Origin of the sequence: Streptomyces sp. NPDC101234, from assembly GCF_044767525.1 — a bacterium.
Lineage (GTDB): Bacteria > Actinomycetota > Actinomycetes > Streptomycetales > Streptomycetaceae > Streptomyces > Streptomyces sasae.
In genome coordinates this window covers 283814-332816 of the sequence record NZ_JBIWOA010000010.1, presented here as the reverse complement: position 1 = coordinate 332816, position 49003 = coordinate 283814, and the positions used below count along the sequence as shown (strand labels likewise).

The 49003-nt window shown below is 71.9% G+C and carries 42 protein-coding genes; 28 read left to right on the top strand and 14 right to left on the bottom strand.

The genetic code is table 11. From position 1 onward, the window contains the following. Positions 1 to 150 precede the first annotated feature (150 nt). Positions 151 to 3003 (top strand): DEAD/DEAH box helicase, encoded by a 2853-nt coding sequence (locus tag ACIRR9_RS20810; protein ID WP_403259613.1) that lies wholly within the window; start codon positions 151 to 153, stop codon positions 3001 to 3003. A 106-nt stretch (positions 3004 to 3109) separates the two neighbouring features. On the opposite strand, the gene atzF is transcribed toward ACIRR9_RS20810, so the two are convergent. Genes atzF through ACIRR9_RS20790 form a run of 4 tightly spaced genes read right to left on the bottom strand, consistent with a single transcriptional unit; the run spans position 3110 to position 9724 of the window. After that, on the bottom strand, positions 3110 to 4765 hold the full coding sequence (gene atzF, locus ACIRR9_RS20805; protein ID WP_403753704.1) for an allophanate hydrolase: 1656 nt from the start codon (positions 4763 to 4765) through the stop codon (positions 3110 to 3112). A gap of 17 nt (positions 4766 to 4782) precedes the next feature. Next, positions 4783 to 8292 carry a 5-oxoprolinase/urea amidolyase family protein gene (locus tag ACIRR9_RS20800; RefSeq protein WP_403753701.1) on the bottom strand — a complete coding sequence of 1170 codons (3510 nt, stop codon included), beginning with the start codon at positions 8290 to 8292 and terminating at the stop codon, positions 4783 to 4785. Further along, positions 8289 to 8903 carry an urea amidolyase associated protein UAAP2 gene (locus ACIRR9_RS20795; RefSeq protein ID WP_365344019.1) on the bottom strand — a complete coding sequence of 205 codons (615 nt, stop codon included), beginning with the start codon at positions 8901 to 8903 and terminating at the stop codon, positions 8289 to 8291. The genes ACIRR9_RS20800 and ACIRR9_RS20795 overlap by 4 nt, the downstream gene beginning before the upstream one ends. Then, positions 8900 to 9724, bottom strand: coding sequence for an urea amidolyase associated protein UAAP1 (locus ACIRR9_RS20790; RefSeq protein WP_403753698.1), 825 nt, complete (start codon positions 9722 to 9724; stop codon positions 8900 to 8902). Before ACIRR9_RS20790 ends, ACIRR9_RS20795 begins: the two co-directional genes overlap by 4 nt. A 176-nt stretch (positions 9725 to 9900) precedes the next feature. On the opposite strand from ACIRR9_RS20790, the gene ACIRR9_RS20785 reads away from it, so the two are divergent. The 6 genes from ACIRR9_RS20785 (at position 9901) to ACIRR9_RS20760 (ending at position 15422) form a co-directional block, all read left to right on the top strand. Further along, a complete protein-coding gene (locus ACIRR9_RS20785) occupies positions 9901 to 10527 on the top strand; it encodes a TetR/AcrR family transcriptional regulator (protein WP_403753695.1) in 627 nt (208 codons plus the stop codon). Between the two features lie 322 nt (positions 10528 to 10849). Continuing rightward, positions 10850 to 12472: a sensor histidine kinase gene (locus ACIRR9_RS20780; protein ID WP_403753692.1), complete on the top strand. Its 1623-nt coding sequence runs from the start codon at positions 10850 to 10852 to the stop codon at positions 12470 to 12472. After that, complete coding sequence (locus tag ACIRR9_RS20775) at positions 12469 to 12876, top strand: roadblock/LC7 domain-containing protein (RefSeq protein WP_123978380.1); 408 nt, start codon at positions 12469 to 12471, stop codon at positions 12874 to 12876. Before ACIRR9_RS20780 ends, ACIRR9_RS20775 begins: the two co-directional genes overlap by 4 nt. Beyond that, complete coding sequence (locus tag ACIRR9_RS20770) at positions 12873 to 13298, top strand: DUF742 domain-containing protein (RefSeq protein ID WP_384564311.1); 426 nt, start codon at positions 12873 to 12875, stop codon at positions 13296 to 13298. Before ACIRR9_RS20775 ends, ACIRR9_RS20770 begins: the two co-directional genes overlap by 4 nt. Continuing rightward, a complete protein-coding gene (locus ACIRR9_RS20765; protein WP_403753689.1) occupies positions 13279 to 13899 on the top strand; it encodes a GTP-binding protein in 621 nt (206 codons plus the stop codon). The genes ACIRR9_RS20770 and ACIRR9_RS20765 overlap by 20 nt, the downstream gene beginning before the upstream one ends. Positions 13900 to 13922: 23 nt before the next feature. After that, positions 13923 to 15422, top strand: coding sequence for a cytochrome P450 (locus ACIRR9_RS20760; RefSeq protein WP_365344007.1), 1500 nt, complete (start codon positions 13923 to 13925; stop codon positions 15420 to 15422). On the opposite strand, the gene ACIRR9_RS20755 is transcribed toward ACIRR9_RS20760, so the two are convergent. Together ACIRR9_RS20755 and ACIRR9_RS20750 are read right to left on the bottom strand one after the other, a co-directional pair. Beyond that, positions 15419 to 16375: an RluA family pseudouridine synthase gene (locus ACIRR9_RS20755; RefSeq protein WP_403753686.1), complete on the bottom strand. Its 957-nt coding sequence runs from the start codon at positions 16373 to 16375 to the stop codon at positions 15419 to 15421. The genes ACIRR9_RS20760 and ACIRR9_RS20755 overlap by 4 nt on opposite strands. 106 nt (positions 16376 to 16481) lie before the next feature. After that, the gene (locus tag ACIRR9_RS20750) at positions 16482 to 18008 is read right to left on the bottom strand and encodes an amino acid permease (RefSeq protein WP_403753683.1); all 1527 of its coding nucleotides are present in this window, start codon (positions 18006 to 18008) and stop codon (positions 16482 to 16484) included. A gap of 265 nt (positions 18009 to 18273) precedes the next feature. Between ACIRR9_RS20750 and ACIRR9_RS20745 the strand changes: the two genes are divergently transcribed. The 3 genes from ACIRR9_RS20745 to ACIRR9_RS20735 all read left to right on the top strand — a co-directional run bounded on the left by ACIRR9_RS20745 (position 18274) and on the right by ACIRR9_RS20735 (position 20902). Next, complete coding sequence (locus tag ACIRR9_RS20745; RefSeq protein ID WP_403753679.1) at positions 18274 to 18927, top strand: PadR family transcriptional regulator; 654 nt, start codon at positions 18274 to 18276, stop codon at positions 18925 to 18927. Positions 18928 to 19121: 194 nt separating this feature from the next. After that, positions 19122 to 20129: an ATP-binding cassette domain-containing protein gene (locus tag ACIRR9_RS20740; RefSeq protein ID WP_365343998.1), complete on the top strand. Its 1008-nt coding sequence runs from the start codon at positions 19122 to 19124 to the stop codon at positions 20127 to 20129. Continuing rightward, positions 20126 to 20902 (top strand): ABC transporter permease, encoded by a 777-nt coding sequence (locus ACIRR9_RS20735; RefSeq protein WP_403753675.1) that lies wholly within the window; start codon positions 20126 to 20128, stop codon positions 20900 to 20902. The genes ACIRR9_RS20740 and ACIRR9_RS20735 overlap by 4 nt, the downstream gene beginning before the upstream one ends. A gap of 59 nt (positions 20903 to 20961) precedes the next feature. Here the strand turns inward: ACIRR9_RS20735 and ACIRR9_RS20730 are convergent, their stop codons facing one another. Both ACIRR9_RS20730 and ACIRR9_RS20725 read right to left on the bottom strand, forming a co-directional pair. Further along, entirely contained in the window at positions 20962 to 21810 is an 849-nt protein-coding gene (locus ACIRR9_RS20730) for a siderophore-interacting protein (protein WP_384564292.1), read from the bottom strand. 136 nt (positions 21811 to 21946) lie between these two features. Then, the gene (locus ACIRR9_RS20725; protein ID WP_365344032.1) at positions 21947 to 22876 is read right to left on the bottom strand and encodes a 5'-3' exonuclease; all 930 of its coding nucleotides are present in this window, start codon (positions 22874 to 22876) and stop codon (positions 21947 to 21949) included. Positions 22877 to 23555: 679 nt separating this feature from the next. Between ACIRR9_RS20725 and ACIRR9_RS20720 the strand changes: the two genes are divergently transcribed. Next, a complete protein-coding gene (locus ACIRR9_RS20720) occupies positions 23556 to 23711 on the top strand; it encodes a hypothetical protein (protein ID WP_403753672.1) in 156 nt (51 codons plus the stop codon). 151 nt (positions 23712 to 23862) lie between these two features. Continuing rightward, on the top strand, positions 23863 to 24435 hold the full coding sequence (locus ACIRR9_RS20715; RefSeq protein ID WP_123978391.1) for a helix-turn-helix domain-containing protein: 573 nt from the start codon (positions 23863 to 23865) through the stop codon (positions 24433 to 24435). A gap of 23 nt (positions 24436 to 24458) precedes the next feature. Here ACIRR9_RS20715 and ACIRR9_RS20710 read toward each other — a convergent pair whose 3' ends face one another. Further along, a complete protein-coding gene (locus tag ACIRR9_RS20710) occupies positions 24459 to 25580 on the bottom strand; it encodes a TDT family transporter (protein ID WP_403753669.1) in 1122 nt (373 codons plus the stop codon). Positions 25581 to 25651: 71 nt separating this feature from the next. Between ACIRR9_RS20710 and ACIRR9_RS20705 the strand changes: the two genes are divergently transcribed. Beyond that, positions 25652 to 26572 (top strand): LysR family transcriptional regulator, encoded by a 921-nt coding sequence (locus tag ACIRR9_RS20705; protein WP_365343985.1) that lies wholly within the window; start codon positions 25652 to 25654, stop codon positions 26570 to 26572. A gap of 151 nt (positions 26573 to 26723) precedes the next feature. Beyond that, positions 26724 to 27680 carry an aminoglycoside phosphotransferase family protein gene (locus ACIRR9_RS20700; protein WP_403753666.1) on the top strand — a complete coding sequence of 319 codons (957 nt, stop codon included), beginning with the start codon at positions 26724 to 26726 and terminating at the stop codon, positions 27678 to 27680. Here ACIRR9_RS20700 and ACIRR9_RS20695 read toward each other — a convergent pair. Continuing rightward, positions 27664 to 28350 (bottom strand): gamma-glutamyl-gamma-aminobutyrate hydrolase family protein, encoded by a 687-nt coding sequence (locus ACIRR9_RS20695; protein ID WP_403753664.1) that lies wholly within the window; start codon positions 28348 to 28350, stop codon positions 27664 to 27666. The genes ACIRR9_RS20700 and ACIRR9_RS20695 overlap by 17 nt on opposite strands. A gap of 70 nt (positions 28351 to 28420) precedes the next feature. Further along, positions 28421 to 29155: a FadR/GntR family transcriptional regulator gene (locus ACIRR9_RS20690; RefSeq protein ID WP_403753661.1), complete on the bottom strand. Its 735-nt coding sequence runs from the start codon at positions 29153 to 29155 to the stop codon at positions 28421 to 28423. A gap of 134 nt (positions 29156 to 29289) precedes the next feature. On the opposite strand from ACIRR9_RS20690, the gene ACIRR9_RS20685 reads away from it, so the two are divergent. Genes ACIRR9_RS20685 through ACIRR9_RS20670 form a run of 4 tightly spaced genes read left to right on the top strand, consistent with a single transcriptional unit; the run spans position 29290 to position 33691 of the window. Beyond that, positions 29290 to 30648: a glutamine synthetase family protein gene (locus tag ACIRR9_RS20685; protein WP_403753658.1), complete on the top strand. Its 1359-nt coding sequence runs from the start codon at positions 29290 to 29292 to the stop codon at positions 30646 to 30648. An 8-nt stretch (positions 30649 to 30656) separates the two neighbouring features. Further along, positions 30657 to 32036, top strand: coding sequence for an aldehyde dehydrogenase family protein (locus ACIRR9_RS20680; RefSeq protein ID WP_403753656.1), 1380 nt, complete (start codon positions 30657 to 30659; stop codon positions 32034 to 32036). Then, on the top strand, positions 32033 to 32842 hold the full coding sequence (locus tag ACIRR9_RS20675; protein WP_403753653.1) for a 3-oxoacyl-ACP reductase: 810 nt from the start codon (positions 32033 to 32035) through the stop codon (positions 32840 to 32842). The genes ACIRR9_RS20680 and ACIRR9_RS20675 overlap by 4 nt, the downstream gene beginning before the upstream one ends. Before the next feature lie 39 nt (positions 32843 to 32881). Next, the gene (locus tag ACIRR9_RS20670; protein ID WP_403753729.1) at positions 32882 to 33691 is read left to right on the top strand and encodes a DUF2510 domain-containing protein; all 810 of its coding nucleotides are present in this window, start codon (positions 32882 to 32884) and stop codon (positions 33689 to 33691) included. A gap of 25 nt (positions 33692 to 33716) precedes the next feature. On the opposite strand, the gene ACIRR9_RS20665 is transcribed toward ACIRR9_RS20670, so the two are convergent. Further along, positions 33717 to 34919: an amino acid deaminase/aldolase gene (locus ACIRR9_RS20665; protein WP_403753650.1), complete on the bottom strand. Its 1203-nt coding sequence runs from the start codon at positions 34917 to 34919 to the stop codon at positions 33717 to 33719. 1856 nt (positions 34920 to 36775) lie between these two features. Here ACIRR9_RS20665 and ACIRR9_RS20660 point away from each other — a divergent pair. Together ACIRR9_RS20660 and mycP are read left to right on the top strand one after the other, a co-directional pair. Next, entirely contained in the window at positions 36776 to 37528 is a 753-nt protein-coding gene (locus ACIRR9_RS20660; protein WP_403753647.1) for a hypothetical protein, read from the top strand. Then, on the top strand, positions 37525 to 38697 hold the full coding sequence (gene mycP, locus ACIRR9_RS20655; RefSeq protein WP_403753644.1) for a type VII secretion-associated serine protease mycosin: 1173 nt from the start codon (positions 37525 to 37527) through the stop codon (positions 38695 to 38697). The genes ACIRR9_RS20660 and mycP overlap by 4 nt, the downstream gene beginning before the upstream one ends. Positions 38698 to 38783: 86 nt before the next feature. Here the strand turns inward: mycP and ACIRR9_RS20650 are convergent, their stop codons facing one another. After that, entirely contained in the window at positions 38784 to 39785 is a 1002-nt protein-coding gene (locus tag ACIRR9_RS20650; protein ID WP_403753641.1) for a serine hydrolase, read from the bottom strand. A 150-nt stretch (positions 39786 to 39935) separates the two neighbouring features. Here ACIRR9_RS20650 and ACIRR9_RS20645 point away from each other — a divergent pair, with 150 nt between their 5' ends. Beyond that, positions 39936 to 40670: an SseB family protein gene (locus tag ACIRR9_RS20645; protein ID WP_384564251.1), complete on the top strand. Its 735-nt coding sequence runs from the start codon at positions 39936 to 39938 to the stop codon at positions 40668 to 40670. A gap of 1 nt (position 40671) precedes the next feature. On the opposite strand, the gene ACIRR9_RS20640 is transcribed toward ACIRR9_RS20645, so the two are convergent. Then, a complete protein-coding gene (locus ACIRR9_RS20640) occupies positions 40672 to 41046 on the bottom strand; it encodes a DUF1844 domain-containing protein (RefSeq protein WP_123978403.1) in 375 nt (124 codons plus the stop codon). Positions 41047 to 41423: 377 nt separating this feature from the next. Between ACIRR9_RS20640 and infC the strand changes: the two genes are divergently transcribed. The 7 genes from infC (at position 41424) to pheT (ending at position 48972) form a co-directional block, all read left to right on the top strand. Beyond that, positions 41424 to 42116, top strand: a complete 693-nt coding sequence (gene infC / locus ACIRR9_RS20635; protein ID WP_365343960.1) for a translation initiation factor IF-3 — start codon at positions 41424 to 41426, stop codon at positions 42114 to 42116. 135 nt (positions 42117 to 42251) lie between these two features. Continuing rightward, a complete protein-coding gene (gene rpmI, locus ACIRR9_RS20630) occupies positions 42252 to 42446 on the top strand; it encodes a 50S ribosomal protein L35 (protein WP_016576627.1) in 195 nt (64 codons plus the stop codon). Between the two features lie 101 nt (positions 42447 to 42547). After that, complete coding sequence (gene rplT, locus ACIRR9_RS20625) at positions 42548 to 42931, top strand: 50S ribosomal protein L20 (RefSeq protein ID WP_053658616.1); 384 nt, start codon at positions 42548 to 42550, stop codon at positions 42929 to 42931. A 224-nt stretch (positions 42932 to 43155) separates the two neighbouring features. After that, entirely contained in the window at positions 43156 to 44010 is an 855-nt protein-coding gene (locus tag ACIRR9_RS20620) for a TrmH family RNA methyltransferase (protein ID WP_403753726.1), read from the top strand. Between the two features lie 54 nt (positions 44011 to 44064). After that, positions 44065 to 45210, top strand: a complete 1146-nt coding sequence (locus tag ACIRR9_RS20615; protein WP_403753635.1) for a sensor histidine kinase — start codon at positions 44065 to 44067, stop codon at positions 45208 to 45210. A 127-nt stretch (positions 45211 to 45337) separates the two neighbouring features. Then, entirely contained in the window at positions 45338 to 46459 is a 1122-nt protein-coding gene (gene pheS / locus ACIRR9_RS20610) for a phenylalanine--tRNA ligase subunit alpha (RefSeq protein WP_403753632.1), read from the top strand. Further along, positions 46459 to 48972 (top strand): phenylalanine--tRNA ligase subunit beta, encoded by a 2514-nt coding sequence (gene pheT / locus ACIRR9_RS20605; RefSeq protein ID WP_403753629.1) that lies wholly within the window; start codon positions 46459 to 46461, stop codon positions 48970 to 48972. The genes pheS and pheT overlap by 1 nt, the downstream gene beginning before the upstream one ends. Positions 48973 to 49003 lie beyond the last annotated feature (31 nt).

The following is a 49003-nucleotide window of genomic DNA, read 5'->3' as shown; positions in this document are numbered from 1 at the left end:
GCCCCCGCCCCCCGCGCGCGGCCCGCGGCCGGCCCGGCCCGGCTCCCCCGCTCGCCCCACGCGCCCTCCCCGGACACCCCGCCACCCCGCGGCGCCCGCCCCCCCCCCCGCGCCCACCTCTTTGTCGTCCGTCGTCCCATCTTCCGGATAATGATCGTCCTGTTGTCAGTGGGGACCGGTACGCTCGAAAGCACGATGACAGAGGACCTCTCACCGGCCGAGCGGTATGCGGCGGCCCGCAGGCGGGCCGCCGAGCAGGCCACCGCGCTCGCGTCTTTCCGCGAGATGTACGACTTCGGCCTCGACCCCTTCCAGATCGAGGCCTGCCAGGCGCTCGAAGCCGGAAAGGGCGTTCTGGTGGCCGCCCCCACCGGCTCCGGCAAGACGATCGTGGGCGAGTTCGCCGTCCACCTCGCCCTCATGCAGGGCAAGAAGTGCTTCTACACGACACCCATCAAGGCGCTGTCGAACCAGAAGTACGCCGACCTCTGCCGCCGCTACGGCGACGGCATGGTCGGCCTCCTCACCGGCGACAACAGCATCAACCCGGACGCCGCCGTGGTCGTCATGACCACCGAGGTCCTGCGGAACATGCTGTACGCGGGCTCCCAGACCCTCATCGGCCTCGGCTATGTGGTCATGGACGAGGTCCACTACCTCTCCGACCGCTTCCGCGGCGCCGTCTGGGAAGAGGTGATCATCCACCTCCCGGAGTCCGTGACCCTGGTGTCCCTGTCCGCCACCGTCTCCAACGCCGAGGAGTTCGGCGACTGGCTCGACACCGTCCGCGGCGACACCGAGGTCATCGTCTCCGAACACCGGCCCGTCCCGCTGTTCCAGCACGTACTCGCCGGACGCCGGATGTACGACCTCTTCGAGGAGGGCGAGGGCCACAAGAAGGCCGTCAACCCCGACCTCGCCCGGCTGGCCCGGATGGAGGCACAGCGTCCGTCGTACCAGGACCGCAGACGCGGCCGCGCCATGCGCGAGGCCGACCGGGAGCGTGAGCGCAGGCAGCGGTCCCGGGTGTGGACACCGGGCCGCCCCGAAGTCATCGAACGGCTCGACAACGAGGGCCTGCTGCCCGCCATCACCTTCATCTTCAGCCGCGCCGCCTGCGAGGCCGCCGTACAGCAGTGCCTGTACGCGGGACTCCGGCTCAACGACGACGAGGCCCGGGAAAAGGTGCGCGCGATCGTCGAGGAACGCACCTCGTCGATCCCGCCCGAGGACCTGCACGTCCTCGGCTACTACGAGTGGCTCGAAGGCCTGGAGCGCGGCATCGCCGCCCACCACGCGGGCATGCTGCCGACGTTCAAGGAAGTCGTCGAGGAACTCTTCGTACGCGGCCTGGTCAAGGCCGTGTTCGCCACCGAGACCCTCGCCCTCGGCATCAACATGCCCGCACGCTCCGTGGTGCTGGAGAAGCTCGTCAAGTGGAACGGCGAGCAGCACGCCGACATCACCCCGGGCGAGTACACCCAGCTGACCGGCCGGGCCGGCCGGCGGGGCATCGACGTCGAGGGCCACGCCGTGGTGCTGTGGCAGCGCGGGATGAGCCCCGAGCACCTCGCCGGCCTCGCAGGCACCCGCACCTATCCGCTGCGGTCCAGCTTCAAGCCGTCGTACAACATGGCGGTCAACCTCGTCGACCAGTTCGGGCGGCACCGCTCCCGCGAACTGCTGGAGACGTCGTTCGCGCAGTTCCAGGCCGACAAGTCGGTCGTCGGGATCTCCCGCCAGGTCCAGCGCAACGAGGAAGGACTCGCCGGCTACAAGGAGTCCATGACCTGCCACCTCGGCGACTTCGACGAGTACGCGCGGCTGCGGCGGGATTTGAAGGACCGGGAGACCGAACTGGCGAGGCAGGGCGCATCCGAGCGGCGCGCCGAGGCGGCCGTGGCACTGGAGAAGCTCAAGCCGGGCGATGTCATCCACGTCCCGACCGGCAAGTACGCTGGTCTGGCGCTCGTGCTGGACCCCGGGCTGCCCGCCGGGCGGTCCAACGGCCACCGCGGCTTCGAGCAGCACGACGGGCCGCGGCCGCTGGTGCTGACCGCCGAACGGCAGGTCAAGCGGCTCGCCTCCATAGACTTCCCGGTACCCGTGGAGGCGTTGGAGCGGATGCGGATCCCCAAGTCCTTCAACCCCCGCTCCCCGCAGTCCCGTCGGGACCTCGCCTCCGCGCTGCGCACCAAGGCCGGACACATCCCGCCGGAGCGGGCCCGCAAGAAGCGGTCCCAGGCGGCCGACGACCGCGAGATCGCACGGCTGCGCACCGCGATCCGGGCACATCCCTGTCACGGGTGCAACGACCGTGAGGACCACGCCCGTTGGGCCGAGCGCTACCACCGGCTGATGCGGGACACCTCGCAGCTGGAGCGGCGCATCGAGGGGCGGACCAACACCATCGCCCGCACCTTCGACCGGATCGTGGCCCTGTTGACCGAACTGGACTACCTGCGCGGCGACGAGGTCACCGAGCACGGCAAGCGGCTGGCCCGGCTGTACGGCGAACTCGACCTGCTCGCCAGCGAATGCCTGCGCGCCGGAGTCTGGGAAGGGCTGGGACCCGCCGAACTCGCCGCCTGCGTCTCGGCGCTGGTGTACGAGGCCCGGGTCGGGGACGACGCGATGGCCCCGAAGCTGCCGTCCGGGAACGCCAAGGCCGCGCTCGGTGAGATGGTCCGGATCTGGGGGCGGCTGGACGCCCTCGAGGAGGAGTTCCGGATCACGCAGACCGAGGGGGTCGGGCAGCGCGAACCGGACCTCGGCTTCGCCTGGGCCGCGTACATGTGGGCCTCCGGCATGGGGCTGGACGAGGTGCTGCGCGAGGCGGAGATGCCGGCCGGGGACTTCGTGCGGTGGTGCAAGCAGGTGATCGACGTACTTGGTCAGATCTCGGCGGCTTCTCCTGTGGACGGCTCGACCGTGGGGAAGACCGCGCGCAAGGCCGTTGATCTGGTGCTGCGGGGGGTTGTGGCCTACTCGTCGGTGGGGTGACGGGTGCGGCGGCGGGTGCGGGTGGGTTGTGGCTGGTCGCGCCCGCGCGGCGGTAGCCGCAGATCGACCCGGCCCCGCGCCCCCAAAAAAGGAAGGGGCGCCGGTCTCAGGCCTCCTTCAAGTAGTCGCGCCAGCCTCCGTACCGTGTGATGTCCTCGGCGCCCTTCAAAGCACTCGGTTCGCACAGGAAGCCGGGGACGCTCGTGCCGTCCGCCAGGTCCACGCTGCCCAGTGTCATCGGGTGGGGGAGCGTGGCGAGCAGGCGGCCCAGGCCCTCGGGCGGGAGGCTCCACACCTCCGCCTCGATCGCCGCCCCGCCCTCGCCCACGTGGACCAGACCCGGCTTCGGCGGGGTCGTCCGCAGCGCGTGGAAGCGGTACGTCGGTGCCGTCGTCGTGGTCCGTTCCAGTACCGCCCCCAGCGCCAGGAGCTGCGGGTTCAGGGGCTGGCCCGTCAGGTGGGCGCCCAGTACCGCCAGGCTCACCCTCGGTTCCAGTGAGCGGGCGATCGTCGCCAGGCGTTCGTCCGTGAAGGCGGGGCCGACCAGCATCACGCCGAACGGGAGGCCGTTCACCTCGCCCGCCGGGACCGCCACCGCGGCCAGGTCGAAGAGGTTCGTGGAGTTGGTGAAGCGGCCCAGGCGGGCGTTGGCGCCCAGGGGGTCGGCCGCCACCTCGGCGAGAGTGGGGTGGCCCGGGGCGGTGGGGAGCAGGACGGCGTCCGCGTCTCCCAGTGCGGCCAGGGCACGGGTGCGCAGGTCCGTCAGGCGGTCCTGGTCCGAGAAGAGCCGGTGCGCCGGGATGTCGCGGGCCCGGGTGATGATGCCGGCGACCGTGGGGTCCAGGCCCTCGCCGCCGGATGAGATCAACTTGTCGATGAAGGGGCCCACCGCCGTGTAGCGCTCGGCCACGAACGCCCCCTCGTAGAGCATGGCCGCCGCCTCGGTGAAGGGGGTGAGGTCGAGAGGGCGGATCGAGGCGCCCGCGGCGATCAGGCGGGCCACCGCCGCCTCGTAGGCCTCCGCCCAGCCCTCGTCCAGTTCGCCGAGCTGGGACAGGGGCGGGACGGCGATGCGCCAGGGGCCCGGGGGACGCTGGGGGAGGGGCGGGAGGGGACGGGCCGGGGGGTATGCGACACGGCACAGTGCCTGCTCCGCCTCCGCGAGCGTGCGGGCGAACACCGTCACGCAGTCGATCGACGCGGACGCCGGGACGACACCGTCCGTCGGCACCAGGCCCCGGGTCGGCTTCAGGCCGACGATGCCGTTGAAGGCCGCCGGGATCCGGCCCGAGCCCGCGGTGTCCGTGCCGAGGGCGAGGTCGACGATCCCCAGGGCCACGGCGACGGCCGAACCGGAACTGGAACCGCCGCTGATCCTGGCCGGGTCGATCGCGCCGCGTACCGCGCCGTACGGGGAGCGGGTGCCCACCAGGCCCGTCGCGAACTGGTCGAGGTTGGTCGTGCCGAGGGCGATGGCGCCGGCCGCGCGCAGCCGGGCCACCACCGGGGCGTCGGCCTCCGGTTCGTAGGCGTACGCCGGGCAGCCCGCCGTCGTCGGCAGCCCCCGTACGTCGATGTTGCCCTTGGCGGCGAACAGGCGCCCGGCCAGCGGGAGCCGCTCGCCCGACGCCACGCGCTCGTCGACCGCACGGGCCTCCGTCTCGACCTCCTCCCGCGGGCGCAGGTCGATCCAGATCTCGGGCCGGTCGACCGCTTCGATGCGTGCGTAGGCGGCACGGACACGGGAGAGGGTGCTGGACATGGTCTTGCTCCTGTCGGTCAGTTCGCGGTCGGCGCCAGGACGAGCAGTGCCGTCCCCGCCTCCACCTGGTCGCCGGGCCTTGCCAGGATCTCCGTCACCACGCCGGTCATCGGCGCGTGCACCCTGGACTCCATCTTCATCGCCTCCAGGGCGATCAGGGGCTGGCCGGTGGTCACCTCGTCGCCGGGCCGTACGTTCAACTGCCACACGGATGCGGCGAACTCGGCCTCTATCAGGCGGCCGCCCGGCGGGACCGCCACCTCGGCCGGCGGCGCGGCCGGGGCCGTGGCCGCGTCCGCCCTCGCGAACTCGCCCGCCGCCTCCCACGCGTCGCGCTCCGCCGCGAAGGCCGCCTGCTGCCGGGTCCTGAACGAGGCGATCGGCTCGGCGTGTTCGGCGAGGAAGGACTCGTACCCGGCCAGTGAGAAGGTCCCTTCCTCGATCCGCGGCACGAACCGGCCGGAGGTGATGTCGGCGCGCAGGTCCAGGAGTTCGTCCGCCGTCACCGGGTACCACCTGATCCGGTCGAAGAAGCGCAGCAGCCACGGCGAGCCCGGCTCGAACGCCCCGCGCTGCTGCCATCCCGACCACACCTGGGTCGTACGGCCCACGAACTGGTAGCCGCCCGGCCCCTCCATGCCGTAGATGCACAGGTAGGCGCCGCCGATGCCGACGGAGTTCTCGGCGGTCCAGGTACGGGCCGGGTTGTACTTCGTCGTGACCAGGCGGTGGCGCGGGTCGAGCGGGGTGGCGACCGGGGCGCCCAGGTACACGTCGCCCAGGCCGAGGACCAGGTACTCCGCGTCGAAGACCGTGCGGTAGACGTCCTCGACCGAGGCGAGGCCGTTGATCCGGCGGATGAACTCGATGTTCCACGGACACCAGGGGGCGTCGTCGCGGACGCCCGCCATATAGCGGGCGATCGCCTCACGGGTCGCCGGGTCGTCCCAGGAGAGGGGGAGGTGGACCGTGCGGGAGGGGACGACGAGTTCGTCGGTGGGCGGGAGAGCGGTGACGATCTCCCTTACGGCGGCCAGGAGTCCGGACTGGGGGAGGGCGGCCGGGTCCGTCCGGATCTGCAGGGAGCGGATGCCGGGGGTGAGGTCCGTGACCCCGGGCAGGTCCGCCGCCGTCACCGCCTCCATCAGTGCGTGGACGCGCATCCGGAGGGCCAGGTCGAGCTGCATCGGGCCGAACTCGACCAGCAGGTTGTCGTCTCCGCTGCGGCGGTAGGTCACGTCCCCGTCGCGGGCCAGGACGCCGCCGTCGAGGATCTCGGGGCGGGGCGCGCCCGTCACGTCGACCGGGGTGAAGCGGACCGTGTCGCCGGGGCGGAGCTGGCCCAGCTTCCAGCGCTCGCCGCTCAGGACGGTCGCCGGGCATACGAAGCCGCCGAGGGAGGGGCCGTCGGGGCCGAGCAGGACCGGCATGTCGCCGGTGTAGTCGACGGCGCCCACCGAGTACGGGGTGTCGTGGATGTTGGACGGGTGCAGGCCGGCCTCGCCGCCGTCGGTGCGCGCCCAGCGCGGCTTGGGGCCGACCAGGCGGACCCCGGTGCGGGCGGAGTTGAAGTGCACCTTCCACTCGGCCGCGTAGAAGTCCCGGATGTCGTCCTCGGTGAAGAACTCCGGGGCGGCATGCGGGCCTTCCACGGCCGCGAGCTGCCAGGAGGCGGTGAACCGTGGGCGTTCGGCGACCGGTTCGCCCTCGGTCACGGCTCCGCCGTGCAGGACGTCGCCCGTTCGCAGCGCCCTGCCGCCGTGGCCGCCGAAGCGGCCCAGGGTGAAGGTGCTCGCGCTGCCGAGGAAGGCGGGGACGTCCAGGCCGCCGCCGGCGAAGAGGACGTAGGTGCGCAGACCGTGCTCGGAAGGGGCGCCGATCTCCAGCAGCCCGCCCGCCGGGACCGTCACCGGCTCCCACTGCGCGATCCGCATGCCGTCGAGTGTCACCGGGGCCGGGGCGCCGGTGACGCAGACGGTCGTGGCGTGGGTGAAGCGCAGGGACGGTCCCTGCAGGGTGCATTCGAGGCCGGGCGCGCCCTCCGGGTTGCCCAGGGCGCGGTTGCCGAGCCGGAAGGAGCGGTCGTCCATCGGACCGCACGGGGGTACGCCGACCTGCCAGTAGCCGGTACGGCCCGGCCAGTCCTGGACGGTGGTGAGCGTGCCGGCGGAGACGACCTCGATCCGGGGGGTGGGGTCGGTGACGGTGGCCAGGGTCGCCGTGGAGTGGGCAGCGGTGCGGAAGGCCGGTTCGGCGAGCGCGGCGCGCACCAGGCCCAGGTTGGTCTCGATGCCGTCCACGCGGGTGCCGGCGAGCGCCTCGTCCAGCCTGCGCAGCGCCTGGGCTCGGTCGGGGCCGTACGCGATCACTTTCGCGAGCATCGGGTCGTACGACGTGGTCACCTCGGTGCCCGACTCCACCCAGCCGTCGACCCGCACCCCCTGCGGGAACTCCACGCGGGTCAACAGGCCTGCGCTGGGCCGGTGTTCGCGGGAGGGGTCCTCGGCGTAGACGCGGGCCTCGACTGCGTGACCGCGGGGTTCGCCCGGGTCGCGGACGACGTCGGTCTCGCCCTGTGCGAGGCGCAGCATCCAGGCGACCAGATCGACGCCGTAGATCTCCTCGGTGACCGGATGTTCCACCTGGAGACGGGTGTTGACCTCCAGGAAGTAGGCCTCCTCGCGGGCCGCGTCGTACACGAACTCGACCGTGCCCGCCGAGCGGTAGCCGACCGACGCGCACAAGTCACGGGCAGAGTCGGCGAGTTGCGTGCGTACATGGGAAGGCAGGCCGGGAGCCGGGGCCTCCTCCACCACCTTCTGGTTGCGGCGCTGCAGCGAGCAGTCCCGGTCGCCGAAGGTGACCACCCTGCCCGCGCCGTCCCCGAAGACCTGGACCTCGACATGGCGGGCGTGCTCGACGAGGCGTTCCAGGAAGACTCCGGCGGAGGAGAAGGAGGCGGCGGCGACCCGCTGGACGCGTTCCCAGGCCTCGGACAGTTCATCGGCGGACCGACATGCCGACATACCGATACCGCCGCCACCACCGGTGGCTTTGAGCATGACGGGATAGCCGATGGCGGAGGCCTCGACCAGGGCCACGTCCAGGCTGGGGAGGAGCCCGGTCCCCGGTGCGAGGGGCACTCCGGCCGCCTGCGCCGCAGCCCGTGCCGTGTGCTTGGCGCCGAACAGCTCCAGTTGCTCCGGGGCCGGGCCGACGAACACGATCCCGGCCTCCTCGCAGCGCCGGGCGAACCCGGCGTCCTCGGACAGGAAGCCGTACCCGGGGTGGATCGCGCCCGCGCCGGTGTCCTTGGCGGCCTTCAGGACCAGGTCGGCGTCGAGGTACGACTCCTTCGCGGGCGCCGGGCCGAGCCGGACCGCCTCGTCGGCGAGGCGTACATGCGGTGCCGAGCGGTCGGGGTCGGAGTAGACGGCGACCGTGCGCAGGCCCAGTTCGCGGGCGGTGCGGATGACGCGGACGGCGATCTCGCCGCGGTTGGCGACCAGCAGGGTGTCGAAGGTCATCCCGCGGCTCCGGTGATCGTCATCTGCACGGCCGTGGGCTCGAAGCCGTTGCACGGGTTGTTGATCTGGGGGCAGTTGGAGACCAGGACGAGGACGTCCCGTTCGGCACGCAGGGTCAGTTTCAGGCCGGGAGCCGAGATGCCGTCGACGATGCCGAGGGTGCCGTCCTTCTCGACGGGCACGTTCATGTACCAGTTGATGTTGGAGACCAGGTCGCGCTTGCCGAGGCCGTGCCTGGCGCCCTCCGCCAGGAAGTTGTCCACGCAGGCGTGCTGGGACCAGGTGTGGTGGCCGTAGCGCAGGGTGTTGGACTCCTTGGAGCAGGCGCCGCCCACCGTGTCGTGCCGGCCGACCTCGTCCTCGACGACGGTCATGAGCGGGGTGTGCTCGTTGGAGAGCAGCACACTGCCGGTGGTGAGGAAGAGGGTGCCCTGGGCGTGGACGGTGTCGGGGGCGCTGTAGCGGACGGACGTGTCGTGGGCGTCGTAGACGAGGAAGTCGACGGCCTGGTTGCCGTGCAGGTCGGTGATGGTGAGCGTGTCGCCCTCGCGGATCACGGAGGACCAGGCGGCGCGGGCCGGGACGACGGCGGTCTGCGTGCTCGTGCTCATGCGAGCCCCCTCGCGGCGAGGAATCCGGCGGTGTTGAGGAAGGCGCGGCGGCCTTCGGGGGTGGCGTCCCAGAGGGGGTCGCCGGGTGGGGTGGGGGCGGCGCGCCAGGCCAGGACCTCAAGAGGGGTGCTGACGTAGTCGGGGCGCGGGTCGGCCGGGTGCGGGACGTTGGCGATCAGTACGGTCAGGTCCTGCTCGGCGCGGAGCGTGACGCTGCCGCCGGGGCCGGCCGAGCCGGTGAAGTCCAGCGTGCCGTCGTCGCGCACCTCCACGCCCTGGAAGAACGACAGGGACGGCGGGAGGTCGCGCGGTTCCAGACCGTTCTTGGCGGCCGCCAGCTTGAACAGCTCGCGGCCGGCGGGGGAGGGCGACTGCGGGGTGCCGTCGCCGTAGCGGTCGGTGTTGCGGACGAGGGTGGAGGTGCCGCACAGCGCGTCGTGCCGGCCGGAGGTGTCGGCGACCACCGAGGCCAGCACCCGGCCCTGGTCGGAGAGGAGCAGTACGCCCTCGCCGAGGTAGGCGTTCCACTGGACCTTGACCGTGTCGGCGACGTTCAGCCGCTCCCAGGGGCGGCCGTCGGCGTAGAGCAGGAGATGGGCGCAGGCGTCGCCGATCGGGTCGGTCAGGCGCAGCTCGGTACCACGGGCCAGGACGCGGTGCGTGTAGTTGCCGCCCGCCACCGTCTCGGCCCACACCAGGTGGCCCGCCTCGCAGGGCGGGTCGGGCCAGTCGGCGGCCGGTACGACCGGCATCGCTTCGGCACGGGTGCCCTCCTGGGCGCGGGCGTGCGCCCGGGCTCCGTACGTGGTCGCTGTCGCCATCGCCTGCCTCCGGTTTCTCGGCCTCAGGGTTGTTTCTGTCGCCCGACAGAAATTAGGTGCGGGGCGGGTCGCGGGCATTGCCGCCGCGTTCCGGCCCGGTTACCGAGGGCTCACCGGGGTGCGGCACGGGCGCATGCCGAGATCGTCGTGCGACGTCGTGTGCGAGGATCGAACGCATGGGAACGAGCAGTGGCCGTCGGGTCGGCCGGCCGCGGGCCGCGCAGCGGCCGGACAGCGGTCTCGAACCGCGCACCGAACTGCTCGTGGCGGCCGCCGAGTTGTTCACCACCCGCGGCTACGCGGCCACCACCACCCGGGCCGTCGCCGAACGGGCGGGCATGCGGCAGGCTTCGATGTACCACTACGTCTCCGGCAAGGAGGAACTCCTCGCCGAGCTGCTGGAGTCCACCGTCACACCGTCGCTGTCGTATGCGCGTGAGCTGCTCGCGGACGACGTGACGCCGGCCGAGGAGCGGCTGCGGGCCCTGTGCCGGGCCGACGTGGAGCTGCTGTGTGCCGGGCCGCACAATCTCGGCGCGCTCTACCTGCTGCCCGAGGTGCACGAGGAGCGGTTCGCCGGCTTCCGTGCAGTGCGGGCCGAACTCAAGGACGCCTACCGGCAGTTGATCGCCGCGACGGCCGCCGGCGGGGGGCTCGCCAAGGGGGAGCTGGAGCTGCGGACCGATCTCGTCTTCGGTCTGATCGAGGGTGTCATCCTCATCCACCGCTCCGAACCGGAGCGCCGGATCGACGAGTTCGCCCGCGCGACGGCCGACGCGGCGCTGCGGATCGCCGGGGTCTGAACCCGGCGGAGGTTCCGGCTCGAAGAGCCGTTTCACCCGTCCGGTGGGCCGCACCCGCATGTCCGTTCGCCGTGACGCACCGTGTGCGAATGAACGCCCAGCGTGCAAAACGACCGAGGCTACTCCAGTCCTTTGGGCGTTTTCAGGTGCTTGCCGAATATGACACGGCGTTGATCCGGTCGGACTAAGCTCGCCCGCGGCGCACCGAGTTGAGGTGAATTCGTGCGCCTGTTCCCAAACATACGGAAGATCCCGACTGCTCCATGAACCTTCCCCCCACGAACTCTCCCGACACCCAGCCGATTCGTCTCAGAAGGCATACATGGTGAGTGTGCAACCGCCTCCCAATGGCCGTGAACTTTCCCTGGCGCGGGTGCTGTTGCTGCCCGCCATACTGATGGCCGCGGCGACCGCCGCCGCCGTGGTCCTGGTGGCGGAGCCCGCCCGGACCGCTGTCGGCGTGTGCGGGGCCGTCGGCATGCTGCTGGTCCTCGTGACGGCGGCGGAAGCGGTGCGCCGCGGCCGTAGGCTCCGGGACGCCCGTGCCGAGCACGCCCGTCACAGCGCGTATCTGGAACGCAGCCTGGCCGCCGGCGACGAGGAGATCGACCGCCTCGGCAAGGAGGTCTTCCCGACCGCGCTGTACCGGCTGAAGGCCGGGGAGTCACCCAAAGAGGTGATTCGTCAGGTCTTCGACCTGGACCCCCGGATGCGCCACGCCCCCGAGTCGCAGCGCCGGCTGATCCGGATCATGCTCGACATCGTCGACGAGGAGGACCTCCAGCGGGACTCCCTGGAGCGCTCCTTCGTCAGCGTCGCCCGGCGCGTCCAGGCCATCGTCCACCAGCAGGCCCACGAACTGCGGGAGATGGAGGAGGACCACGGCCGCAACCCCGAGGTCTTCGACGACCTGCTGCGCATCGACCACGGCACCGCGCTGATCGGACGCCTCGCCGACTCGGTCTCCGTCCTCGGCGGCGGCCGCCCCGGCCGTCAGTGGCCCAACCCCGTCGCCCTCTACAGCGTGCTGCGCGGCGCCATGTCCCGGATCCTGGAGTATCGGCGCATCGAGCTGCACTCCATCTGCCAGGTCAACATCAAGGGCACCTCCGTCGAACCGCTCATCCACGCGGCCGCCGAACTCCTCGACAACGCCACCCGCTACTCGCCGCCCTCCACCAAGGTGCACGTCACCGCGGTCGAGGTGCAGTCCGGTGTGTGCATCGAGATCGAGGACGCCGGCGTCATCCTCAACGAGGAGGCCCGCGCCCGCCTGGAGGGCCTGCTGGAGAAGGCGAAGCAGGGCAAGGACATCCAGGTCCTCGGTGAGAACCCGCGGCTGGGCCTCTCGGTCGTCGGCCGCCTCTGCACGACGTACAACATGGACGTCTCGCTGCGCGCCTCGGCGTACGGCGGTGTCCGGGCCGTCCTCATCGTGCCCAGCGACATGATGACCACCGACCCCGCTCCCGGTATCGCCCACGGCATCGGCGCCACCGGTATCCCGAAGCCCGAACTCGGCGCCCTCGAAGGACCCAAGCGGCCGCCCAAGAAGCGCCGGCCCACCAGCCCCCGCATCCCCGCCGGCATCTCCATGGAGGACGACGTCCCCGAGGTCACCGAGTGGACCGCGGGCGGACTGCCGCAGCGGCGCAGCCGGATGAAGATGCCGCTCAGCCGGCGGCTCGCCGAACAGGCCGCCATCGAGCGCGCCGAACGCGAGGGCAACCCGACCATCTGGTCGCAGCACAAGGAGCCCGAGCCCGAGAAGCCGGAGCCGGAACGCCGCGAACCCGGCCTCTGGGTCGCGGCCTTCTGGGAGGGGCTCAAGAAGAACAACCCGGGTGTCCACCCCACCGACTTCACCCGGAACCCCACCAAGTACCTGCACCTGATCAACGATCCGGCCGGCACCGAAGCCGATGACGAGGGGGACCTCAAGTGATCCAGCAGCGAGGCAACTTCGACTGGATGCTCAAGCAACTCGCCGACGGGGTTCCGGGCGTCGAGATGATCGTCGTGCTCTCCGCCGACGGCCTGCGCATCGCCCGGCACGGCGGCGACCCCGACGCCGCCGACCGGCTCGCCGCCGCCTGCGCCGGCGTGCAGAGCCTCGCCGGCGCCGTCGCCCAGGAACTCCCCATCAGCAACGGGGAGATGAACCTCGTCCTCATCGAGATCGACAGAGGCTACTTCTACCTGATGTCCGCCGGCGCCAACGCCTACCTCGCGGTACTCGCCGACGTGACCTGCGAACCCGGCCGGATGAGCGAGATGATGCGCGACCTCGTCGTCCGCATCGGCGCCCATCTCACCAGTCCGCCCCGGCGGAACGGGCAGACCGTATGACTCCTCCGCAACGCAAACGGCGCCAACCCGACCCGGATCACCTGCCACCGCTCCCGTCCGTGCCGCCGGCCCCCGAGAACGGCGGCGAGGACGGCGACAACAAGAACCCCGAGCGGCTCTACGTCATCAGCGGCGCCGACGGCGCCCGGGCCGAACTCGACCTGGTCACCTTAATCGTGGCGCGCGCCGACCCACCGCCCTCCGTCACGCCCGAACAGACGGTGCTCCTCCGGCTCTGTACCGCGCCCTTGTCCGTGGCCGAGCTCTCGGCCTATCTCAACCTGCCGTTCAGCGCGATGACCGCGCTGATCACCGAGCTGATCACGGCCGAACTGGTGCAGGCGCGCGCCCCGATCGTCCGCCAGGCACTTCCCGACCGTTCACTCCTCGAAGCGGTGATGCATGGACTTCAAAAGCTCTGACACGATCCCCGGCCCCCGCACGGAGGACCAGCTGCCGCACACCGCCCAGGCCGCGGTGAAGATCGTGATCGTGGGCGGCTTCGGAGTCGGCAAGACCACCATGGTCGGTTCCGTCAGCGAGATCAGACCGCTGACCACCGAGGAGACCATGACCCAGGCCGGCATCGGTGTCGACGACAACTACGGCTCCGAGTCCAAGACCGCCACCACCGTGGCCATGGACTTCGGCCGTATCAGCATCACCGACCAGCTGGTCCTCTACCTCTTCGGCACCCCCGGCCAGGAACGCTTCTGGTTCCTGTGGAACGGCCTGTTCGAAGGCGCCCTCGGCGCGGTCGTCCTCATCGACACCCGGCGCCTGGAGGTCAGCTTCGACGTCATGGGGCGCCTGGAGGAGCGCGGGGTGCCGTTCGTCGTCGCCGTCAACTCCTTCCCCGACGGCCCCCGTTACCCCATCGAGGAACTGCGCACCGCGCTGGACCTGTCCCCCGAGATCCCCATCATCGAGTGCGACGCCCGCCGCCGGGCCTCCAGCCGGGACGTCCTGATGACCCTGATGCGCTTCCTGCACTCGCTCGCCATGTCCGGCGCGCTCACCTGACACCTCTTCCCGGAGCGATCACTGTGACGCCTGAATCCCCCTTCCCGACCGGCGCCGGCACGGACGCGGCCCCACCACCCGGCTGCCCCGCCCACGACCGCGGACCCGGCGGACTGCAACGGCTCTACGGCGCCGACGCCGACCACCTGGGCGAGCTGTACGAGAGGCTGCGCGAGGAACACGGCGCCGTGGCACCCGTGCTGCTCCACGACGACGTACCGGTCTGGGTCGTCCTCGGCCTCACCGAGAACCTCCAGATGGTGCGCACCCCCGCCGTCTACACCCGGGACAGCCGCACCTGGACCCCGCTGCGCGAGGGCATGGTCAAGCCCGACCACCCCCTCATGCCGCACATCGCCTGGCAGCCCATCTGCTCCCACGCCGAGGGCGACGAACACCAGCGGCTGCGCGCCGCCGTCATGGGCGCCATGACCACCATCGACAACCGCAGCATCCGCCGCCTCATCGGCCGCTACACCCAGCTGCTGGTCAACGAGTTCTGCGAGAAGGGCCGCGCCGACCTGGTCTCCCAGTACTCCGAGCACCTGCCGATGGCGGTCATGTGCGAACTGCTCGGTATGCCCGAGGAGTACAACGACCGGATCGTGGAAGCCGCCCGCGACATGCTCAAGGGCACCGAGACCGCCATCGCCAGCAACGAGTACGTCATGGGCTGCCTGACCCGGCTCACCGCCCGCCGCCGGGCCCGCCCCGAGGACGACTTCACCAGCCACCTCATCAACCATCCCGCCCGGCTCAACGACGACGAGGTCGCCCAGCACCTCAGGGTCGTCCTCATCGCCGCCTACGAGACCACCGCCAACGTCCTCGCCAACGCCCTGCGCATGGTCCTCACCGAACCGGGCTTCCGTGCCCAGCTCAACGGCGGCCAGATGACCGTGCCGGAGGCGATCGAGCAGTCGCTGTGGGACGAGCCGCCGTTCAGCACGGTCTTCGCCTACTTCGCCAAGCAGGACACCGAACTCGGCGGCCAGCGCATCCGCAAGGGCGACGGACTGCTCTACGCGCCCGCCCCGGGCAACGTCGACCCGCGCGTCCGCCCCGACCTGAACGCCAACATGCAGGGCAACCGCTCCCACCTCGCCTTCGGCGGCGGCCCGCACGAATGCCCCGGCCAGGACATCGGCCGTGCCATCGCGGACGTCGGGGTCGACCAGCTGCTGACCCGCCTCTCCGACATCCAGCTCGACTGCGAAGAGGAGGAACTGCGCTGGCGGGCGTCGATCGCGTCCCGGCACCTGGTGGAACTGCCGGTCCGCTTCGACCCGAAGCCGAAGCAGGACGTGACCCTCATGCCGAGCCCGGCCCTCGTCCCGCCACAGCGCTCGGACCGGCAGCTCGGCCTGGCCCGCCCGACGGCGCCACCGGCCGCCCCACAGCCGATGCCGCCGATGGCGCCGGTGGAGCCGCGCCCGGCACCCGCCGCCCCGGTCGCGCCGGAACCGGCGGCCGAGCCGCGCGGCATCTGGCCGCGGCTGCGCCGCTGGTGGCTGGGCCGTTAGCGGAGCTCCCGGCCGGCCCACTCCTCGTACGACTCCCAGGCCCGCAGCGTCCGCCCGCTGCGCAGCCGATGCTCCACCCCCGTGACCGGATCGGTGAACTCCAGCCGCCGCGCCAGCAGTTGCAGCGGCCGCCGGAAGTCACCGTCCGGCACGGGGCCGGTCACCACCGGATACAGCGGATCGCCGAGGATCGGGACCCCCGACACGCTCATATGGACCCGCAGCTGATGCGTCTGCCCGGTGTGCGGGGTGAGCCGGTACCGCCCCAACCCGCCTCTGGTCTCGGCCAGTTCGACAACGGTCTCCGCATTGACCAGCCCCTCGACCTCGCAGGCCGCGGGCACCCCACGCTCCTTGAGGATCCGGCTGCGCACGGTCCGGGGCAGGGCGAGCGCGGGGTCGTACGGTGCGATCGCCTCGTACTCCTTGCGCACCCGCCGCTCACTGAACAACGTCTGATAGGCGCCCCGTTCCTCGGGCCGCACCGTGAACAGCACCAGCCCGGCGGTGAGCCGGTCCAGCCGGTGCGCGGCCCCCAGCGTGGGGATCCCCAGCTCCCGCCGCAGTCTTGCCAGGGCGGTCTCGGTGACATGACTGCCGCGTGGGGTGGTGGCGAGGAAGTGCGGTTTGTCGGCGACGACGATGTGGGAGTCGCGGTAGACCACGTCGAGGGGGAAGGGGACAGGGACCTCGGGGGGCAGATCGCGGTGGAACCAGAGGTAGAGGCCGGGGGCGTAAGGAGCGTGGGCGTCGACGGGGTGCCCGTCGGCGCCCACGACCAGTCCCGAGTCCAGCATCCCGGCGACGACGCCGGGGGCGGCTCCGGAGAGCCGTTCGATCAGATAGTCGCCGACCGTGGCCCAGTCGCCGGCGAAGGGCAACCGCACCCGAACGGGGTCCACCCCTTGACGCTGGGGGAGGGGCGAGGGCGGGGCGGGGGTCTTACGTCTCATTTGCAGCCAAGGGTACGGGCGGCGCCCCTTCAGGGCGCGGGGCTGTGTCGATATGCGGCTCCGCCGCGTGGGCGCGACCAGCCCCCACGCACCCGCACCCGACGAACTACGCCACAGCCTCCGGCGCAGCGACCGCACTCCGCGACTCCGTCCGGGTGAGCCGCCAAACGCCGCCCACGACCACCGTTCCGATCAGGAACAACACGGTGAACCACCGGAAGTACCAGTGACCCCCCGCCGGGTCGTAGACCGCCCCCCGAGGCCACGCCAGATTCACGGTCATCATCAGCCCGTACAGCAGCGCGACCGCGTTCACCGGCACCCCCCACCGTCCCAGCGAGAACAACGGCGCCCCGGTCTCGTCCGTCCCCTCGACCCGGAACTCACCCCGCAGCCGCCGTACCAGCAGCGGCCCGGTGACCATCGCGTACGCGAGGTACAGCATCACGATGCACGTCGTCCCGATCGCCAGAAACGCGTCCGGCGAGGCGAAGTTGAGCAACAGCAGCAGCGCGGCCAGCACCCCGACCACCACGGCCGGCGCGCTCGGCATCCCGGTGCGCGGATTCACCCGCGCCAGCGCCCGGGCGAACGGCAGCTGCCCGTCCCGTGCCATGGAGAACAGCATCCGGGAGGCGGCCGTCTGGATCGCCAGCGTCGCCACCGCGATCGCCACCACCACGTCGGCCAGCAGCACCCGCCCCACCCCGTCCCCGAGGCTGCTGGTCAGGACGTAGCTCAGCCCGTCGACGCCCAGGTGCCCGTCGGTGAGGCTCGGCGCGGCGAGCAGCCCGCCGAGGACGACCAGTCCGCCGAGCGCGCCCGCGGCGGACAGCGCCGTGAGGATCGTCCGCGGCGCCGTCCGCCGCGGCTGGTGCGTCTCCTCGCTCATCTCACCCGCACTGTCGAAGCCGATCATCACGTACGCGGCGGTGAACGAACCGACCAGCAGCGCACCCAGCAGGCCGCCCTCGGCGGCCGTCCCGGTGTGGAACGTGATGCCGGGGGAGCGCTTGGAGTGGGTGAGGAGCAGTACGACGATCAGCACCGCGCCGATGATCTCGGCGGTCACGCCGACCCGGTTGATCACGGACATCACCCGGTTGTCCATGACGTTCACGAGGGTGGTCAGCACCAGGAGCACGACGCCGAGGACGGCCGCGTTGGCTGCCCCGTCGGCCGAGGTGGGCGCGGCATCCGTGCCGATCAGCTGGAAGCCGGACCAGAGCGCGGGCAGCACCATCTGCAGGGCCAGCGCGGCCGCCGCGACCACCACGATCTGCCCGATCACCATGATCCAGCCGGCGAACCAGCCGAAGGACGGGTTCGAGAGGCGTGAGGACCACTGGTAGATCGCGCCGGAGATCGGATAGCGCGCGGCCAGTTCGGCGAAGCAGGCGGCCACCAGCAACTGGCCGGCCAGCACGGCCGGCCAGGCCCAGAAGAAGACCGGGCCGCCGAAGGCGTACCCGAAGGCGAAGAACTGGAAGACGGTCGTCAGTACGGAGATGAAGGAGAACCCGGCGGCGAAGGAGGCGTACCGGCCGAGGCTGCGATGCAGCTCCTGGCGGTAGCCGAACTCCTCCAGGGAACGGTCGTCGGGCTCCACGGAGCGGTCGTCGAGTGTCGTCACGGCGGCACCTGCCTGTCAGGCGGACTTCCTGTCGGGGACGGAAATCGCGGACTTCCTGTCGAGCGACAGAAATTAGGGACGTGCTGTTTCGCACGCGTCACGCAGGCGTGTCCGGGGCGGGCCCAAGTCCTCACGCCCTTGCGGACCCGGCCCAGACGCGATACATCGTGTGTATTGACGGCTGCCGTCGACTCGCGATATGTTCGGTCACGGATATTCGGTGACGAGGCGTACGGGAACGACGGAGAGGGTGGGGTGAGTGTCGATGGCGGCCAGGCGTCGCAAGCTGAGCAACCCGCTGGCGCTCGCCGTGATGGTGCTGCTCGCCGAGCGGCCGATGCATCCGTACGAGATCGCCCAGACCCTGCGCAGACGCGGCAAGGACACGAGCCTGAAGATCAACTACGGCTCGCTCTACACCGTCGTGCAGAACCTGGAGAAGCACGGCTTCGTCGAGGTGACCGATGTGGAGCGGCAGGGCAACCGCCCCGAGCGCACGCTCTACGGCATCACCGACGCCGGACGCGAGGAGACGGCCGAGTGGCTCTCGGACCTGGTCGCCGTGCCCGCGCGGGAGTACCCCGTCTTCGAGGCCGCGCTGTCGCTGATGGGGGCGCTCCATCCGGACGAGGCCGCCCGGCTGCTGGAGGAGCGGCTCAAGACGCTCGACGTGCAGGCCGCGAGCCTGCGCGGGGCCCTCGGCAAGCTGCGTGAGACCCTGCCCCGGCTCTTCGTGATAGAGGCCGAGTACCAGTTGCACATGATCGAGGCGCAGGCCGAGTGGGTGCGCGGCTTCCTGGCGGAGCTGACGGAGGGCGGCTTCCCGGGTGTCGTGGACTGGCGGCACTTCCATGAGACAGGGGAGATCCCCGAGAAGTACCTGGAGCTGGAGGCCGAGTTCGAGCAGAAGCAGAACTAGCGGGCAGACCCCGGCTGAGCTGTTGCAGCAGCCCGGCCGGGGTCTCGAACCCCGAACCGAACCCGCCGTGCGGCGGCTCCGGGCCATCGAGGTGCGGCACACCCAGGATAGCCCGGTGCTCATCGCGCGGATCATTCGCGACCATCCGTCGATCATCCGCGATCACTCGCGTTTTCCCCAGGAGAGCAGCCGACATGAGCACCCGTGCGCCCGCAGTGCAGGCGCGCCAGCTGATCAAGACCTACCCCGGAGACGTCACCGCACTGAACGGCATGGACGTCACCGTCGAACCCGGCACCGTCTTCGGGCTCCTCGGGCCCAACGGCGCCGGCAAGTCCACCACCGTCAAGATCCTCACCACCCTGGCCCGTCCCGACTCGGGCACCGCCACCGTGGCCGGCCATGACGTGCTGCGCCACCCCGACCGGGTGCGCCGGGCGATCGGCGTGGTCGCCCAGAACTCCGGCGCCGACCCGGTCGCCACCGGCCGGGAGAACCTCCGGCTCCAGGGCAGGCTCTACGGTCTGAGCGGCACCGCGCTGAACCGCAGGGTCGACGAACTGCTGGCCCGCTTCACCCTCACCGACGCCGCCGCCCGTCCGGTCAAGGGCTACTCCGGCGGCATGCGCCGTCGCCTCGACGTGGCCCTCGGCCTGGTGCACCGCCCCGAGGTGCTCTTCCTCGACGAACCCACCACCGGCCTCGACCCGGAGGCCCGCACCGCGATGTGGGACGAGATCGGCCGGCTGGCCGGCGAGGAGGGGCTGACCATCCTGCTCACCACGCACTACCTGGAGGAGGCCGACCGGCTCGCCGAGCGGATCGCGATCGTCGACCGCGGCCGGGTCGTGGTCGAGGGCACCCCCGACGCCCTCAAGGGCGAACTGCGCGGCGACGCCGTCCATGTGGAGCTGCGCGAGGCACCCGGGGAAGCCGGCCGCACCCTGCTCGCGGGCGCCCTGACCGGACTGCCGGGCGTGCACGAGGCGCTCTTCGACGGGCGCCGGATCAGCGCCCGCGCCGACGACGGGGCCGCCGCCATGCCCGCGCTGCTCGCCGCCCTGGAGCGGGCCGGGGTGACCGTGGTGGCCGCGACCGTCGCCCGCCCCTCCCTCGACGACGTCTATCTGCGCTATGCGGGCCGCCGGTACGCGGAGGCCGACACCGCCGATGCGCTCGCCCTTTCCGGAGGTGCGCGATGAGCAACGCCCTCTCCCAGACCTGGTACATGACCCGGCGTCAGCTGCTGGTGTTCGCGCGGCAGCCCGCGTACGCGATCATCACCCTGATCCAGCCGGTGATCTGGCTGTTCCTGTTCGGCAGCCTCTTCAGGAAGGTCGTCGAGCTGGGCGGCTTCGGCACCACCTCCTACCTCGACTACCTGGTGCCGGGCGTGGTCGTGATGAGCGCCCTCAGCTCCAACATGTGGGCCGGCATGGGCACGTTGGAGGAGATCCAGCGCGGCACCCTCAACCGCTTCCTGACCACACCGGTCAGCCGGGCCGCGCTGATGAACGGCAACGTGGTGAACAACGGCCTGATCACCGCCGGGCAGTCGCTGATCATCGTGCTGCTCGGCCTGCTGGGCGGCGCCGACTATCCGGGCGGGGTCGCCGGCACAGCGGTCCTGGTGGTGGCCGCCGTCCTGCTCGGCACGATATTCGGGGCGCTGTCCAACGCGCTCGGCATGCTGGTGCAGGAGCGGGAGTCGATCATCGGGATAAACACCTTCCTGCTTCTCCCGCTGACCTTCCTGTCCAGTGCCTTCATGGCGCCGTCCCAGATGCCGGGGTGGATGCGGCACATCGCCGACTTCAACCCGCTCAACTGGGCGATGGTCGCGGGCCGTTCCGCGATGTCGGCGGATCCCGACTGGAGCGCGGTGCTGGGCCGCGGCGGGGCGCTGCTGGCGCTGGCGGTCGCCGCCGTGTGGCTGTCGATCAGGACGTTCCGGTCCTACCAGCGATCGGTGTGAACGGCGCGGGACCGGCGGCACCTCGCGGTGTTGCCGGTCCCGGTGGGCTCACGGATTTCTCAGGCGGCGACCGGGCCGCCGCCTTCCTGCTCCGCCTCGATGCGGGCGTTCCAGTCACGCTTGGAGGCCTGCCAGCCGTCCTCGTTGTGCCCGAGGCGCCAGTAGCCGGAGATCGACAGATCCTCGCGCGGGATCTGGCGCTCGACACGCAGCATCGCCCGCAGCTCCTTCACGAAGCTCGCCTCGCCGTGGACAAAGGCGTGCACCCGGCCCTCCGGGAACTCCAGCGCCCTTACGGCGGCCACCAGGGCCTCGCCGACCGGCCGCTCGCCCCGGTGCAGCCAGACGACCTCCACATCGGAGTCGATCTTCTGTACCTCCTCGGGGCCGGACACCTCGATGAAGGCGAAGGCCTTCGCCCCGCCGGGCAGGGACTCCAGGGCGCGGGCGATCGCGGGCAGCGCGCTCTCGTCACCGGCGAGCAGATGCCAGTCGGCGTCCGTGTCCGGGGCGTAGGCGCCGCCAGGGCCCATGAAATGGACGGTCTCGCCCGGCTGGACGCGGCACGCCCACGGTCCGGCGAGCCCCTCGTCGCCGTGCACGACGAAGTCCAGGGCCAGCTCACGGTGTTCGGGGTTCCAGGAGCGCACCGTGTAGGTCCGCGTCACCGGCCAGTGCTCACGGGGGAACTCCGCGCGGATCCGCTCCGGGTCGAACGGCTCGGGGTAGGTGACGCCCGCCGGGCCGAACAGGAGCTTCACGTAATGGTCGGTGCAGGTGTCCGCCGCGAAACCGGCCAGCCCGTCACCGCCGAGGACCACGCGCTGCATGTGCGGGGTCAGCCGCTCGGTGCGTACGACCTGGGCGGAATGGGGCTTGCGCGGCTTACGTCCCGGACGCTCTGCCATGACGGCCTCCCTGCTCCATTGGTTAGGTTTACCTAAGTTAGCATCCCCTCTTTAGTTAACACCTCTTCCATGGGCACTCGATGAGTGTGTTTTGCCGGAACAATTCCTTGGCGGCTGCCCCTCCAGTGTGGGTCGGTCACCCGCCGAGTGTCACGAGCAGCCGGTGCAGCGAACCGCCCAGCCCCCACCGCGCCGACAGCGCGTCCAGCCCGGCCGCATCGCGCGGGGCCTTCGGCAGCGCGGTGTCGACATCCGGCAGCGGTACGTCACCGGCGACCCGGACCACCTTGGGCGCGACGGCGACATACGGACGGGCCTCGTCCAGCCGCTTGCGCTGCGACGGCGTCAGCTTCGCCTTCGGGTCGTCGACCGCCGCCATGATCCCGGCCAGGTCGCCGAACTCGGCGAGCAGTTTGGCGGCCGTCTTCTCGCCGATGCCCGGCACCCCCGGCAGGCCGTCACTCGGGTCGCCGCGCAGCAGCGCCAGATCCGCGTACCCGCCCCCGTCGACCCCGTACTTCTCGCGCAGCCACGCCTCGTCGGTGGTCTGCAGCGTGCCGACGCCCTTGAGGGGGTACAGCACGCGCACCCCACGTGCGTCGTCCACCAGCTGGTAGAGATCGCGGTCGCCCGTGACGATGTCCACCGGCCCGTCGGCGCGCCCGGTGAACGTGCCGATCACGTCGTCCGCCTCGTAGCCCGCGACGCCGACCCGGGCGATACCGAGTGCGTCCAGCACCTCCTCGATGATCGGCACCTGCGGGGAGAGGGTGTCCGGCACCTCCTCCTCGTCCGGGCCGCTCTCGTGCTCCGCGGCGACCCGGTGCGCCTTGTAGGAGGGGATCAGGTCGACCCGCCACTGCGGCCGCCAGTCGGCGTCCATGCAGGCCACCAACTGGTCCGGGCGGTGGTCCTTGACCAGCCGGTCGATGAAGTCCAGCAGTCCGCGCACGGCGTTCACCGGCGTGCCGTCGGGTGCCTTCACGGAGTCCGGGACGCCGAAGTAGGCGCGGAAGTACAGCGAGGCGGTGTCGAGAAGCATCAGTCGTCCGGTCACGCCACGCATCATGCCGTACGGCACTGACGGCGCCGGGGTGCCGCACACCGGGATGCGGGATGCGAGGGCCTCGTGACCTGTCCCCTGTGCGCGTCTGCCCCACACGCCGTTCTCCGAACTGTGCGCGCTCGGCGCCCGGTTGCCTCATGAGTACTGGAAGAAGTACGGCAAGCAGCTCGACGACCTCGGCGCCTGGTACGGCCTCGCTCACTCGGCATCGGTCCCGTGCCGCCGGTGGAGGCGGTCTCGCCTACGGAAAGGTTCCGGCCAACCACATAGCGCTACGGCACTGCCCAAACCTCGCCGAGTCGCCGCCCGTGACGGCCGACCGTTCGTTCGACGCGCCCCGCTCCCGGCCCACCTGGGAAGACGGCGCCCCGGACGTCACCGCGGTCCTCGGTGACGCCACGGAACAGACCGGGCCACTGCCGGCCCGACGGCGCCACCGGCCTCCAACTCGGCGCCGTCTCAAGGGACTTCACCGTCCGGCGACCCCGCCCCGGATCGACGCCCCGACCAGGTGCTCCGGGCCTGGCGCACCGCCGGGAACATCCGCGGCCGCTCGCGCATTGAAACCGTCGGGACGGCCGCTCGCCCTGATCGGGGTCCGACGCCTGCGGAACGACTCCGGGAGCAGGCCGGCCCGTGCCCACGACCCTGTATCCGGCCGGGCCGGCGGGCCGCACCGGTGAACCCCGGCGGCGGCCGCGCCGTCGCCGTTCCGCCGGCCGCACTCCTTGTCGGCCTCGACGGCCGTCCGGCCCTCCTGGTCAGCGTCTTCATCCCGAAGGGGGAGTCCGCGCCCGGCGAGTCCGGCACACTCGTGCAGTGGCGTGAACTGTGAGGGTCGCGCTCACCGGACGTGACAGGGATGTGGCGGCCGCCTGAAACGGTTTGCCGAACGTGCGTAGGGTGCAGAGAACCCATCAGGAGGGGCCCGGCCGAGGCGGGGCACCCGAAGGGCGCAACGACGAGCGAAGGAGGGAGCCGGAGCGATGGGCGACCACAAAGACCAGCAGCCCGTGCGGGTGGGCGCGGCAGTACGGCGGCGCCGCCGCGCGCTGGAACTCACCCTCGCCGTCGTGGCCGAGCGCAGCGGCCTCTCGGTGCCCTTCCTGAGCCAGATCGAGAACGACAGGGCCCGCCCCAGCCGCACCTCCCTGGAGAAGCTCGCCGACGCCCTGCGCACCACGGCCGTCGAACTCCTCGCCGCCGCCGACCCGGCGTGCAGCGTGGACGTCGTACGGGCCGAGGACGCCACCGAGCCGGACTTCGCGCCCAAGGTGCGCTCCCTGGTGCGCGGTCACCACCAGCTGCACGCCTCGGAGTTCACCGGCGACCACGACGCCGGCCGCGAATTCCAGCACCGCAACGACGAGTTGATGTACGTCGCCGACGGCGCCGTGGAGATCGAGGCAGAGGGCAGCGCCTACCGCCTCGGCCGCGGCGACACCCTCTACCTCACCGGCGGAGTCCGCCACCGCTGGCGGGCGACGGTCCCGGACACAAGGGTGATCGTGGTGGCGGTGGCAGAACACATCGAGGCGGTCCAGGACCGCCCCCGCTGAAGCACCACAGCCTCGCGCACGGGTCAGCGGACGGCATCCGGCGCGGTACGCCCCGTCACCGGCAGCGGCCCCGCAGGGACCGGCCGAGGCCCGGCGAGCAGCGCGCCGCCGAGCAGCCCGCGTACGGTGCCGGAGGCGGCCGCGACCCAGCCGATGACGAGCAGGCCGTACAGCCCCACCGCCAGCCAGTCGTACACGGCGAGCCCGGTGTGCCGCCCCAGCGCCGCGGCGCCGGTGACACACGTCCCCACCGGGAAGGTGAACGCCCACCACGTCATGGCGAACCGCATGCCCTGCCGCCGGGCCCGCGCCAGGTGCGAGACGGCCAGCGCCAGCCACAGCAGCGCGAACCCCATGACCGGAACGCCGTACAGCACGGCGAGCAGGCCGAAACCGCCGTCGTACGGCGCCGGTACGACCCCGGGCGCGACGTCGGCGAAGGCGCCCACCGCCGTCGTGGACTGCCCGAGCGGCCCCAGCACCAGGAAGAGCGTCGGCGTGAGCGCGAGGGGCAGCGGGCCGCCGGTGACCAGCCGGGCGAAGACGAGCGGCAGCATCAGCAGCGTGGCCAGCAGGCTCAGCCCGAACATCGCGAAGCAGGCGAGGAGCAGGGTCTCGCGGGGCTGCCCGGCCGGCAGATGCGGTACGAGCCGCAGCCCGAGCGCGGCCGCCACCATGGGCGCGACCAGCGGCAGCAGCCACACCGGGGTGGCCTGACCGGGTTCGACCCGATGCCGTACGGCCATGAGGTACGGCACGGCGACGGCCGCCGCCAGCCCGACGGCCGTGCCGGCGACGAACAGCACGGCGTCCAGGGCGACGGCCGCCGGTTCACCGATCCAGTCCCGTCCGAGGGCCAGGGTCCCGCCGCCGACCGCGAGCAGGGCCATGGAGAGGCAGCCGTAGAAGGGCGCCATGGCGGGGTCGAGCAGGTGGGCGCGGGCCTGGTCGGGGTGGTGCGCCCAGTGCAGGGCGCGGGCGGCGAGCAGGGCCAGGAGCTGCAGCAGGGACAGCGCCCAGACGCCGACGAGGAGTTCGTGTACGCCGCCGCCGACGCCGAGCGCGGCGCCGGCGGTGGCGAGGGCGGCGGTGCCCATGACGGAGGCGTACCAGTTGGGACCGAGATACCGGACTGCGGTGACCATGGAACCAACGGTGCCGCCGGTCCGGGGCCGCGACCAGGGAGTCCGTCTCTATGAGGGCATAAGCTGGTCTTATGAGCGAGACGGAGGACCGGGCGGCAGGCGGCACGCTGGCGCACCGCGTGCCGGACCTCGGTGCGCTGGAACTGCTGCTGGCGGTGGCGCGGCTGGGCAGCCTCGGGGCGGCCGCCCGGGAGGTCGGTATCACCCAGCCCGCGGCCAGCAGCCGGATCCGCTCCATGGAACGGCAGCTGGGCGTGGCCCTCGTCGACCGCTCACCACGCGGTTCCCGGCTCACGGACGCGGGTGCGCTGGTGACCGACTGGGCGCGGCGGGTGGTGGAGGCGGCGGAGGCCTTCGACGCGGGGGCGCAGGCGCTGCGGGACCGGCGGGACTCACGGCTGCGGGTCGCGGCGAGCATGACCATCGCCGAGTACCTGCTCCCGGGCTGGCTGCTCGCGCTGCGCGCGCAGCGTCCCGACACGGCGGTGTCCCTGCTCGCCGGCAACTCGGCGGCGGTGGCGGAACGGCTGCTCGCGGACGAGGCGGACCTGGGCTTCGTGGAGGGCCTGTCGGTGCCGCAGGGGCTGGACTCCGCGGTGATAGCCCACGACCGCCTGATCGTCGTCGTGGCCCCCGCCCACCCCTGGGCCCGCCGCCGACGCCCGCTCGCCGCCGAGGAGCTGGCGGCGACACCGCTCATCCTCCGTGAACGCGGCTCCGGCACCCGCCAGGTCCTCGACGCGGCGCTCGGCGGCCTGGCACGCCCGCTGATCGAGCTGTCCTCGACGACGGCGGTCAAGGCGTCCGCGGTCGGCGGCGCCGGCCCGGCGGTCCTGAGCGAACTGGCGGTGGGGGAGGAACTGGCGATGCGGCGCCTGGTGAGCATCCCGGTGGACGGAGTTGCGCTGCGCCGCGACCTGCGGGCGGTATGGCCGACAGGCCACCGCCCGACAGGCCCGGCACGAGAACTGCTCTCCCTGACCCGGGGCTGACAGCCCTTCGCCCATCCGCCACCCGACTGGGTCACTTGAAAGGGAGAGGTCCGAAAGACGGCCCGGCTGGGGGTGCCCCCTGGGGGAGGGCAAGGCCGGCGGGGGCGAAAAACCGTGGCGGCACCCCGCTCACAACCCGCACCATCCCTCCATGCCCACCCCCACCGCCCCACCCGCCGAAGGTGCCCGCACCCCCTGGGAGGCACTCCCCGCCCCCGTGCGTACCGCCGTCGCCGACCTGCTCGGCGGTGCCCCGGTCACCCACGCCGCCACCCAGCCCGGGGGCTTCTCCCCGGGTGTCGCCGCCAGAATCCGCACCGCCGCCCACCGCACCGCCTTCGTCAAGGCGGTAAGCGCCGACGCCAACCCCCACAGCCCCGCCCTGCACCGCACGGAGGCCCGCAACGCGGCCGCCCTCCCCGACACCGTCCCCGCACCCCGCCTGCTCGGCACCTACGACGACGGCACCTGGGTGGCCCTCGTCTTCGAGGAGGTGAAAGGCCGTCAGCCCCACATCCCCTGGCGCCCCGACGAACTCCGCCGCGTTCTCGATGCCGTTGCCACCCTCGGCCGTACCCTCACCCCGGCGCCCGTCGACGCACCACCAGCCGCCGAGCACCTCGCCGGCACCCTCGACGGTTGGCGCAAGCTGATCGAGGGCCCCGACGCGGACGCCGACCGACTCGACGAGTGGACCGTCGCGCATCTCGCCGACCTGGCCGACCTCGCCGCCCCCTGGCCCGGATCCGTCACCGGCGACACCCTCGCCCACGCCGACCTTCGCGCCGACAACATGCTGCTGACCGACGACGGAGGGGTCGTGTTCGTCGACTGGCCGCACGCGGTCCGGGCCACCCCCTGGTTCGACCTGCTGGTCATGCTGCCGTGCGTCACGGCGCAGGGCGGTCCGGACCCGGAAGGCGTGTTCGGCGCGCACCCGCTCGGCCGGGACGCGGAGCCGGACGCCGTCACCGCCGCGCTCGCCGCCCTCACCGGCTACTTCCTGCAGAGCTCGGTCCTGCCCGCCCCGCCGGGCCTGCCCACCCTGCGCCCGTTCCAGCGGGCACAGGGCGACGCGGCGCTGGCCTGGCTCAGGACGCGGCTGTGATCAGGGCCTGCATGAGCCGCAGGTCCTCGCCCATCTCCGGATGCCACTGCACGCCGAGGACCCAGCCGCGGTCGGTGGGGAGTTCGATCGCTTCCACCGTGCCGTCGGACGCGTACGCGGAGGGCGTCAGGCCGTCGCCGAGGCGGTCCACCGCCTGGTGGTGGAAGGTGGGGACCGAGGCCGCCTCCGCGACCGTCTCGGCATAGCGCGTCCCGGGGACCGGCTTCACCTCGTGCCGGCCGAAGACGCCGGGTACGTCCGCGTGGCCGTCGATGTGCTGGACGAGGGTGCCGCCGAGCGCGACGTTCAGGAGCTGCATGCCCCGGCAGATCCCGAGCAGCGGGACGCCCGCCGTCAGCGCCGCGTCGATCAGGGCCAGCTCCCAGGCGTCCCGGGGGCGGTCGGGACGGCCGGTGCGGGGGTCGGCCTCGGCGCCGTAGCGGACCGGCTCGACGTCCGGGCCGCCCGCGATCACCAGGCCGTCCAGACGGGCCACCGTCGCCGCCGCGTGCTCGGGGGCGTCCGGCGGCAGCATCGCGGCCAGGCCGCCCGCCCGCTGGACAAGACGCGGATAGCCGGCCGGCAGCAGCGCCGCCTCCAGCTCCCAGACGCCCCAGCGCGTCCCGGCCTCCAGGTACGTGCTCACGCCGATCAACGGCCGTCCGGTCATGGGCCCTCCCGTGTCATAAAGGTGTGCGTAAAGGTGCGCCTGCACACCTTTATGACATGCTCATCGGCCGTTACGCCAGAAAGCCCCGTAGCAGCGCCGCGGTCCCGGCGCAGTGCTCCCGCATCATCTCCCGCGCGCCGTCCGCGTCCCCGTCCAGCACCGCCTCCACCAGGGCGATGTGCTGGCGCTGCGAGTGCTCCAGATTACGGACCAGGAGCGGGATGCAGTCGAGGAGGTCGTTGACCGTCGCCCGTACCGCCGCGTACTGGGCGGTGAGGGAGGGGGAGCCGCACAGCTCGGCGATCGTGAGGTGGAGAAGGGTGTCCAGGCGGCGGTAGTCCGCCAGCGGTGCCTCGTGGGTGCGGGCCAGGGCTTCCCGGAGCCGGGCCGCCTGGTCGTCGGTCAGGCCGTGTGCCGCGCACAGGCCCGCCGCGCCCACCTCCAGCACCTCCCGGAAGCGCAGCACGTCCTCGATGTCCACCTCGGCGATCCGGCGCCGCAGCTCGTCCTCGCCGCCCGCGTCCGTGCGCGGCAGTACGAAGGTGCCGCCGTACCGTCCGCGCCGGGACTCCACCAGACCCTGGTCCTGGAGCACCTTCAGCACCTCGCGCAGCGTCACCCGGCTGATCCCCAGCCGCTCCGCCAGCTCCCGCTCGGCGGGCAGCCGTTCGCCGCCCGGAACCAGGCCCAGCCGGACGACCTGGAGGATCTGCTCCAGCGCCTCCTCGAAGCCGTTGCCCGCCCGCACGGGTCGTAGCACAGGCGTCAGCGCGTCGTCGAGGGCGCCGTCCGCGTCCAGTGACATATGGCCGTACCCCCTTCCCAAGCAATGGTTCTCTTCAATACCTTAGAGCTCCCGGCCCGGCCGCAGAAGCGCAGCACCAGTAGTACCGGCAGCACCAGCAGCATCAGCGTGAAAGAAGCCGAAGGAGCTCCCCCGTGGCAGACCGCACACCCCCGCTGAGCGTCGAGGAGCTGCACACCCTCGTCGCGAGCGGTGAGATCGACACTGTCGTCCTCGCCTTCCCCGACATGCAAGGGCGCCTGCAGGGCAAGCGGTTCGCCGCCCGCTTCTTCCTCGACGAAGTCCTCCATCACGGCACCGAGGGCTGCAACTACCTCCTCGCCGTCGACACCGAGATGAACACGGTCGACGGCTACGCCATGTCCTCCTGGGACCGTGGCTACGGCGACTTCGCCATGCACCCCGACCTCGCCACCCTCCGCCGCGTGCCCTGGAACGCGGGCACCGCGATGCTCGTCGCCGACCTCGCCTGGAACGACGGCTCCCCGGTCGTCGCCGCACCCCGCCAGATCCTCCGCCGCCAGCTGGAGCGCCTCGCCGAACTCGGCTACACCGCACAGGTCGGTACGGAGCTGGAGTTCATCGTGTTCAAGGACACGTACGAGGCCGCCTGGGACGCGAACTACCGAGGGCTGACCCCGGCCAACCAGTACAACATCGACTATTCGGTGCTGGGCACCGGGCGGATCGAGCCGCTCCTGCGCCGGATCCGCAACGAGATGGCGGGCGCCGGGCTGACCGTCGAGTCCGCCAAGGGGGAGTGCAACCCCGGGCAGCACGAGATCGCCTTCCGCTACGACGAGGCCCTGGTCACCTGTGACCAGCACGCCGTCTACAAGACCGGCGCGAAGGAGATCGCCGCCCAGGAGGGCGTCTCGCTCACCTTCATGGCCAAGTACAACGAGCGCGAGGGCAACTCCTGCCACATCCACCTGTCGTTGACGGACACGGACGGCCACAACGTCTTCGCCTCCCACGAGGGCATGTCCGACGTCATGCGGCACTTCCTCGCCGGACAGCTCGCCGCGCTCCGCGACTTCTCGCTCCTCTACGCCCCCAACATCAACAGCTACAAGCGGTTCCAGCCGGGCTCCTTCGCCCCGACCGCCGTCGCCTGGGGCCACGACAACCGCACCTGTGCGCTCAGAGTCGTCGGCCACGGACGTTCGCTCCGCTTCGAGAACCGGCTGCCCGGCGGCGACGTCAACCCGCACCTCGCCGTCGCCGGACTGGTCGCCGCCGGGCTGTACGGCATAGAGCAGCGGCTCGAACTCCCCGAAGCCTGCGCGGGCAACGCCTACTCCGCCGACTTCGCGCACGTCCCGACGACCCTCCGCGAGGCCGCCGAACTCTGGGAGAACAGCCCCATCGCCAAGGCCGCCTTCGGCGACGAGGTCGTCGCGCACTACCGCAACATGGCCCGCGTCGAGCTGGAGGCCTTCGACGCCGCGGTGACCGACTGGGAGCTGCGCCGCTCCTTCGAACGCATGTGAGGCACGACTTGTCGCAACAGTACGAACTCGACATCCTCAACCCGGCCACGGAGGAGGTGATCGCCACCGTCCCGGGCGCCGCGGAGGAAGACGTCGACACCGCCGTACGACGGGCCGCGCAGGCCCAGGAGCGATGGGCCGCCCTCGCACCCGCCGACCGGGCCCGGCTGCTGCGCCGCTTCGCCGTCGTCGTGGACGAACACCGGGAAGAACTCGCCCAGTCGGAGGTCCGGGAAGCCGGGCACACCGTCGGCAACGCCCGCTGGGAGGCCGGCAACGTCCGGGATCTGCTCGACTACGCGGCCGGCGGCGTGGAGCGACTGACCGGCCGTCAGATCCCGGTACCGGGCGGTCTCGACGTGACGCTCCTCGAACCCCTCGGGGTCGTCGGCGTCATCGCCCCCTGGAACTTCCCCATGCCCATCGCGGCCTGGGGCGCCGCCCCCGCCCTCGCCGCCGGCAACGCGGTGCTCCTCAAGCCCGCCGAGACGACCCCCCTCACCGCGCTCCGCCTCGCCGAACTCGCCCTGGAGGCAGGGCTGCCCGAGCATCTCTTCCAGGTACTGCCCGGCCGTGGTGACATCGCGGGCGAGGCACTCGTGAAGCATGCGGGCGTCGCCAAGATCGTGTTCACCGGTTCCACCCGGGTCGGCAAGCGCATCATGGCGCTCTGCGCCGACCAGGTGAAGCGTGTGACTCTCGAACTCGGCGGCAAGAGCCCCAACATCGTCTTCGCCGACGCCGACATCGAGGCCGCCGCGGCCGCCGCCCCCATGTCCTTCCTGGACAACTCCGGGCAGGACTGCTGCGCCCGCACCCGTATCCTCGTCCAACGCCCGGTCTACGACCGCTTCCTGGAGCTCCTCGCCCCCGCCGTCGAGTCCGTCACCGTCGGCGATCCGGCCGACGAGAGCACCGACATGGGCCCGCTGATCTCCAAAGCCCAGCTGGAACGGGTCCGTTCGTACGTCGACGCCGACGCGCCCGGCATCCGGGGCAAGGCCCCCGAAGGCCCCGGCTTCTGGTTCCCGCCGACCGTCCTCACCGGCGTCGACCCGCACGCGCGGGTGGCCGTCGAGGAGGTCTTCGGACCGGTCGCCGCCGTCATCCCCTTCGACGACGAGGCCGAGGCCGTCCGGCTCGCCAACGGCACCGAGTACGGCCTCTCCGGCTCGATCTGGACCCGGGACGTGGGCCGTGCGCTGCGCGTCTCGCAGGCCGTCAAGGCCGGCAACCTGTCCGTCAACTCCCACTCCAGCGTCCGCTACTGGACCCCCTTCGGCGGCTTCAAGCAGTCGGGGATCGGCCGTGAACTCGGCCCGGACGCGCTCACCGCCTTCACCGAGACCAAGAACGTCTTCATCAGCACGGAGGGCCCCGCACAGTGACCGCATCCACCGAAGAGACCGCAGAGTCCGCGGAGACCGTCTGCCGCCGGCTCGTCGGCCGTACGGCCGTCATCACCGGGGCCGGCAGCGGCATCGGCCTCGCCACCGCACGGCGACTGGCGTCGGAGGGCGCCAACGTCGTCTGCGCCGACGTCGACGAGCCCCGCGGCAAGGCCGCCGCGGAAGAGGTCGGCGGGATCTTCGTCAAGGTCGACGTCACCGACGCCGAACAGGTGGAGGCCCTGTTCAAGACCGCCTTCGACACCTACGGCAGCGTCGACATCGCCTTCAACAACGCCGGTATCTCGCCGCCCGACGACGACTCCATCCTGGAGACCGGCCTGGAGGCCTGGAAGCGCGTCCAGGAGGTCAACCTCACCTCCGTCTACCTGTGCTGCAAGGCCGCCATCCCCTACATGCGGCAGCAGGGCAAGGGCTCCATCATCAACACGGCGTCCTTCGTGGCGAGGATGGGCGCGGCGACCAGCCAGATCTCCTACACCGCCTCCAAGGGCGGAGTTCTGGCCATGTCCCGTGAACTGGGCGTGCAGTTCGCGCGGGAGGGCATCCGCGTGAACGCCCTCTGCCCCGGACCGGTCAACACCCCGCTGCTCCAGGAGCTGTTCGCCAAGGACCCCGAGCGGGCCGCCCGCCGCCTGGTCCACATCCCGCTGGGCCGGTTCGCCGAGGCCGAGGAGATCGCCGCCGCCGTCGCCTTCCTGGCCAGCGACGACTCCTCCTTCGTCAACGCCAGCGACTTCCTCGTCGACGGCGGGATCTCCGGGGCGTACGTCACACCCCTGTAGGAGCCGCCCCGACTCCCGTCCTACAGTGCGGGAGTGAGCATGACGCCGCCCGGCTGGTACTCCGACCCGCACGCCCCGCACCTGGAGCGCTGGTGGGACGGAGAGGCCTGGACCGAGCACGGGCGCACCCCGTCCGGCCTCCCCGTGCCGCCGACCCCGGCGGCCGGGGCGTCCGGCCGGCGGGCCAGGGCGGTCGCGCTGATATCCGCCGGGGCCGTGCTGGCGACGGCGATCGTCACCGGCGCGACCGTGGTCCGCACGGACGAGGTGCGCGGCACGGGCGACACGACGATCGACACCGCCCCCAGCGGACCGCCCGCCGCCCCGTCCCTCGTCGTCGACGAGCTCAACGGCATCACCCTGCCGGTGCCGACCGGCTGGACCAGCCCGTCCGCCATCGCCCAGGACGACGTCGTGATGACGACCGACGGCACCTACGACTGCCCCGCCCGCACCGGGCGCTGCCGCCACGGCCAGGTCATCAGCCGTACGGCGGACCGGGCCGAGGGCGCCTCACCGCGCACCGTCGCCGAACGCGACGTACCCGACGCGGCCGAGACGGCGTACGGGCACGACCCCGGCGGCCGGCGGCCCTACGGCGGCATCCGTTCCCACCAGGTCGTCAAGGCCGGCCGGGTCGCGGTCGCGGGCCGCGACGGATACCTGGTGCGCTGGCGGGTGAGGACGGCCGAGGGACCGGGCGGTTATGTCCAGTCCCTCGCCTTCCCGTCCGCCTCCGGCATCCCGGCCCCGGTCGTCGTCCGCTTCGCCTTCGACGCGGGCCCGGACGGACCGCCCCTGTCCGACATGGACGAGATCACGAAGGGCATCCGCCCGGCGCGCCAGTAGGCCGGCGGGCCGGCAGGACAGAGCGTCAGAGGAAGGTGTGACCTTCACCGCGATACGTCGGTACGGTCGCCGTCACCCGGTCACCCTCGATCAGCTGCAACTCGGCGAACCGCTCGCACAGCTCGCCCGCCTTCGCGTGCCGGAACCACACCTTGTCGCCGATCAGCAGGTCGTCCGCCGCGGAGCCGAGCAGCGGGGTCTGCACCTCGCCGGGGCCCTCCTGGGGGTCGTAGGACAGCCCCTCCGGGAGGTACGGCACCGGGAGCCGGTCGGGGCCCGGGGCGCCCGAGGCCGGGTAGCCGCCGCCGAGCACGGTCACCACGCCGACACCGGGCCGCCGCACCACCGGCATGGCGAACAGCGCGGCCGGCCGGCCGGTGAACGACGTGTAGTTGTCGAAGAGACGCGGCACATACAGGCCCGAACCCGCCGCTATCTCGGTGACCGCGTCCTCCGCCGCCGTGGTCTGCACACTGCCCGTGCCGCCGCCGTTCACGAACTCCAGGTCCGGCGTCACCGCCCGGACCGCGCGCACCACCGCGGCGCGCCGCTCGGCCAGCTCACGGCGGGCGGTGGCCTGCATCAGCCGGACCGCGCGGGACCGCAGCGGCCGGCCGACGACCGCGTCCCCGACCCCGGCGATGTGCCCCTCGTACGCCATGATCCCGACCAGTTTGAAGCCCGGCCGCCGGGCCACGGTCCGGGCCAGGTCGGCGAGCTGGGCGGGGGAGTACAGCGGCGAGCGCCGGGCCCCGACCCGCACCCGCCCGCCGAACATCTTCAGGGAGGTGTCCAACTCCAGGCAGACCCGGACCACTTCGCTCCCGCCGTCGCGGGCGGCGTCGATCAGGTCGAGCTGGGCCGGGTCGTCGATCATCACCGTCACGGCGGCGGCGAGCTTGGGATCCGCGGCCAGCTCGGCGAACCGGGCCCGGTCGGCGGACGGATAGGCCAGCAGGATGTCGTCGAACCCCGAGCGCGCGAGCCACAGCGACTCCGCGAGCGTGAAGGACATGATCCCGGCGAAACCGTCCTTCGCGAGGACCCGTTCCAGCAGGTGCCGGCAGCGCACGGACTTGCTGGCGACCCGCACCGGCTTGCCGCCGGCCCGTCGAACGAGATCATCCGCGTTGGCGTCGAAGGCCTCCAGGTCCACGATCGCGAGGGGGGCGTCCAGATGGGCGGTGGCCCGGTCGTAACGGGCCCGGTCGGCGGCGCGCGCAGTCATGAACGAAGCCTGCCAGACAGGATTACCGCAGGGTAGGGGGACGATACGGGCAGATGCCCCGGGGCCGCGGACTGGTTCCCGTTTGCCGTCGCACAACCCGTAGAGTGACGCGCACGTACGGCGGAACGACCCCGGTCGCCTGACCCGCGCCGGGATGCGGATCCGCGCGTGCGGGTATGCGTGCCCGGGGCGGACGTCTTCGCACCGGGAAGCACGACGGCCCGTACGAGGAGCAGGCCCGGGTACGAGGAAACGGGGGGCGCATGAGCATGGAAGCGCGGCACGCCCCGATCCCACGACGTCCCGGGTCCGACGAGGCCGCCACGACACCGGCACAGCAGCCCGCGCCGACGGGCGGTGACCGCGGAAACGGTGAGGCCGGCCGGGGTACGGCGCCGGGTGCGGCCGGTACGTCCGGCCGCACCGACGGGCCCGGTTTCTTCGACCGGGTGAGTCGAGTGAATGGGTCGCCCCGGTCCGACGTATTCACCGGTGGGGCCGACGCTACCGGGCAGGACCAGCTGCCGGGACGGTCCGACGGGCAGCAGAGTCGTGATGACCGGACAAGTCGGGGCGGTGCGGTGGGGCAGGGCGAGCAGAACGCGGGGGACCGGCCGGTCGGCAGCGCGGCATCCGCAGACCGAATCACCCGCCCCCGCTATCCCAACCTCCGCCCACCCCAGGGCCCTCCGTCCCAGTCCACGACCACCGCACCCCCCTCATCGGCCCGCTTCCCGGACACACCCCCGGCGCCTCCCGCCGGGGGCACCGGTCGCGCCGTGCCGCCGGTGTCTTTCGGCGGGGGGACTGGTCGTGCGGGGCAGTCTGCGCCTTCCGGCGGGGAGCCCGGTCGTCTCGGGCCGTCCGCGGGCTCGGGCCGCGAGTCTGGTCGAGGTGTGCCGCCGGTGTCTTCCGGTGGGGGGACCGGTCGTTTCGGGCCGTCCGGGGGGTCCGGGCGTGTTGCGCCGTCTGCGGATTCCGGGCGGGTGACGGGGCGCGCTGTGCCGCCTGCCGCTCCGGGGCGGGAGTCCGGTCGTGTAGCGCCGCCGTTTCGGCTGTCGTACGGGCCGGGGCCGTCGGTCCGGCGTCCGGAGGGCGCGTCGGAGACGACCGGATCGTTTCGCCCCCCGCGTGCTTCGGCGGAACCGGAATCGGAACCGGAATCGTCGTCGGACGAGCGGCGCGGAGCCGACAGGGCGCCGCACCCGTCGCGGCCGTCGGCCGTACGCCCGGGGACCACGTCCGCGCCCTCGGCCGATACGACCGAGGGTGGCACCGGTGTGGCCGGGTCCAGGCGGCCCGAGCGGCCCCGCAATGACTTCCCGACCACGATAGGCACGCCGGAGTCGGGCAGCGCATGGAGCCCGCACATGCGGACGTTCCCGGTACCGACGGCCCCACCGCGCCCCACGACACCCCCGAGGACCGCTCCGCAGCCCCCCGCGACCGGCGTTCCGCCCCGCCCGGCCGAGCCCCCGGCCGCTCCACCGCGACCGGCCGAGCCCCCGGCGACCGACAACCTCCCGCCCCGCCCGGCCGCCGCCCGTCCGCCGGCGCCCGGCAGCTCGTTCCCGGCCACCGAAGCGACGGCACACTCGACGACTTCCACCTCGGCCGGTGCCCCACCGCGTCCTTCGGCCGCCTCGGTGACCGCCCCGGACTCCGGTACCGTGCCGCATCCCGTCGCTCCGCCTCCGTACTACGACGCTCCCTCGCCCTATCACGGCCCGGGACCGGACCCCGCGATGTCCTGGACCGCCTCCGCGGGAAGTCCCGGCCGGGACCGGCCCATTGTGTCCTTCGGCGAGCCGGAGGGGTACGACGAGCGAGGCCGGGGACGGTCGTTGATCGGTCGCGTGGCGCCCCGTACCGCCGCGGCCGCCGCCTGCATGGTGCTCGGTCTGGGGCTCATCGGCGGTGCGGTGACCGGGAGTTGGCTCCTCGACGACGGCGGTGACACGGGCACGGCGAGCACCTTCAGCTCGGCCGCGGGGCTGTGGCACAACGTGCCCGTGGACGAACTGTTCCCGCCCACCGTCCAGGGCACCGGCGCCGGCCCCGGCGGAGCCGACCGCACCTGGACGCGGATCGCCGTCGCCCCGGCCACCGGCTGCGCCGACGCCTTCGACCCGCTGCTGCGCAAGGTGCTCGCCCCCGTCGGCTGCCAGCGCCTGATCCGCGCCACCTACACCGACGCCACCCAGAGCTATGTGACGACCGTGGGGCTGCTGTTCACCAAGGCCGACCCGGCGGGCATGGCCGCCCTGGCCAAGCGGTTCCAGACCGAGCACCTGGACCGCCGTACCGACCTGTTGCCCCTCCCGTACGCCGCGAAGGGCACCGCCGCCGAACGGTTCGGAGCGCACCAGCGCGCCTCCTGGACCATCTCCGTGCTCGCCGACGCCCCGGTCGTCTCCTACGCCGTCTCCGGCTGGGCCGACGGCCGTACCGTCGACTCCCCGCAGCCCGCCGCCGACGCCGAGGTGTCCGGCGCCATCACGCCCGCCGCCCAGGCCGGCCTCGGCAACGAGGCGCAGGGCCTCGCCGACCGCGTCGAACGGCGACTGCGCCAGTACATCGTCGGCACGGCAACGGAGAAGCCCTCATGAAGCGCCGCGCAACCGGGGCCGCGGTGAGCCTGCTGCTCGCCGGTTCGCTCGCCCTCCTGCCGTCCACCACCGCGTACGCCGACAGTATCCGCGCCCAGCAGTGGGGCCTGTCCGCCCTCCATCTCGACGAGGTCTGGCAGACCACCAAAGGCAAGGGCATCACCGTCGCCGTCCTGGACACCGGCGTCGAGGCGGACCATCCGGATCTCGTCGGCAACGTCCTGGCCGCCAAGGACATGATCGGCTTCGGTGCCGGTCCGGGCGACCGCGACTGGGCCCGGCACGGCACCGCCATGGCCGGCATCATCGCCGGTCACGGCCATGGCCTGGGCAACGGCGACGGCGTGATGGGGGTCGCCCCGGAGGCCAGGATCCTCCCCGTACGGGTCATCCTGGAGGACGGCGACAGCGCCCGCTCCAAGGCCCGCTCCATCCGGGGCAACGCCCTCGCCGAGGGCATCCGCTGGGCCGCCGACCATGGCGCCGACGTCATCAACCTGTCCCTCGGCGACGACTCCGACTCCGCGCACCCCGAGCCCAGCGAGGACGAGGCCATCCAGTACGCCCTGAAGAAGGACGTCGTGGTCGTCGCCTCGGCGGGCAACGGCGGCGACAAGGGCGACCACATCTCCTACCCGGCCGCCTACCCGGGGGTCATCGCCGCCACCGCGGTGGACAAGTTCGGCGCCCGCGCCTCCTTCTCCACCCGCCGCTGGTACGCCACGGTCAGTGCGCCCGGCGACGACATCGTCATCGCCGACCCGGACCACAAGTACTACGAGGGCTGGGGCACCAGCGCCGCCTCCGCCTTCGTCTCGGGGGCCGTGGCGCTGATCAAGGCCGCCCACCCGGGCCTCACCCCGGCCCAGATCAAGAAGCTCGTGGAGGACACCGCCCGCAACGCGCCGAGCGGCGGCCGCGACGACTCCCGCGGCTTCGGCATGATCGACCCGGCGGCGGCCATCAAGGCGGCGGCCAAGCTCAGGACGGAGAACCTGACGTCGGCGTCGTACGGGAAGAGGTACTTCGGCTCGGGCCCGGACGTGGAGAAGAACACGACGAGCACCTCCGACTGGGCGGCCCCTCTGGCCGGCGGCGCGGGCGGGGTCCTGCTGGTGGCGGCGGTGGTCATGTGGCGAAGTCGCCGCCGGTCCTTCGAGACGCCCTGACAGCTACGCGCCCCGAAGGGGCGCGGGGAACTGCGCGACCAGCCTCCACGCAGCCGCAGCCGCCACGGAACCTGTCGCCCCCACCCCTACTGCGAAGCCGAAGCCGACGGGGACGAATCAGCTTCCCTGAAGGAACCCACCGCCGCCTTCGCAGCCGCCTCCACCAGAGAAATCCCCTTGGCCTGACTCACCGTCCCGTTGGACAGCACGGCGACCAGATAGTCGGTCCCGCCCACCGTCACCCGCCCGATGCTGTTGACGTCCCACAGCCCGGTCGTACTCCGGGCCAGCCACCCGTTCTTCAGCGCGAACTGCGAACCGTCGGCGGCGGCCGAAACCCCCCACCGCTGGTCCGACTCGACCGTCTTCATCAGCCCCTGGATGTACGCCTGCGAGGCCTCGCTCAGCTTGGAATCGTCCCCGAACACCTGCCGGAGCAGGGTGAGCTGATCGGCGGCGGTGGTCTGGGTCAGCCCCCACAGCGCCCCGTCGCCGCCCTCCGTCCCCGTCAGCCCGAACCGCTTGTTCGCCGCGTCCAGCCCCGCCGCCTTGCCGATGATGTCCCACAGCTCCGACGCCGACGTGTTGTCGCTGTTCTCGATCATCTTCGTGGCGTACGCCTTCTCCGTCGCCGTCAGATGCCGCCCGGCGTCCTGCGCCTGCAGCAGCAGCGCCGCCAGGATGTCGACCTTGACGATGCTCGCGGTGTCGAAGGCCGCGTCGCCGTAGGCCGCGCTGTCGCCGGAGTCCAGGTCCAGCACCGCGGCCGACACCTTCGCCCCGGACGGCACGGTCACCGACTTCAGCGCCGTACTCAGCAGCGCGTCCCGGTCCACGGCCGGCTCCGTCACTGGTTCCACCGATGCCTCCCCGTTCGCCGGGGCCGAGGAGGAGGCCGACGGCGACCCGGCCGAGGATACGGTGCCGTTGTAGTCGCCCGCGTGCGCCTTCACATACACGGTCCCGGCCGCCGTGACGCCGACGACGGCGACCAGCGCGAGGCTCGTGTAGAGCAGCGCGCGGCGTCGCGGTGGGCGGGCGCGTCGGCGGCCTCGGCGGGCTTCGGGGGTGGCTCTGGGGGACTCCATGCCCGCGATGCTCGGGGCGGGGACTGTGTGCCCCGTTAGCCCGAAGTTAGAAGTCGGTCAGGGAAACCTGAGATTCCCGTGAAAGCTGTGTCGACGGGGTTTCGGGGGCCGCACAACCGCAGCAGCTTCCCACCGATAGGGTCGGGGACCGTGGCGAACAAGAACATTCCCGACTCCGGCTACTCCGACGACGACGGCACCGCCGACCCCCGGCTGGCCGCCGCGCTGGCCGCCTGGGCCGAGGACCGGACGGCCGTCGCCCCGGTCCTTGAGGCGCTGAAGGGAGCCCGGCTGCTGGTGCCGGTCGTCGCCGTGCTCGGCGAGGTCGAGGAGGACGAGAACGGGCTGCGCCGCGAGAAGACCAGCGACATGGCCGTGCCCACCCTGAAGGCCGGCCACCGCACCGCCCTGCCCGCGTTCACCTCCACCGAGTCGCTGGCCCGCTGGGACCCGGCGGCCCGGCCCGTGGCCGTACCCCTGCACCAGGCGCTGCAGGCCGCCGCGCACGAGAAGGCGGACACGGTGGTGCTGGACCTGTCGGGGCCGGTGCCGTTCGAACTGACCGGGCCGGCGCTGCTGGCCCTCGCCGAGGGGCGTACGACGGCAGATCCGCTCGCCGACCCGGCGGTGCGGGAAGCCGTCCGCGCCGCGGTGGCCGCCGAGCCCGCCGTGCTGCGCGCGCACCTCGGCCCCGGACCGGCCGACGGGACCCTGGCGCTGGTACTGGACCCGGCCGCCGCGCCGCCCGCCGAGACCGCCCAGGCCGTCGCCGAGCGGCTCGCCGCGGACGGAACACTGAGGGCCCGCCTGGTGCGCGGCCTCGACCTGGCACTGCTGCCGGCCGGAACCACGCCTCCGGGCGAGCCCTTGTACGTGAAGGTCTGATCTAGCCGTAGACCGGGCCGGTGTACTTCTCGCCGGGGCCCTGGCCCGGCTCGTCGGGGACGATCGAGGCCTCGCGGAAGGCCAGCTGGAGCGACTTCAGGCCGTCGCGCAGGGGGGCCGCGTGGAAGGAGCTGATCTCGGTCGCCGAGGCGTCGAGCAGTCCGGCGAGGGCGGTGACCAGCTTGCGGGCCTCGTCCAGGTCCTTGTACTTGTCGCCCTCCTCGGTCAGACCGAGCTTCACGGCGGCCGCGCTCATCAGGTTGACGGCGACCGTCACGATCACCTCGACCGCGGGGACCTCGGCGATGTCGCGGGTCATCTCGTCGAAGTCGGGCTGCCCGGCGTCATCGGGGCCGGGAAGGGGCGTCTCACTCATGCCCCACACGATAGGCGCAGGGGACCTGGGGCTCTTACTTAGCCCCAGGTCGTCTCAATTAGCCCTCCCCCGCCTTTACTGCTAGCCTTGTGTGACGACCGGCCGGACAGGTATGCCTCACGGCTAGCTGGACCGGCCCACAAGTGGAGGCTTCGAACTCCCACCTGACCGCCCCACGGGCGGCGGGTCACCGGTCAGACGGTCGCTTCGCCGTGCTACGGCGACGGCGTTCCGTCCGATTCTGCGCCCCGCGATCCTCGTGGCGGTGTTCCGGTAGTTCGAGGAGCCCCGCCTGTGATCGTCCGGGGCATTTTTTCTGCTTCGGTGCGGTTAGGTCTTACGGAAACAGACGTTACGCGGTTGCCCGCCAGGCCGCCGTGTGGTGCTACCGAGGAGGATCCATCAGCACCGAGCCCCGCATCAACGACCGGATTCGCGTTCCCGAGGTGCGACTTGTCGGTCCCAGCGGCGAGCAGGTCGGGATTGTTCCGCTTGCCAAGGCGCTGGAGCTTGCGCAGGAGTACGACCTTGACCTGGTCGAGGTGGCGGCGAGCGCGCGTCCGCCGGTCTGCAAGCTCATGGACTACGGGAAGTTCAAGTACGAGTCGGCCATGAAGGCCCGTGAGGCGCGCAAGAACCAGGCGCACACGGTCATCAAGGAAATGAAGCTCCGGCCGAAGATCGACCCGCACGACTATGACACCAAGAAGGGTCACGTCGTTCGGTTCCTCAAGCAGGGCGACAAGGTCAAGATCACGATCATGTTCCGTGGTCGCGAGCAGTCCCGGCCCGAGCTGGGCTACCGACTGCTGCAGCGTCTCGCGGAGGACGTCCAGGACCTCGGTTTCGTGGAGTCGAACCCGAAGCAGGACGGCCGGAACATGATCATGGTTCTCGGTCCGCACAAGAAGAAGACCGAGGCGATGGCCGAGGCCCGGCAGGCGCAGGAAGCCCGCAAGGCGGACGCGAAGGCCAACCCCGGTCGCTCGCAGAACCCCGCCGAGATCGAGGCTGACGCCGACGTCGACGTCGAGGTCGAGGCGCCCGCCGAGGAGCATGTCGAGGCGTGATCCCGGGGTAACCCGCCTCCGGGCAGTACCCAGGGGCGAGAGTCCCAGGACGTAACCGATACAAGAGCGACGTTCCGCCGTGCCCGGTTTCACGACCGGGCACCGGAGCGCCACCGACGAGGAGATAACGGCGCTATGCCGAAGAACAAGACGCACAGCGGTGCCAGCAAGCGCTTCAAGGTCACCGGCTCCGGCAAGGTGCTCCGTGAGCGCGCCGGCAAGCGCCACCTGCTCGAGCACAAGTCGTCCCGCGTGACGCGTCGCCTGACCGGCAACGCCGAGATGGCCCCGGGTGACGCCGCGAAGATCAAGAAGCTTCTCGGCAAGTGACAACGCGGGCGCCGCACGGCGCCCTGAGTCAACCCAACCGGGACCCAGTCGTTTCCGGGCCGCGTGAGTCCAACCGCGGCCCCGCTACAAGGAGTTAACAAGTGGCACGCGTCAAGCGGGCAGTCAACGCCCACAAGAAGCGCCGGGCGATCCTCGAGGCGGCCTCCGGCTACCGCGGTCAGCGTTCGCGCCTGTACCGCAAGGCCAAGGAGCAGGTCACCCACTCGCTGGTCTACAACTACAACGACCGCAAGAAGCGCAAGGGCGACTTCCGTCAGCTGTGGATCCAGCGCATCAACGCCGCTGCCCGCGCCAACGGCATCACGTACAACCGCTTCATCCAGGGTCTGAAGGCCGCGAACGTCGAGGTCGACCGCAAGATCCTCGCGGAGCTCGCCGTCAACGACGCCAGCGCCTTCGCCGCGCTCGTCGAGGTGGCCCAGAAGGCGCTGCCGGCGGACGTCAACGCCCCCAAGGCGGCGTGACGCTGCGCTGGCTTCGGCCGACGTGACTTGAGGACCCGCAGGCTCTAGGGCTTGCGGGTCCTGTTGTTGAGGCCCTCTGCCGTCGTGCGGCTGCGGGTGCGTCGTGGTTGCTCGCGCAGCTCCTCCCCCAACCTTCGGCCGGGGGGTACCCCCAGCGCCCCTTTCGCGGCGCGACATCCTGCCGGTGCCACAAAGACAGGACTTTCTCGAAGGTGAAGAACACGATGGCGACCCCCGAGTTGATCTCCCCCCGTTCCTCGCGTGTCGTCGCTGCTCGGCGGCTTGCCAGGCGGAACTTCCGGGGGAAGGACCAGCTGTTCCTCGCCGAGGGGCCGCAGGCCGTGCGGGAGGCGGCCGGGCATCGGGCCGACGACGGGCCGACGCTCGTCGAGCTGTTCGCCACTGTCGAGGCCGCGGAGCGGTACGCCGACATCGTGGGGGAGGCCAGAGCGGTCGGCGCCCGGATCCACCTCGCCTCCGAGGACGTCATCGCCGACATCTCCACCACCGTGACACCACAGGGGCTCGTCGGGGTCTGCCGGTTCCTGGACACACCGTTCGAGGAGATCCTGGCCGCCCGGCCCAAGCTCGTCGCCGTGCTCGCCAACGTCCGAGACCCCGGCAACGCCGGCACCGTGCTGCGGTGCGCCGACGCCGCCGGTGCGGAGGCCGTCGTACTCACCGACGCGTCCGTGGACCTGTACAACCCCAAGGCCGTGCGCGCCTCCGTCGGGTCCCACTTCCACCTGCCCGTCGCCGTCGGTGTTCCCGTCGAGCAGGCCGTGGCCGGGCTGAAGGACGCCGGCGTGCGGATCCTCGCCGCGGACGGGGCCGGGACCGACGACCTCGACGACGAGCTGGACAAGGGGACCATGGGCGGGCCCACCGCCTGGGTGTTCGGGAACGAGGCCTGGGGGCTCCCGGCCGAGACCCGCGCGCTGGCGGACGCCGTGGTGCGCGTCCCGATCCACGGGAAGGCCGAGAGCCTGAACCTCGCCACCGCCGCCGCCGTATGTCTCTACGCATCGGCCCGTGCACAGCGCGCCTCCGGAGGCTGCCGTTCCGTCACCGAGAGCTAGTAGGGTGACCAGCTCGGGGGCCTGCTGCGCCGTCTGAGAGGTGGAGTACGGGGTATGACTGTCGGCACCAGCAACGCGCCGGGGGGCCGCGGTACCGGCCGTGTGCCCGCGCCCCGGCACGGTGACCTCACCGGGCTCGGCATCGACCCCGACGAACTGCCCGACGGCCTGGTGATCGCCGACGAGCACGGTCTCGTCGTCTGCTTCAACGCCGCCGCCGCCCGTATCACCGCCACCGCCCCCGCCGACGCCCTCGGACAGCGCCTGGAGAAGGCCCTCCCCATAGAGGACCTGGAGGGCCGGCGCTGGTGGCAGCTCACCGACCCCTACGGCGGCCTCGCCATCCGGGTCGGCCAGCCCGAGCGCAACCTGCTGCTGCCCGGCGGCCGGGAGGTGCTGGTGTCCGCGCGGTACGTGCGCGCCGAGCCCACCGGGCCCGTCCGGCGCGTCGTCGTCTCACTGCGGGACACCGAAGCCCGCCGCCGTACCGAACGCAGTCACGCCGAGCTGATCGCCACCGTCGCCCATGAGCTGCGCTCGCCGCTGACCTCCGTCAAGGGGTTCACCGCCACCCTGCTCGCCAAATGGGAACGGTTCACCGACGACCAGAAACGGCTGATGCTGGAGACGGTGGACGCGGACGCCGACCGGGTCACCCGGCTCATCGCCGAGCTGCTGGACATCTCCCGGATCGACAGCGGGCGGCTGGAAGTGCGCCGGCAACCTGTCGACATAGGCGCGGCCGTCGGACGGCACATCCAGGCCTACGTCGCCGCCGGGCAGCCCGCCGACCGCTTCCTGCTCCGCGTCGAGCAGCCGCTGCCCGCGCTCTGGGCCGACCCCGACAAGGTCGACCAGGTCCTCAGCAACCTCATCGAAAATGCCGTGCGGCACGGCGAGGGAACCGTCACCATCGACATCACGGCCACGGCGTCCCCGCGCGAAGGGGAAGGCCCTGAGAGCGCAGCTACGTCGGTCACGGTGAGCGACGAAGGGCCCGGCATCCCGGAGGAGTCCATGAACCGCGTCTTCACCCGCTTCTGGCGGGGCAGCAAGCGCGGCGGCACCGGCCTCGGGCTCTACATCGTCAAGGGCATCGTCGAGGCCCACGGCGGCACCATCACCGTCGGACGCGCCCCCAGCGGCGGCGCCGAGTTCCGATTTACGTTGCCCGTGGGCGCACCGGCGTATCTCGCCTGACGGCCCGCGGGCTCCTCGTACACCTCCACCCCGTTAGACTCGGCCTTTGGCACTTTTGTGTCCTTCACACGGCCCACCACAACGGTCACGGGGACCATCCGCCAGCCAATCGGAAGCACGGGAAGAGATGTCGGCACCGAATAAGTCGTACGACCCTGTAGAGGTCGAGGCCTTGAAACCGGAAGAGATCGAGCGCATGCGGGACGAGGCGCTCGCCGCCTTCGCCGCCGCGGACTCCCTCGACGCGCTCCAGGAGGCCAAGGTCGCCCACACCGGCGGTGCCTCCCCGCTGGCCCTCGCCAACCGCGAGATCGGCGCCCTGCCCCCGCACGCCAAGGCCGCCGCAGGCAAGCTGGTCGGCCAGGCCCGGGGCGCGGTGAACAAGGCCCTCGCCGGCCGCCAGGAGGAGCTGGAGGCCGAGCGCGACGCCCGGGTGCTGGTCGAGGAGGCGGTGGACGTCACACTGCCGTACGACCGCATCCCGGCCGGCGCCCGGCACCCGCTGACCACGCTCTCGGAGCGCATCGAGGACATCTTCGTGGCCATGGGCTACGAGGTCGCCGAGGGCCCCCAGGTCGAGGCCGAGTGGTTCAACTTCGACGCCCTCAACATCGGCCCGGACCACCCGGCGCGCGGTGAGGCCGACACCTTCTTCGTGCAGGGTCCCGAGGGCGGTACCGAGTCCGGCATGGTGCTGCGCACCCACACCTCGCCGGTCCAGGTCCGCTCCCTGCTCGACCGCGAGCTGCCGGTCTACACGATCTGCCCCGGCCGCGTGTACCGCACCGACGAGCTGGACGCCACCCACACCCCGGTCTTCCACCAGGTCGAGCTGATCGCCGTCGACGAGGGCCTGACCATGTCCGATCTCAAGGGCACCCTGGACCACATGGTCCAGTCGCTCTTCGGCGAGGGCATGAAGACCCGGCTGCGGCCGAACTTCTTCCCCTTCACCGAGCCCAGCGCCGAGATGGACATGCTGTGCTACGTCTGCAAGGGCGAGTCCGTCGGCAACCCCGACCGGCCCTGCCGTACCTGCTCCTCCGAGGGCTGGATCGAGCTCGGCGGCTGCGGCATGGTCAACCCGCGGGTGCTCATCGCCTGCGGTGTGGACCCGGAGAAGTACAGCGGCTTCGCGTTCGGGTTCGGTATCGAGCGGATGCTGATGTTCCGCCACAACGTCGAGGACATGCGAGACATGGTCGAGGGTGACGTCCGGTTCACCCGGCCGTTCGGGATGGAGATCTGATGCGGGTCCCGCTTTCCTGGCTGCGGGAGTACGTCGACCTGCCGGCCACCGAGACCGGCCGCGATGTGCAGGCCAAGCTCATTTCGGCCGGTCTTGAGGTCGAGACCGTCGAGCAGCTCGGCGACGGCCTCAAGGGCCCCCTGGTCGTCGGCCGGGTGCTGACCATCGAGGAGCTGGAGGGCTTCAAGAAGCCGATCCGCTTCTGCACCGTCGACGTCGGTACCGCGAACGGCACGGGTGAGCCCCAGGAGATCGTCTGCGGCGCCCGGAACTTCGCCGTCGGCGACAAGGTCGTCGTCGTGCTGCCGGGGGCCGTGCTCCCGGGCGGGTTCTCGATCAGCGCCCGCAAGACGTACGGCAAGACCTCCCACGGCATGATCTGCTCCACCGGCGAGCTGGGCATGGGCGACGACGGCAGCCACGGCATCATCGTGCTGCCGCCGGAGACCGAGGTCGGCAAGGACGCCATCGAGCTGCTTGAGCTGGTCGACGAGGTCCTGGACATCGCCGTCACCGCCAACCGCGGCGACTGCCTGTCCATCCGCGGCGTGGCCCGCGAGACCGCCATCGCCTACGGCCTGCCGCTGAGCGACCCGGCACTCCTCGACGTGCCGGGACCGAACGCCTTCGGCTACCCGGTCCAGGTCCTGGACCCGATGGGCTGCGACCGCTTCACCGCGCGCACCGTCATCGGTCTGAGCCCGGAGGCCCGCTCCCCGATCTGGCTGCAGCGCCGCCTCCAGAAGGTCGGCATGCGCCCGATCTCCCTCGCGGTCGACGTCACCAACTACGTGATGATGGAGCTCGGCCAGCCGCTGCACGCCTACGACCGCAACCTGGTCCAGGGCACCATCGGCGTCCGCCGCGCGGCCGAGGGCGAGAAGATCGTCACCCTCGACGGCGTCGAGCGGAAGCTGCACGCCGAGGACCTGGTCATCACCGACGACCGCGGCCCCATCGGCCTCGCGGGCGTCATGGGCGGCGCCAACACCGAGATCGCCGACCACGAGGACGTGGCGAACGCCACGACCGACGTGGTGATCGAGGCGGCCCACTTCGACGCCGTCGCCATCGCGCGCACCGCCCGCCGTCACAAGCTGTCCTCCGAGGCCTCCCGCCGCTTCGAGCGCGGGGTCGACCCGCAGGCCGCGGCCGCTGCCGCGCAGCGCACCGTCGACCTGCTGGTGCTGCTCGCCGGCGGCACCGCCGAGGCCGGCGTCACCGAGGTCATCACGCCGTCCGCGCCGCACACCATCACCGTCGCGGCCGACCACCCCGACAAGGTCGCGGGTGTCGAGTACGGCCGGGAGACCGTCGTCCGCCGCCTCCAGGAGGTCGGCTGCGACGTCTACGGGCAGGACGAGCTGATCGTCACAGTCCCGTCCTGGCGGCCCGACCTCCTCGAACAGAACGACCTGGCCGAAGAGGTCATCCGCCTGGAGGGTTACGAGAACCTGCCCTCCACGCTGCCCAAGCCGCCGGCCGGCCGTGGCCTGACGCATCGGCAGCGCCTGCACCGCCGGGCGGGCCGCGTGCTGGCCGGAGCAGGGTACGTCGAGGCGCCGAACTACCCGTTCATCGGCGAGGGCGTCTTCGACCAGCTGGGCCTGGCCGCCGACGACCCGGCCCGCCGTGTCGTCAAGCTGACGAACCCGCTCAACGACGAGGAGCCCGCGCTCCGTACGACGCTGCTGCCGGGCCTCCTCGGTGCGCTCCGGCGCAACGACGGTCGCGGTGCGCACGACCTGGCGCTGTTCGAGACCGGCCTGGTCTTCCTCCCGCGCGAGGAGCAGGGCGTCGCCGGTCATCTGCCGGTCGACCGCCGCCCCACCGACGAGGAACTCGTCGCGCTGAACGCCGTGCTGCCCGAGCAGCCGCGCCATGTCGCCGTCGTCCTCGCGGGCGCCCGCGAGCAGGCCGGCTGGTGGGGCAAGGACCGTCCGGCCGACTGGGCCGACGCCGTCGAGGCGGGGCGTGCGGTCGCACGTGAGGCCGGGGTCGAGCTGATCGTGCGGTCCGGCCAGTACGGGCCGTGGCACCCCGGCCGGTGCGCCGAGCTGGTCGTCGTCGCCGACGGCACCGAGCGGGTCGTGGGCCACGCCGGTGAGCTGCACCCGCGCGTCGTCAAGGCGCTGAGCCTTCCCGCGCGCACCTGCGCGATGGAGCTGGACCTGGACGCGGTGGAGCGGGCCGGCGACGGTGTGCCGCAGGCGCCCGGCATCTCCACGTTCCCGGTGGCCACGCAGGATGTCGCCCTCGTGGTCGACAAGCCGGTGCCGGCGGTGGAGGTCGAGGCGGCGCTGCGCGAGGGCGCGGGTGAACTCCTGGAGGCCATCCGGCTGTTCGACGTGTATGTCAACGACGAGCAGCTCGGCGGCGGGAAGAAGTCGCTGGCGTACGCGCTGCGCTTCCGTGCGTCCGATCGCACGCTGACCGTGGACGAGGCGTCGGCTGCGCGGGACGCGGCGGTCGCCCTGGCGGGGGAGCGTACGGGAGCGGTGCTGCGGGGCTAGTCGCCGTAGCGGGGACTGCTGTCGGCCGGCT

Excerpts from the sequence above, each read along its gene's own strand:
- ACIRR9_RS20810 (WP_403259613.1), top strand. The coding sequence starts at position 151 with ATGATCGTCCTGTTGTCAGTGGGGACCGGTACGCTCGAAAGCACGATG.
- atzF (WP_403753704.1), bottom strand. The coding sequence starts at position 4,765 with ATGTCCAGCACCCTCTCCCGTGTCCGTGCCGCCTACGCACGCATCGAA.
- ACIRR9_RS20800 (WP_403753701.1), bottom strand. The coding sequence starts at position 8,292 with ATGACCTTCGACACCCTGCTGGTCGCCAACCGCGGCGAGATCGCCGTC.
- ACIRR9_RS20795 (WP_365344019.1), bottom strand. The coding sequence starts at position 8,903 with ATGAGCACGAGCACGCAGACCGCCGTCGTCCCGGCCCGCGCCGCCTGG.
- ACIRR9_RS20790 (WP_403753698.1), bottom strand. The coding sequence starts at position 9,724 with ATGGCGACAGCGACCACGTACGGAGCCCGGGCGCACGCCCGCGCCCAG.
- ACIRR9_RS20785 (WP_403753695.1), top strand. The coding sequence starts at position 9,901 with ATGGGAACGAGCAGTGGCCGTCGGGTCGGCCGGCCGCGGGCCGCGCAG.
- ACIRR9_RS20780 (WP_403753692.1), top strand. The coding sequence starts at position 10,850 with ATGGTGAGTGTGCAACCGCCTCCCAATGGCCGTGAACTTTCCCTGGCG.
- ACIRR9_RS20770 (WP_384564311.1), top strand. The coding sequence starts at position 12,873 with ATGACTCCTCCGCAACGCAAACGGCGCCAACCCGACCCGGATCACCTG.
- ACIRR9_RS20765 (WP_403753689.1), top strand. The coding sequence starts at position 13,279 with ATGGACTTCAAAAGCTCTGACACGATCCCCGGCCCCCGCACGGAGGAC.
- ACIRR9_RS20755 (WP_403753686.1), bottom strand. The coding sequence starts at position 16,375 with ATGAGACGTAAGACCCCCGCCCCGCCCTCGCCCCTCCCCCAGCGTCAA.
- ACIRR9_RS20745 (WP_403753679.1), top strand. The coding sequence starts at position 18,274 with ATGGCGGCCAGGCGTCGCAAGCTGAGCAACCCGCTGGCGCTCGCCGTG.
- ACIRR9_RS20740 (WP_365343998.1), top strand. The coding sequence starts at position 19,122 with ATGAGCACCCGTGCGCCCGCAGTGCAGGCGCGCCAGCTGATCAAGACC.
- ACIRR9_RS20735 (WP_403753675.1), top strand. The coding sequence starts at position 20,126 with ATGAGCAACGCCCTCTCCCAGACCTGGTACATGACCCGGCGTCAGCTG.
- ACIRR9_RS20730 (WP_384564292.1), bottom strand. The coding sequence starts at position 21,810 with ATGGCAGAGCGTCCGGGACGTAAGCCGCGCAAGCCCCATTCCGCCCAG.
- ACIRR9_RS20725 (WP_365344032.1), bottom strand. The coding sequence starts at position 22,876 with ATGCGTGGCGTGACCGGACGACTGATGCTTCTCGACACCGCCTCGCTG.
- ACIRR9_RS20715 (WP_123978391.1), top strand. The coding sequence starts at position 23,863 with ATGGGCGACCACAAAGACCAGCAGCCCGTGCGGGTGGGCGCGGCAGTA.
- ACIRR9_RS20710 (WP_403753669.1), bottom strand. The coding sequence starts at position 25,580 with ATGGTCACCGCAGTCCGGTATCTCGGTCCCAACTGGTACGCCTCCGTC.
- ACIRR9_RS20705 (WP_365343985.1), top strand. The coding sequence starts at position 25,652 with ATGAGCGAGACGGAGGACCGGGCGGCAGGCGGCACGCTGGCGCACCGC.
- ACIRR9_RS20700 (WP_403753666.1), top strand. The coding sequence starts at position 26,724 with ATGCCCACCCCCACCGCCCCACCCGCCGAAGGTGCCCGCACCCCCTGG.
- ACIRR9_RS20695 (WP_403753664.1), bottom strand. The coding sequence starts at position 28,350 with ATGACCGGACGGCCGTTGATCGGCGTGAGCACGTACCTGGAGGCCGGG.
- ACIRR9_RS20690 (WP_403753661.1), bottom strand. The coding sequence starts at position 29,155 with ATGTCACTGGACGCGGACGGCGCCCTCGACGACGCGCTGACGCCTGTG.
- ACIRR9_RS20670 (WP_403753729.1), top strand. The coding sequence starts at position 32,882 with ATGACGCCGCCCGGCTGGTACTCCGACCCGCACGCCCCGCACCTGGAG.
- ACIRR9_RS20665 (WP_403753650.1), bottom strand. The coding sequence starts at position 34,919 with ATGACTGCGCGCGCCGCCGACCGGGCCCGTTACGACCGGGCCACCGCC.
- mycP (WP_403753644.1), top strand. The coding sequence starts at position 37,525 with ATGAAGCGCCGCGCAACCGGGGCCGCGGTGAGCCTGCTGCTCGCCGGT.
- ACIRR9_RS20650 (WP_403753641.1), bottom strand. The coding sequence starts at position 39,785 with ATGGAGTCCCCCAGAGCCACCCCCGAAGCCCGCCGAGGCCGCCGACGC.
- ACIRR9_RS20640 (WP_123978403.1), bottom strand. The coding sequence starts at position 41,046 with ATGAGTGAGACGCCCCTTCCCGGCCCCGATGACGCCGGGCAGCCCGAC.
- rpmI (WP_016576627.1), top strand. The coding sequence starts at position 42,252 with ATGCCGAAGAACAAGACGCACAGCGGTGCCAGCAAGCGCTTCAAGGTC.
- ACIRR9_RS20620 (WP_403753726.1), top strand. The coding sequence starts at position 43,156 with ATGGCGACCCCCGAGTTGATCTCCCCCCGTTCCTCGCGTGTCGTCGCT.
- ACIRR9_RS20615 (WP_403753635.1), top strand. The coding sequence starts at position 44,065 with ATGACTGTCGGCACCAGCAACGCGCCGGGGGGCCGCGGTACCGGCCGT.
- pheS (WP_403753632.1), top strand. The coding sequence starts at position 45,338 with ATGTCGGCACCGAATAAGTCGTACGACCCTGTAGAGGTCGAGGCCTTG.
- pheT (WP_403753629.1), top strand. The coding sequence starts at position 46,459 with ATGCGGGTCCCGCTTTCCTGGCTGCGGGAGTACGTCGACCTGCCGGCC.